The organism is Leptospira yanagawae serovar Saopaulo str. Sao Paulo = ATCC 700523 (assembly GCF_000332475.2).
Taxonomy (GTDB): Bacteria; Spirochaetota; Leptospiria; order Leptospirales; family Leptospiraceae; genus Leptospira_A; species Leptospira_A yanagawae.
On sequence record NZ_AOGX02000039.1, the window covers coordinates 30,001 to 87,671 of the forward strand.

Below are 57,671 nucleotides of genomic sequence, written 5' to 3' on the forward strand. Positions count from 1 at the left end.
CTGTAAAATTCCTATGATGTGGCAAAAACCACGAAGCTGAAATGGAATATGAAAATCAAAACTCTTTGCAAACTTACGCTCGCTCTTATTTTTTCAATACTTACATTCACTCAATGTAAAATCTTCAAAGAATCGGACCTAGATCCAAATAGCAAATTATCTAATTTGCTCAACTTATTCAGAACCGCTTCGTTCATCGATGCGTTTAATGGAATGAGCCAAACGTTGATGATCGTTCAAATTACTGATTCATTAGGGAATCCGATAGCGGGTGGCGAACTCGTATATTCTGTATACAACGAAAATGATGAAAACAATGTTGCCGTCTCTGATTTTGGAAACACTGGGAATTATAGTCCCTATAAAAATACACTTGGTGCAAACGGAAGGACAATTTTAAAATTTAGCGAAAGAGGGATCGCAGAAGGAATTGTATACCGAAATCCAGGAGATACGAACCCAATCGGTAGTTTCCGTTTTCGAAATTATAAAGGGATTACCATTGAAACATTTTCATTTTACAGTGTCTCTGGTGAGATCAAAGTCAACGTAGAAGACCTTTCCAATTATCCAAATCCAATCGGATACATCACGAATATGGTTCCCATTGGCACTGCGAATGGACGAAGCTTCTTAATTGGAAAAATCTTTTATACTTTTGATGGAGGAAGTGTAAATGGAAGGTACGAAAATTACATACTTTCAAGTGCAGATGGAGTCACCTATGACCAAGTCATCCCATTAAACGCAAACGAATTTGTTTCGAGCACTGGAAGTAAAAGAACCCTTCACTCCGCAATCGCATACGACGGAACACGTTATGTAGTTTTTGTCAATGAAGTCGAATTGGATTCTGGAAACTTTGTAATCGGAAATCGCAATTTAGCTTTTTCTTTCTTCACTACTTCTCCCTCCTATGTTGCTTTAGATCCAATTGTTTTATCACTACCAAACGGAATTCAAATTCTAAACCCTTTGGGATCCGCAGCTCTCAAAACATTTGAACATCCTATGTTTTCTGTGGGGAATCGTTTTTTCGTTGTTGCAGACAATGCAAGTTTTGCTCCACAAAGAGAAGTGCCATACCTAGTTTCACTTACGGACTCAAATCATGTTGAGCTTTCTTCCGCCACTTACAATTGTTTACGAACATCGATTAGCGATTTTTCTGCTTATGGAAAACTAACGTTAGGTGATACCGATTACATACATTGCCCAACAAGTCCAATGCCTGGAACTTCGATCAATGCTACTGTCATCAATGGGAATGACTTGTCATACAATACTCTGACATTTAGCGGCGGTGTGAGCACCGTAAATTCTTTCCCGAGCGTATTTGCAGACCAACTTATCGGAATTGTGATTGTATCTGGGTCTCCCAGAGGGTCCCTATTACCAACTGGATCTTACCTGAGCAATGGAGCTAATATTAGTTTCTCTTCAAACATCCCCAATTTTATCGTTCCATTTGGAAGTTCCAATCCATTATTACGAAACATCACATCATCGCTAGATGTTGGTTTTGCGATTACTGCCGACAATCCCAATTTGGAAACGGCAACCAATCGCGCCATCATCAAAATCACAAACCAACTTGATTCAGGAACCGTATACAACCTGCCAAGCACCCAACCGATCTTTAACGAAAACACAACGACTCACAGGCAATTTTTTTCCACACACGGGAATCTCACTTATTCTTGGGATGCACTACAATCTGTGACAAGTCCAGCTTCAGTTGGCAGTTTTCGATTTTTTGCAACTAGGAATATTGGACCAGATACTTGGAAAGATGTTAAACTCATCCGAATCAAATAATCAATTCTTATGATGTACCGAATGATTCTCGATCGATACCAAAGCAAATTTTCACTTGCAATTTATTGAATGAATGTAAGTTTTTAATCATCCCTTCTTGGATTCCCATATATGAAAAAAATCATTCTTTTCTCTTTCCTTATCTTGTTTTCGTTTCCCCTACTCGCTGTAAATACAGTGATCTTAAAAAATGGTAAAACGATCAAAGGGAAGGTAACGGACCAAAACGAAAAAGGTCTCACTGTCCAAACAAGCGAAGGTACGCAAACTTTCCCCAAATCACAAATTTTGAAAGTTGTATATAAAGATGTGAGTGCAGAAGAAGCGGATAAAATCCGACTCGCAGAAGAAAAAAAATTAAGGGAAAAAGAAGAAAAAGAAAAGGCCAAACTAGAAAAAGAAAGATTAATCGCAGAGGCCAAAGAACAAAAACGATTAGAAGAAGAAGCGAAACTTGCCGAAAAACAAAGGTTAGAGGATGAGAAAAACAAAGAAACCCAAGCAGAAAAAGAAGCAAAAACCGAAGCAGAATGGTTAGCGACAAGGCAATTGGGTCCCTCTCCTTCTGCAAAAGAATGTGGAGGCCGGTTGGCACTCATTTGGCGATCTGCGATCATTCCTGGTTGGGGGCAATTTTGTGGTGGGCAAAAGGTTTCCGCAGGAACGTTTTCAGTTTTATTTTTTGGATCCCTATTCTATACATTGGGTCCTCTTCGCACGGAAGAACAAAATGCAAAATCACATTATGAGACAATGGTGTTAGTGAATCAAATCAGTGGACCAGGGACGAGGTTCAATGCGCAAAATATTAGTTTGCCTTCTGAATTTGTTAACAACTTCTTAGAAACATCCATCACAGAAGATTTGATCAAAAAATCACAAAACAATGCAAAGGGATCGAATACTCGTTACTTAGCAGGGATCGGAATCACAAGTATCATCTACATTACAAATGTAATCCATTCCTATATGATTGGCCGTGACCAATACCCGGAAAGGCCAGTGGTACATCTAGAAGGGAAACAATTCAAAGAAGGATGGGACTTTGAATCACGATGGGATAAACCGATGGGTTTAACCAACTTCCAACCACAAATGAATGCAGTATACGCCGAAGTTCGTTACTCTTATCTATTTTAAAGGAGAAACTTATGAAACGAATTGTATCCCTTTTAGTTTTGTTCTTTTACTTCACCCAATGCAGCATCTTCAAACCGTCGAATCTCGATCCTCGCGAGGATTTAGGGACTTTGCAATCACTCCTCCGATTGCTTGCCTTAGCTGATGCATTCAATACCCAAAGCCAATCCGTTGTATTTATGAAATTCACCGATAGCAGTGGCACTCCATACTCGGGAGGTGCTGTCGAATATTCCGTGTTCAACGAAGCGGATGAAAATGGAGTAGCAACATCTGACTTCGGAGAAACTGGGAATGTTCGAACCTACACCGCCACATTAGATAACTTTGGAAGAGGATTTTTGTTTTTTAGCGAAAGGGGGATTGCAAAACTCAATTTAAAAAATGCAGCCAATACTTTTGTAGGAACTGCTGATTTCCGAATCTATAATGGCATCAACAAACAATCCTTTTCTCTTTTAAACCAAACAGGCAATGCCCAATTCTTAGTGGAAGATCTAGCCAATTACCGCAACCGTTTGGCCACCAATTTCACCTTCACTCCTCTTGGGTCTGCCAATGGAAGGCAGTTTATTTATCTTGAAGTACAAACATCATTTACAGCAACAGATAGAAATACGTCCATCGGTTATATAGCCTCTTCTGCTGATGGAGAGTATTATGACGCCGTAACAAGAATTGATGGTGTCACAATTGAAAAAAATGTTACGTATGAAATCATTTTAAAAATCTCCAATCCAGTATTCAACGGTTCCGAATATATCTTTTTCTTATCCGAAGAGAAAAGAGATTATTCACCACCGAATAATTTCCAATCGAATAAAAACTTAGCTTTGCGTATCTCTGCTTTCTCGCCTCCCAGTTCGGCGACTGTGCAACTTAAAAACTTACCAACGAACTATCGTTTTTTTAATGGTGCAAATGGTAATTGGTATTACCCGGCATTGTATCTAGGGGATGGCCGGTATATGGCAACGCCAACATTATCAGGAGCGCCTCGCCCTATATTATTTTATTTAGATACAGATACAAGTTCTGATTTAATCAGCGATTTTAGTTGTACGATTTCAGCTATTGACCGTGATTTGCTTGGGTTCCAATTGGTAACCTATTCTGGAATCAACTATTTACAGTGCCCACAAAATTATGCAGGAACTTCTTATGTAATTCGAAGCATTCGAGCATCGGATTTGATTTTTAACCAAATCAACTTTACTGCTGCTGCAAATTTTGACTCCCCTGTTTTCCAAGTCGAAGGCAAATTGATGGCACTCACTGGATCCTCGCCTTTTAGTGGAGTTACTTTCCCCACAGGTTCCTATACAAACCTAAATCCAACCATAACGCAAAACGCAACGATTACAAATTTCAACACTTCTTCAATAGGAGGGACCACCTCTCGTTTAAGAACAATCAAAAGTTCCAATTCAAATCATTACTTTGTGTTATCAAATTCACCTACCTTTACTGCACTGCCTACGAATGTTCAAATCTTCCGAAGTAATGATGGCGTAAACAGTGTAACTTCCATACCTGCAACTCCATTTTCTCTTTCAGAATACAGTGTTGCGATCATAAGCCCAGAACAAATCCAATCAACAAATGGATTATTAAATTATAGTTATGCTAAGTCTTTTTCTAACGGATCAGTAAATTTACCTGTATACTTTACCCGATTCACAAATTCCGATGGAACCTGGGAAGATTTGCCTAGACTCATCAAAATCAAATGATTTATTTATTTGTTTAATCGAAATTCTTTAAAAAAATTTGTGATGCTCGTTTCATACTCGTTGGAAGGGCTTTGTAATGGTTTGGAATCTTCCTTTGGCATTGCATACAAAACAATTTGTTTCGATTTTGTTTTGATATTTGTAAAAATCATTTCGGAATCAGTTTTTTTCGTCTCATTCTCGCTAGGTGCCAAAATCAATACAGGTTGTGTGATGAGTTTCGCTGTATTTGCAGGAGATACATCGTTCACAAGAAAATCACCTCGCAATTCAGAGATCGAAAGACTTAAAGGTGTGACGATCCGACTGGCTTCCGTAAATTGATTCACAAACATATCTTCAATCCAAGACCTCATATCGCGGTAGGAAGAATCAGCGATGATAAACCCGAATTCAAACTGGCCATCGGCATATTGTAAGGCAGTTGCCCCCCCAAAATCCAATCCAAATATTCCAATTCGGTCTTCAGGTATGTTATCGATTTCTGAAAAATATTCTACGGCCCTTTCTAAATCCATTTTCTCGTAAAATCCATATGTTGTGCTAGAGCCGTCACTTTCGCCATGCGCTCTCGCATCATATAAAAACAAACTACATCCTTGCCTCCAAAAAATGGGTGCATATGGCATCATTTGGTTTCTGGACTTTCCGAGGCCATGCAAAAGAATAACACCACAGTTTTGTTTTTTAGAATGTTTAAAATACCATCCTCGGAGTCGTAAGGTTCCGTTTTGGAATCGAATTGCCTCTGGCTCAGGCAACGCAAATTCAGAAAATGTTGTTTCGGATAATTTTTCTCTTACGTCTATAGAAACCAAGGATGAGGGAGAGAGAATCAAATTGGAAAAAGAATACGCAGCGACTAGCAAAAACAATGCGAAGATAAAAACAAGGGAACCAATCAATTTTTTCATGTTCAAGTGCCTAAGAGGAAAATCTAGGAGAAAGGAAATGTGGAAAGCGAATTTTGGAAAATCTCCTAATTTGACCCGAAAAAGAATTGCTCTCTCGTATTCCATCCCATCATCTTTAAGGAAATCTATGAAACCATATTTAGCGTTTTTCACTTTACTGCTTAGTATTTCCCTTGGGAATTGTCGAACGATGGATGCCGCCATCCAATACCCTGACGTTGGGAAATCCAATTTAGGAATTTCCAAAGTTGCGGTTCTTGTTTTCGACATCGAAGAGGCCAAATGGGGTGATGAATTTACCGATGCAGTGTCCCTTCAAATTGCCAAATCTCTTCCCTTTAAGGTGATTGAAAGGGAACAACTTTCAAAAGTAGTAAATGAACAAAGTTTTTCCAAAACAGGAATCATTGATACGCAAACAGCCGTTAGACTTGGAAAAGTTTTGGGTGTTGATGCATTGGTATTTGGCCGTGGCTCTTCCCTTAAAAAATTCGATGAAAAAGGAAAACTCATTCCTAATTTAGTGGATACAGTGTCTTTAAAAATCGTTCATATCGAGTCAGGTCATGTGATCGTCAATGCGAGAAAAAAGCCAGGTGCCGATTGGACATTTGGCCGTCTGATCCAATACAGCTTGGGTTTGGGTTTGGTATGGAATCGTGAGGATATCTTAATTGCAACAAGTGAATACGACTTCGTTGCTGAAAGTTTAGTGGATACCATTGTCAGCGAACTAAAAAAATGAGATTGTCAATGATTGGTTTCAAATGATCAGAAATTTTGAATGCAGTCATTTTTAAATACAATAGTAAAAACAAAATTGGGAGAACTACATGAAGATTAACATTGGAATTCCAGAAGAAGAAAGAAGTGCCATTTCGGAATCATTAAAAAAACTTTTGGCTGATACGTACACTCTGTACCAAAAAACACATAGTTACCATTGGAACGTCACAGGTCCCATGTTCCAAACCCTCCATCTCTTATTCATGACACAATACACTGAACTTTGGAATGCAATTGATCCCATTGCAGAAAGGATCCGTTCCCTAGGTTATTATGCACCGATGGGAGGTTGGGAATTTGCAAAGTATTCCAGTATCTCGGAAGACAAAGAAGTTCCCAAAGCAAAAGAAATGATCCAAAACCTAGTAGCCGGCAATGAGGCGGTCATTCGCACAGCTCGTGCTGCTTATGCACCAGCCGAAAAAGGAAATGACCAAGCAACACTCGACCTCTTAACACAAAGACTAGACATCCACGAAAAAACAGCTTGGATGTTACGTTCGTTACTTGAAGAATAAGTGAATTTGAACAGTAGTCAAAACTAGACTGCTGTTCGTAAAACATGGTTTATCACTACATTTTCTTTTTTTTCAAATCCCATCTAACAAACATTTTTTCCTTGCGTACGTTTTATACATTAGTATAACTACCAGTTACACGAGGAAAAAATTGAAAAACACAATTCTAAAACCAACCATCTACCTTTTAATTTTTTTAGGAATTTTCCTAATAGGATGCAACGACAAAAAAGACAATACGACCACGAACCTATTGGCCCTTTATTTGTTTTCAGGTGATCCTACTGATACAACCAATTTGAATACTCCGCTCGGTCGGGCAAGTGCCACGGCAAATGTGGTTTCTTCGATCTCTGCGAATTCCACCACAAGTTCCAATTCTGGGAATTTTACGATGAGAAATCCGAACACAAAACAACCCTTAGACAAACAGTTGCTAGCAGCCATTGTCAAAATTTACCAACACGGGAAAGATCCAGTAGTGGCAAAAGAGGAAATTTCAAAAATTGTAAAAGAAAATTTTATACAAAAGGCAAATTCAACAGAAAAAATTCTCACCGCTTGGTCAAGTGCAACATCCGTCAATGGTCGTAACGAATATACCTATTCTGGAACTTTGAAAGGTAGAATTTTCGAAAAGAAAATGCAAAATATTCCTCTTGGTGGCGGTACAACTTGTCCAATCTTAACTTACTTCGGAGCATATAGCAATTATAACTCACTACAAGAAAAAGGAACTGCCGTATTCACAAACGGTTTATACTCAGTTAGCCAATCAAATATTTTAGATTATCGTAACAAAGCCGATGTTGTGTTCAATGACTTTGGTACGCTATACTCTGATGAATTTGCTTATTATAAAGAATTAAAAAAAAGCAATATATCACTTTTACAATCTGATTGTGCGGGTGTTACCAAACTGTATGAAATAGTTGATCGAGTGACGAAACCTGCGACAGTAAATGGTGCACTTAGTTTTGAATCCAGTTATGAAGTCGCAAGTAGCCCACCAAACATTAGATTCTATGTAAAATCAAAAGCGAATTCTAATGGATTCGTAATTACTCAAGGCAGTATCACAACGCCCACACTTGTTATTGAAAATCTATCGTTTGATGGGGTATTTGATCTTGTAAATTCAGGAACAACTGTTGTTGGAACTGTAAAGGTGACCATTTCTGGTAAAATTAATGGTGATGTATTAACAGAGTCTCTCACCATTACATTATAAATTCAGAAAAAATGATTGGACTAAGGTTCAATCAGGATTGTTTTTTCGGAACGATTGCGTATGATTTTTAACGTAATTCGTTCCGAAGTATCCACTGCTTTAAATCTTTGAAACAATTGCTCATTATTTTTGATTTTGATTCCGTCCACTTCGACGATAAAATCATATCGTTTCAATCCAGCTTTCTCAGCAGGACTTTTTTCCACTAGATAACTTACCAACACACCTTCATTAGATGGCAAATTTAATTTTTGTATTAGAAACTCAGTGAGGACTGGTACTTCTACAATGCCTCTTAAAATTTCAGTTTTCGGATGTTCCATATCCTCAACCGAAGACAGAAATTCATTTAAATATTTTGGTAAAATTGCAAAACCAATTCCCGATTGATTGTGCTCAGAATTTCTAATTTGAAATTGTGCCATCCCTAATAAATTTCCACGAACACCAAATAATGCGGAACCAGAACTACCTGGCAAAATAGATTGATTCACTTGTAAAAATCCAAGTTCGGAATCAATCGAATCCACACCAATCCTTTCCGGATCTGCCACGAATCCCGTTGAAAAACTATCTTCAAAACCGATAGGAGCGGAAATTGAAAAATACACTTCACCTCGTTTAGATTTATTGTTGGAGTTAATTTCAAAAAAATCAAAGTTTTCTTTTGCTTCCAATCGAACCAAAGCAATATCTTTTCGAAGATCCATTGCAATTACTTTTCCAAAATACCGTTTCCCAAGTCCCCCAACTCGCAGAACTAGTTTCTTTGTTTGTTCACCAATTACATGAGCACAAGTTAAGACGTTCCCATCTTTAGAAATCAAAAATCCAGAACCAACCCAATGTTTTTTTCCAAATAAATCTTCCGAATCAAGGGAGATAGACACAGTCCTTGGAGCATATTTTTGAAAGACCTCATCGTTTGATTGACTAGGGGCGCAATGACAAATGGTTATAAGAAGTATTAAAAATATAGGATAGATGAAAGAATGAGAATTGAAACGCATAACGACAAATATTCGTTATTTGAATTTTACAAGCAAGAAATTTAAGTTCATAACATAACTTGAAATTGGAAAATCCAATTTTGTTAATTTCGTTCCAACCAATCTTTCAAAATTTCCAAATATTCTTTTTGGTGCGTGAAATGGATATAATGCCCACCACCTGCGATCGTTTTCTTTTCATTTGCTTTAAAAAAACGATCCATTAATTCAATATCTGATTCCTTAATGTATTCAGATATACCACCTAACAAAAATAGGGTTTTTGTATCTGAAGTTTTTTCAAAAATAAAAGCATCATCAAACACCCTACGCGCTTGATTTAGTCCTGCCACATTCAATTTCCACTGATAAACACCATCTTCTCTACGTTCCAAACTCATTTGTAAAAACTGTCGAATGAACGAATCTTTAACATATTTTGCCATCTCAGTATCAATTTCCGATCTGGAAGCAAAACCTTCCAAAGGAAACGACATCGATTTGATTTCATTGTCATACGAAAAAGGATAAGCTCTTGGTGCAATGTCTTGAATAATGAGCTTTTTTAAGACACCAGGATGTGTTAAATCAAAGTACATTGCTACAAGACCACCCATCGAGTGGCCGAGTAAAATGGGAGTCTCAATTTGTAGATATTTGATCAATTCGTCTAAATCATCTGCCATCAATTGGATGGAATGCTGTTTGTTATGCGGGGAATCACCATGGTTCCTTTGGTCGATCGCGTAAACATTTCCAAATTCTGACAAAAATTTTGAAACGGTCACCCAATTTTTTGAAGATCCAAATAAACCATGTAAGATAATGAAATCACCAATCGATTTTTTTTCCTGATTAGAGTTTTGGAATGGATAGAATTTATAGTTTAGTTTCACAAAACCTCGTTTCTAAAATTAGAAATGTAAAAATATTAACGAAAACATTCTTTTTTGAGGATTTGTAAATGGGGAAGGATTTGTTTTTTTTCTCTTGGCCCTATCTCCGATGCATAACGAAACATTTGATTGATTTCTGATTTAATGGCTTCTGTGACGGGAGGAAAACAAGGAATGGAATCAGGATCCTTTGTCATAGAACTTAAAACTTTCACCACATCTTTTGTATAAAGTACCACATAATTTCCAGTAGGGAACAGGTATAAATATCGCAATTTTCCTTTTCTGATTTCTTCCAATCGGCAACGTAAATCCGCTCCACAATCATTTATTGGAATGCTTTCTGTCGCCAAATAACCAGCGTAATCTGAATGTTTTGTTTTTGGATAAGATTCTAATAACTTCCAAAAATAATTGGAATCCACATAGTATTTTCCGGAAGAATAATCGTATAATAATTTTGTTTGGTGGCGTTTGAGAAATTCCAATGTGTTTGGATCATTGTCTGGTTTAATTCCCTTTTCATTCATAAGATCCACTGTTTTTTTTAAGAAAAAACCAGCTTTCGCACGAAGGAATATAAATTCATCACCTGTAAATTTTCCCGTTGATGAAATAGAAAAAATTGTATCTGTAATTTCCTGTTTTGCCAAAAAATCAATCTGTTTCGATAAAATCATTTTTTCTGCTTCAAAGAGTAGAGTTGATAGGTATTGTTTTGAAGGTACGGATCTGACAACAGAACGTTTGATAAACCCGGAAAGTCCATCTTCCAATTTCACTGGAATCCAATCTTCTTTTGGGCTTTCTAAGGAATCCTTATCAAATCGAACCGGTTCCCCAAATTTTAGTTTTCTTAATACATCACTTTTTTCGTCAGCAAACAAATGCAAGTTGAGCCCTATCACGGGAATCACAATTTCCGATTGTAAGTCTCGTTTTAACAGTTCAGATGGTTTGGATTGTTTTGGTTTTGTTTGGAACTTTGGTTCAGAAAGTATTGGAACAACGAATAAGGCGAAACTAAAATAGATCAAAAAAAAATTCGATCGAAACAAGATTGTCCCTCTACAAAAAAAGTTTCGCAAAGGGACATGTTTCATTTTATTTTTGTAAATCCTCTACCATTTGTTTGATGCGTGAGACACCTTTTTCGATGTCTTTTTCACCTAACGCATAAGACAAACGAATGGCTTTGTCATCACCAAAGGCAATTCCTGGCACAGCTGCCACATTGTATTTGTCGAGAAGGACATCACAAAATAATTTAGAATACGAAGTTTCTTTTTTCTCTGCGAGGAGTTTTTTGAAACCAGGCATTTCATAGACACCAGTCATGTAAGGGAATGCATAAAAAGCACCTTCTGGCATACGGCATTCTACACCTGGGATCTCACGAAGCAGTCCTACGATCAGTTTACGACGTTTGTCAAAGGCCTTTAGCATTTCTGCCACAGGAGTTTGGTCACCAGTAAGAGCTGCCTCAGCTGCCGCTTGGGAGATCGAAGAAGCATTACTCGTAGACTGGCCTTGCATGGTATCCATGTTTTTGACAATCTCGGCATTCCCTGCCCCGTAACCAATCCTCCAACCTGTCATGGAATACGCTTTCGATACCCCATTGATCACAAAGGTTTTTTCCTTCATCTTTTCAGAGATCATCGCCGGATTTACAAATTCCAAACCATCATAAATGATTTTTTCATAGATATCATCCGAAACCGTGATCAAATCTTTGGGTTCCAAAACCTTAACGAGAGCTTCCACATCCGAACGAGTGTAAGCAGCTCCTGTTGGGTTAGAAGGTGAATTAAAGATAAACACTTTTGTTTTTGGTGTAATGGCTTTTTCTAATTGTTCCGGAGTGATTTTAAAACCATTCGAAATGTCCGTTGCCACAATAACAGGAGTGCCTTCTGCCAAACGAACAATATCCGCATAACTTACCCAATACGGTGCTGGGATGATGACTTCATCACCAGGATTGAGCGTTGCCATAAAAAAATTATAAAGAACCTGTTTTCCACCGGTTCCTACAATGATTTGATTTTTTTCATACTTTAAACCGTTTTCGGTTTCAAACTTTTTAATGATGGCATCTTTCAGAGAAACAGTTCCACTCACGGGAGTGTATTTTGTTTTCCCTTGGTCCATTGCTTTTTTAGCAGCTTCTTTGATATGAGTTGGTGTATCAAAGTCAGGTTCCCCTGCTCCAAAACCAACCACATCAAGTCCACTCGCTTTCAATTGATTGGCTTTTGCTGTGATCGCGAGAGTGGGAGAAGGTTCTACGACATCGAGTCGTTTTGCTACAAGTTTCATTTTGTCCTCTAGTTTGTGAGTGATTCTTCTGGAACAGTTTCTTTGAACTGATCCAAAGTATAAATTTCGTATTCATACCCCTGTTCGGTTAGGAAAAGTTGCCTATTTTGACCGAACCTCTCTTCGTTTGTATCTCGCGAAATGAGTGAGTAAAATATCGCTGTATTGTCTTGGGATTTTGGACGAAGGATCCTACCCAAACGTTGTGCCTCTTCTTGTCTCGAACCAAACGTTCCTGACACCTGGATGGCTATGTTTGCATCTGGTAAGTCGATCGAAAAGTTTGCGACTTTTGATACCACGAGTTGTTTGATTTGACCTGAACGGAATGCTTGGTAGAGTTCCTGTCTTTCTGGAAGTGGAGTTTTTCCTGTAATCAAAGGGATTTTGAAGGTATTGGAAATCTCTTCTAACTGATTGATGTACTGCCCAATCACCAAAATATTGTTAGTTGAGTGTTTTTTCAAAATATAACTGATCGCTCGGAGTTTCTCAGGATTTTCTGATGCCAATCGAAACTTTTCTCTGTCATCTGCCACAGAATACTTCATGCGAAGGTCGTCTTCCATTGGAACACGAATTTCCACACAATTGGCTTCTGCAATCCAAGACTTCGCTTCGAGTTCTTTCCAAGGCACATCATATTTTTTAGGACCGATGAGTGAGAACACATCTTCTTCCAAACCGTCTTCTCGGACGAGAGTTGCAGTAAGACCTAATCTACGTTTTGCTTGGAGTTCTGATGTCATACGAAATACAGGAGCAGGTAATAAATGCACCTCATCATAGACAATGAGTCCCCAATTGTTTGCACTGAAGATATGAAAGTGTGTGAAGTCCCCACCTTTTTTCTTTCTATGTGTTAAGATATTGTAAGTGGCAATGGTGATCGGTTTGATTTCTTTCATCTCACCTGAGTACTCGCCGATGTCCGACTCTGGAATATCCGTTTTGTCTAAAATTTCATTTCGCCACTGGCGAATGGACAAAGTGTTCGTAACAAGGATCAATGTCTCTGCTCCGACAATTTGCATAACCCCCATTCCCACGATGGTTTTACCCGCACCGCATGGAAGGACCACAACTCCAGAACCACCTTCGTTACGCCCACCTGCATGAAATGCTTCCACAGAAGCCCTTTGGTAATCACGCATACCAAATTTGATCCCACCTTTTGTTGTCGGACGTAGGTTAAACGGGTATTTATTCCCTTCATCATAACCGGCAAGGTCTTCTACAGGGAATCCAATTTTAATTAACGCTTGTTTGATGTGGCCACGGTATTCTTTTTTGATTCGAATTTTATCACCTTCCATTCCATCCACGAATGGTTGGACAGCACGGTTGTTTGCAATTTCAGTGATAAATCCTTTTTCATTGGAGATGATGTACAATTCTCCCGACTCTTCTTTTACGAGTTTTACTTTTCCGTAACGAGAGATTTGTTCCCGAATTTCGTTCATCACGTTTTTGGGAACAGAATAACGAGCAAATTTTGTAAGGCCTTCAATGATTTCTTCTGCTGTCATTTTGATGGATGCAGCATTCCACAAAGAAAGTGGAGAAATACGATAGGTATGCATATATTCCGGGCTTTTTTCAAGCTCGGCAAATTTGGAAACGAGGTCCCGACACGCTTCGAATTCTGGGTTATCCACCTCTAGAAGCATTGTTTTGTCACTTTGTACGGTGAGTGGCTTGGTCATGGTATTCCCTCTCAATTTAACCAGGCTGTGTAGGGAAAGCGCCCTGTCAACCCATTTGATTTTAAGAGATTTTGGGTGTGTTTTCCTGCCATTTTTAGGGCAAAACCAAAAAAAATCGAACGAAACGATGGGTCAAACCGTCTAATCCTCGTTATTCTTTAGCCTTTTCAAAATTTAATTTTCCACCAAGAGTATGGAAACCCGATCTCTCTCCCATCAAACTTTCAAGCCATGAAGGGCGTTCCCAATTGATTTTGATTTGCATGTTTGGTTCCTAATGGGTCAGGCTCCTCCGGGGTGCGCTTACGCTTCCGTCAGCAACTCGCCGTTAGCCGAGTCGCTGACCTAAAGCCCTACGGATCCTTAACGCATTAAATAATCTTCTAATATGGTTTCGTTTGCTCCTGGTAGATGCATTCGTTCCGTAAGAAACTTACGAAATATTTTTGCGCCAGGTTCGCCGTGGTACAATCCTAAGATATGCCGTAACACATGGTGGACCTTTCCCCCATCCAACCGAAAGGACCGGAGATAAGGGATCATCTCTTGCAATACTGACTCCCTTGTGCGTGGTTTTTCTTTTGAACCAAAATAAAGGGAATCAACATCGGCAAATAAAAACGGATTGTCATACGCTGCCCTTCCCACCATCACCCCATCCACTTTTGTTAGGTGGTCGGTAATTTCTGGATGGGTTTTGATCCCCCCGTTGATGGTGATCGGCAAATTCGGAAAATCATTTTTTAATCGGTATACATCGTCGTATCGTAATGGGGGAATTGTTCGATTTTCTTTGGGAGATAGTCCTTCTAATATCGCAATCCTTGCATGGACGATGATTTGGTCCACACCTGCTTCTTTGATTTTAGAAACAAAATGATGGAGGTCTTCGTAAGATTCTTTTCCATTCACACCAATCCGGTGTTTAACGGTCACAGGAATTTTGACTTTGGTTTTGCAGGAAGCAACCATTTCAGCCACTAGTTCTGGATCTCTCATGAGACAAGCCCCAAAACTTCCACTTTGGACTTTGTCGGAAGGGCAACCAACATTCAAATTGATTTCATCGTAGCCGTAGTTTTCGCCAATTTTGGCACATTCGGCAAGCGAAGACGGTGAATCACCACCTAATTGGAGTGCAACGGGATGTTCTTCTTTAGAAAAATCTAAGTGACGGTGGTTGTCTTTCCCACGGAGGATGGCACCCGTTGCCACCATCTCCGTATAAAGCAAACTGTGTTTGGAGATAAGTCTTAAAAAAAAGCGAAAATGCCTGTCGGTCCAGTCCATCATCGGAGCAACAGAGACGCGGTACGATGGGACGGGAATTGGCAAAAAAATCTCCTATGCTTCTTGTGGGTGTTCCTCTCTGGATGGAAGGCTGAGAACCGAGGATATTTCTGTCGGAACCCCTCTATGGATTTCTTCAGAAGCAATTACTGCAAAGTTCCTTGGGGGTAGTTCCTTTGTCAAAAAGAATGCAAAGGCTTGTCTTAAGTACCTTGAAACCACAAAGATAAGGAACCTGTTCTCGTCCAAAGCCTTTTGTAATTCATTATAAACCGATTCCAGAATTCGAACTCGAATGTCATGCGGAAGGATGATGAGTTTACTCCCATCCGTTTCATCTAAGGTGATACTTTTGTTCATACGATCAATGATCCTTGGATCAATGGTGACAACATGTAACTTGCCATCAGGAGAAAGGAAATCATTGATGATTTGTCGTGATAAGGCTTGTCTGACATGTTCAGCTAAATCGAATGGATTGTTTGTACGTGGAAGGTGGTTTGCAATCGCATCCATAATTTTCGGAAGGTTCTTAATGGACAATCCTTCTGCCAAAAGATTTTGTAATGTCTGTTGGATGATCCCAAGACGACCTTGTTTGTCGTAATCCAATTCTCCCACAAGAGTAGGATGGGTTTGGCGTAAATGTTCGAGAAGTGCTTTCACTTCTTCTCTACCTAAAAGTTGTGATGCATAATTGGAAATCAGTTCTTTTAAATGTGTGATGATCACAGTCGAAGGATCCACAACAGAATACCCTTTGTTTTCCACTTCGATTTTATCATTTGGGTCAATCCAGGTTGCTTTCAAACCAAACGCAGGTTCGGTGAATGGTTCCCCAACAATTGGTTCTAAGTTCCGAGAGGTATTGTTCATCGCCATCAGTCTGTCTGCCCTTACAGCAGATTGCCCAACAACAACCCCGTTGATACGAATGCTATAATTATCATGTGGGATTTCTAAATTGTCAATGATGCGAATCGCCGGGATCACAAGTCCAAAATCAATTGCAAATTTTTTACGAGTATTGGCAATCTGTTCCAGGAGATGCCCACCAGAAGATGCATCCACTAACGGAAGTAAATCGCGACCAAGTTCTACTTGAATCGCTTCCACAGATATTTCTTTGATATAGTTCTCTGGTTTTTTCTCTTGGACTTTTTCTTGTGAAACGGTTTCGATTTTTTTAATTTCTTCTTTTGCCACTTGTTCGATCGAATAGCCCAAATATCCAATGGCACCTGACAAAAAAAGAAGTGAGAAAAAAGGTAACCCTGGTATGAGACTCGCCATCCCAAGTGCCCCTGCCACTACATATAAAGTTTTTGCATTCCCAAAGAGTTGGTCTTTGATCTCTACTGTAAGTTTTTTTTCTGAACTAGAACGAGTGACAATGATACCTGTTGCAGTTGTAGAAAGTAGACCCGGGATTTGTGAGACCAGTCCATCCCCAATGGTAAACTTACCATAGGTCTCAATGGATGCAAGGAACGATTCCCCTCGAATTGTCGAACCGATGAGTATCCCACCTAGTAAATTGATGGCGGTGATGATAAGACCTGCTCTTACATCCCCTTGCACGAATTTGGAAGCTCCATCCATGGCCCCATAAAAATCCACTTCTCGTTGGACTTTTTTTCGTTTCACCTTAGCTTCTGCTTCTGTAATAGCACCACTATTCAGTTCCATATCAATGGACATTTGTTTTTGTGGTAATCCATCGAGTGTAAACCTAGCTGCCACTTCCGAGATCCTAGTGGCACCTTTGGTGATCACTAACACCTGTACAATGGTAAGGATGATAAAGATAATTAACCCCACCACATACTTTCCTAATCCCGATTCACCACCTACCACAAAGGTACCAAATGCTTCAATCACACTTGAATTCATGGCAGGCCCTTTGGAAAGAATCTGTCTTGTTGTCGATACGTTTAACGCCAAACGAAAGAGTGTGGTGATGAGAAGTAAACTTGGGAAAATCGAAAACTCACTCGGTTCCGTCACAGAAAGTGCCGTCATGAGGATAAGGAGACCAAGTCCTATACTCACAACGATTAGGATATCCAAAACAAATCCAGGTAGAGGGACGATTAACATCCCAAGGATCATTAAGGTTCCCACACCTAACACAACATCGGATTGTTTTAAAATATCTCTAAAGTTCATATGGTTATGCCATTCCTACTTTTTTTTTGAACTTCTCAAGTGTGATGAGGATTTGTACCACTGCTTGGAAAAACTCTTGTGGGATCTCTTCTCCCACTTCAACTTGTGCATACAAAAGTCTTGCTTGTTTGGGACTTTCCACAATGGGAACATCGTTTTCACGAGCGATCTTTCGTATTTCGAGTGCTAGGCGATTTTCCCCTTTTGCGATCACACGAGGAGCTGAATCCCTTCCCATTTCATACGAAAGAGCCACTGAATAATGGGTTGGGTTTGTGATGACAACATCGGCTTTGGGAACTTCTCGTAACATATTCCCTTGCATCATGTCACGAGCAAGTTGCATCCTGCGGTTTTTCATCACAGGGTCCCCAGAATCTTCCTTCATCTCTCGTTTCGCTTCTGAAGGTGTTTGTTTTAAAGATTCTTCAAATTCAGATTTTTGGAAAAAGAAATCTGCCACCGCAATCCCAAGTAACAAAAGTCCTGCCGCCATCATGATTTTAAATCCAGAATAGGTAACAAGAGTAATGGCTTGCATCATCCCCATGTTGCCTGTCAGTAAAACTTTTAAAAAATCTCCAGAAATCAAAATATAACTGATCACCCCGATTAACACAACTTTTGCGAGTGACTTCACAAGATTAAATAAAGTTTGGCGGTTTGGCAAAACTCGTTTGAAATTGGGAGAAATGCGATCAAACCGAAAGGATAAAGCCCTCGGAGAGAACATAAACCCCACTTGCACCACATTCCCAACAATGGCAAATACAAGGGTAATTGCAAGGACGGGCCACAGAAGGTTAAAAAAATCTTTGGAAACCCCTGAAAGGATCACTCGGAACTCTTCTGCACCGAAGCGATCGTGGTGCATCCCCATCGGTAGGTATTTTTTTATAAAGAGAGCGGTATTTTTGATAAAAGTATCACCAAGTAAAAACAAAACACCGGTTCCGCCAAGGAGAACCATTGTCGAAGCAACTTCATTGGATTTGGGAACATTCCCCTTTTCTTTTTCTTCCCTTCTACGCCTTTCACTCGGAGGTTCCGTTCTCCCTTCGTCGGCAGCTGCAAATAACTGCAGTTGGATTTCGTATTGGCCTGTGATGTAAGGGTGAGAAAGATTCGCATTGATTACTTTTTCATATAATGGTAAACTTTCGAAAGGTTTGGATCCAATGCATTCTTCATCCAAACTGATTTGTAACAGAGGAAAATGTGATAAAATCCAATATAAGATTTTATTAAGAAAAAACTTATATTTTAAAACTGATTCCTGGTCCACTAACAAACCAAACATGGTATGACAAAACCGGAAGTTTTCAAAATATAAAGAAAGCCATTCTTTCATAAACTAGGCCACTCCCGAACAAGCAAACTTGCTTTGTCCATCGAGATTTGGATCCCTTGTACCATTTGTGTGGCGATAAATGTTAACGTTGCAATTAAGGTAAGAGTTCCTATGAACACCTTCAAAGGAAAGGACATAGACATCACATTCATTTGTTGTGCTGCCTTTCCCATCAGTCCCTCCGCAAGCGAAACCAAAAAAAGAATGCCCATGACCGGGAGAGCAATTTTAAACGAAACCACAAACATCGCACCAATCGCATCTTCCACAAGTCGGTAGAGGCCACTATTGACTTTGCCTGTAAACGAAATGATTCTTATCTTTTCAAAGGAATAGGCAAGAGTTTCAATGAGGAAACGGTGGGCCCCAATCACAAGAAAAAGTGCCGTCGCCATTAGGTTTTTCATGGTCCCAATGGCAGGGAGTGAGTTTTGTGTGACAGGATCGAGAATTTCCGTATATCCAAATCCAATTTGGTTATTAAAAAATTCACCAGCCATTTGGAAGGCACTAAACACGAGTGAGACGAGAAAGCCTATAAAGACTCCAATGAGCATCTCAGATAAAATCATAATCCCAAAATTGATCATATGACCAGGCACAGGTGGCATATAGTTTGCTACGACTGGATATACAATGAGTGATACCATAAAGGAAAAGATCATTCGTAACGAGAAGTTGATCGACTCAGAAGAGAAAAAAGGTGCAACAAGGAAGAGTCCGAGCAGTCGAACTAAAACAAAAAGAAAGGATTGAAAGTGTAAGATGAATGCTTCCATATCATATCTTTTCGATCATAAAAAAAATTTCTCTGGTGTAGTCCGTCATCACTCGCACCATCCAAGCTGAAAAGAAAACAATCACAGCAAAAATGGACACAAGTTTCGGAACAAAGGCAATGGTAGGTTCTTGGATAGAAGTTGTAGTTTGTAATATCCCAACGATGAGGCCCACAACAAGTGCTGTTATCAAAATGGGGCTAGAAATTTTTAAGGTCACAATGAATGCTTCCCTCATCATATTAACAACATCGACTTCTGTCATTTATAACTCCTTACGAGTTCCAGAACGAGTAAGTTCCAACCATCAATGAGGATAAAAAGAATCAGTTTCAACGGTAGAGAGATCATTACCGGAGGTAACATCATAAAACCCATAGCAAGAAGGGCAGAAGCTACAATGAGATCAATCACGATGAATGGAATAAAAATATAAATACCAATAATAAATGCTTTTTTGATTTCACTCAACATGAATGCAGGCACAAGCACATAAGAAGGAACATCTTCAAATGATTTTACATTTTGCACTTTTCCAATTTTTAAAAAGAGAGCTACATCCTTGGTTCCGTCTTTTCCAAGTTGTCTAATCATAAATTGACGTAAGTGTTTCATGGATCCTTCCATAAAAGCAGATTGGTCAATTTTCCCATTTAAGTAAGGTTGGAGGGCTTCGTCATTCACCTTACCGATGGTAGGTGCCATTATAAAAAATGTAACAAAGAGAGCAAGTCCCATCATCACTTGGTTTGGTGGAAGGTTTTGGAGAGATAACGCCCTTCTCACAAAATCAAATACAATCACAACTTTGGTAAACGAAGTCACACTCATCACAATCGCAGGTGCAAGCGATAAAATTGTGACAAGAAAAAGAATCATAAGGGACAAACTGGTTTCTTTTGGTCCCCTCGCCTCATTGACGTTAAATGATAAATTCGGAATTGGAATTCGTGAGCCTTTGTCCTGCGCCAAAAGTCCCGCGAACCCACTCGCCGAGACTAAAAACAAAATGCTAATGAGAAAGATAGCGGATTTATGTCTCTTTACAAAGGAAAAAAAACGAAGTCTCATGTTTCTCCTCCTTCTAAAAGTTTTCTGTGTTTACGAAGCCGTTCCAGTCCTTCTTTTGCTTTTCGTTGGATCTCGGCTGCCCCATCCATTTCTAAGGTTTCCATTTGGTTTGGATTGATTCGGATCTTTCGTTGTGCTTTGGATTGTAAACTTTCGAGCACGGTTTCCAAAAAATTAGGCACGTAAGGATCTGCCTCTTCTTTCATTTTTTGGATTTGGTTTTTTTCTTCAGGCGCTGTGACCTCTGTGAGTAAACTCACGGATCCATCCGCAACACCTAACACAAGTGTACGACCACCGACTTCTATGATTTGAACTGATTGGGTGGCAGATAAAGGCAAACTCGACAAAACCTTCATAAACCCTTTCACAGGGTACTTTGCTGATTTCGACTTTTGCATCTGCAAAATCAAATAATACCCTGCCCCAACAAGGATTGCCAAAACAAATAAAATCTTTAGTAAAATCCAAGTAGCGGAAGGAGAATCATCTTGGTTTTCGGAATAACGCTCTTGGATTAAATTAGGTTCTTCCTTATTTCCATTAGAGGGTGCCGACTGACCATTGTTAGCGGAAGAATTAAACCCATTGCCATTTTGAGATTTTACGTTGGAATCGGAACTTCCATTCAATCCTGAATTCCCATTGGATCCACTTTCAGACCCATTTGGTTTGGATTTTGACTCTCCCAATTCTTGGCGTAAAATTTGATCCAATTCCTTCGTATCTGCGTTTTGAGAGAATAAGGGAGAAAAGAAAAAAAAGAAGAGGATGGAAAAGTACATAACTTTCCTATTCACTTCTGTTCCTGTCCTAGTCTTTTGGATCATTTTTCGCCTTTGAGTCTGTCTGTAGGACTTACGATATCAGTGACACGAACACCAAAGTTTTCATCGATGACCACAACTTCACCTTTTGCGATGAGTTTTCCGTTCACGAGTAAATCTACAGGTTCACCGGCTAACTTATCCAACTCGATGATGGATCCTTCTCCCAAACCCAAAATGTCTTTGATGTACATTTTGGTTCGTCCAAGTTCCACTGTGAGTGCCATCTGCACATCCATGAGTAGATTGAGGTTTGTTTGTCCCGGACCCCCACCAGCTGTTGCCAGTGAAGGAAAATTAACACCCTTGATACCAACAGAACCTTGTCCACCACCCATACCCATGTTAGGTTGCATATTGACGTTCATTCCGCCGGACTGTTGTTGTTGTTTTTGGCCTCCACCCTTTTGAATCTCAAGGATGGAATTTGCCATAGATAATGCGATTACATAGTATACTTTAAAAGATCCAACTCCATCAATATTCAAACTGAGAGAAGTTTTCACCAAACTACTGTCATCTGGAAGTTGCAAATCACGCCCGGAATTTACAAGAGAAATCTCTGGAGGGCTACCAGACATGGTCCCACCAAGTTTCATACCAATTTGAGCTGTAACAGTTCCAAGAATGGGAGCAAGTGAATCTTTTAACGTTTGGAGTTGGGCATTGTCAAGTTGCCCTGGAGGTGCCATTCCACCCATCATTACACCAGCAATTTTCGCAGCGTTTTCTTGTGCCATGATAAGGCAAACTCGTCCCGCCAAACTACCGCTAATCGTTGAATACAAACTAACTGATTTTGTGCCTAATTCTTTTTGGATGTCCGCCGAAGAGCTCGATTCCGTGGCAGGGTTCATAAAACGAGTGTTTTTTGCCAAGATCGTGCCAAGTGTGTTCCCCGCCACCTGGAATGCAGAGCCGATCACATCTGATATAATGTCGCGGTCGATTGGAGATAGGTTGTCCGATGACGAACTGGATGCGCCACTTAAGGAAGAGAGGTCGAATGTATCATCCGCGCCTTGTAGTAATGCGTCTATCTCGTCTTGTGAGAGTGAACCTTCACCCATGCCCTTTTATCTCCGGAAAAACTTAGGATAATGAGACATAATATGAATATTTTTGTCACTCAGTTTTTTTCCGAATTGACAAAAAGTGACCAAACTCTAGTCAAAGGCGCCGGAATTTCCCTCAGCATAGGCCCGCAAATGGTCGTAAGAATAAATTCCTGTATTATGGTAGTCACTCCAAACAATGGAGATGGCATACCGGCCCACTTTGGTCCAAGAAATCAGTTTGATGGACTCGATATGGCCTGTGGCTTGGCCGACTTTGCCACCATGCCCACCCCGACAGGTGGCGCACGGGCATTTTTTCCGAAGGTCTAACAAAGAGTATTTGCTACCATGCCCATCTTTCCAATCGATATAGAGGTATTCGTCATCGAAGGAAATTTCTTTCGGGAAGGTGGCAAGCTGAGAATTCATCATCTTAAAATTTGACCGGTAAACTTGTTTTTTTGGATTTAAAATGACCCACTGTGGTTCCGTATTGGATTTTATCTCCCAGTTGGATGTTTGTCAAATCGATTGTATCATTTTCAAACACTAGTATGACTGTGGATCCCATTTCAAACCGTCCCATCTCGGAACCTTTTTCGATCATGATGGAGACATCTTTGTAGTGGTGTTCTTTGGCAAAACGGATCCAATTGTTTGTGACGATTTTATTATCATAGGTCACTCGGATTTTTCCCACATTGGAAGCACCCACCTTGATCACGGCAATTTTTCCGTATTCGGTTTGTAAAAAGGTGATAAGCCTTTCGTTTTTCGGAAATAACCCACGAATATTCAACACGGCCAAATCATTTACCGGGAATAGTTTTCCAGGTTCATAATAGTATCCTAAAATTTGTCCCGCAAACGGACTGTGGATGCGGTGGTAGTCTTGTGGGGATAAATAAAAGGTGATGTATTTTCCATTTGTGAAATGAGGATAAAACTTTTCGGAACCTAACAGTTCTTTAACGGAATAATCAATCCCTTTTGCTTGGATGATGGTGGATTGGTTGATATTTCCAAAACTTGTGATTTTGGAATCTGTAGGAGAAACAACTGCATTGGTTGCGGAATCAATGATACGAGCCTCTGCCCGAAGTGCTCTTGTAAAAAACTGATTGAGAGAAGCATATTCTTTGATTTCGAGTTCCGCTTCACTTAGATTGATTTTATAAGCTTTTGCAAATGCCTTTAAAATCGGGATCATCATAAATCGTGGAAGTTTCAGTGTTGAAAAGTAACCAAAGATTTTTGAGATTAAGTTTTTAGGGAGTAAGGTCAAAAACAGTAAATAGATGTCCTTAAAAATTTCATACCTTGCGCCAGATTCAGAAAGGTATTTTTTAAGTTCTAAATTTGCGGATTTTCCAAGTAACATAAGGGATACGAGGAGTGGGACACTGGTAATGACGGCAGCCACATACCCCCAATGCATTACAAAACTAAGGACACTGATTCCGTAGTTCACATATAAATAAGCAAATCCTAAGGTAGATCCAATGAATAACATTCTAAAAAAATTGGAGAATTTTTCACCAAACACATAAAATGCGTTTTGTTCCCCACTGTAAAACCAACCCGCTAAACTTAAAACCCCAAAACACAGAAAGGAAATCACAAATAACATGGCTGGAATGGAATTGTTTTGAACCAAAATACGATCTGGAAACGATAAGATTGTTTCTAAATTGACCGCACCATAGGAGTACAATACATACCCAACCATGGTTGCCATAATAAAACCTTCAAAAAAGGAAGCAAGCATACTCACTAACCCTTGTTTTGCGGCATAATCTGTTCTCACAACTCCGGCAATTCCAGATGATTTGCCAACAGCAGTTTCCGTTGACAAAAAGAATGTACTAAGTGAAACCGATAGGGCACGTAAAACTCCAAAAGCACCGCCACCTTGCAATGCTTTGATGGAAAAAGCTTCTTTAGTGACATCAGTAATGAATCCAAAAAAGGAAATCATTCCGTTTGAAAAAAGTGAAAAGTAACCAAAGATAAAAAGTATAATCCCGATGGGGGCAAGGATACTCGCTGCTTTTCCCACTCGCCTAACTCCACCAATAACGATAAAAAGTAAAATCACCGACAGAGAAATGGGACCAGACAAACCCGATAAACTTAACCCTTCTTTTGTTAGGTAAGTGAGGCCTACAAATGGGAAAATCCCACCGAAAACAAGAACAGTAACGAGACTCGCAAGGGAAAATGCAACAGCGAGCCACTTCGCCCGAAGCGCTTTTTCGATAAAGTACATTGGGCCAGATAGGTAACGCCCACTGGGGAGTTGGTTTCGAAATTTCACAGCCAAAGTGGAAGATACAAACCGGATGGGCATCACCAAAAGGCTCATCACCCAAATCCAAAAAAGAACACCAATCCCACCATAGGCAATCGCAAGGGCAGTTCCAATCACAGAACCTGCTAAAAGGGAGGACCCAATCCCAGCAAAAAAAGCCTGAGAATGGACAAGTTGCCCCTTGGAACCTTTAAAGTCCATATTCCCTGTAAGGATTTTCAATGAAAGAAAGAGGAATCGAATCTGAGGAAAACCCAACCGAACGCTTAAGTAAACTGAAGCGAGAAGGATAAGGTAAAAATATGGGCTTAGGATGTCTGATCCTAAAATGAGATTAAACTGAGATCCGTTTTGAAAGAGTGTTTCCATATAGGTTCTTCCTCACGAAATTGGATGAAATTGTTATGTCAAGATGTATTGTAATCCTTTCGATTCTCGTTTTCCCCATTTGGTTTCTAAGAGGACCAGGCTTACTTGCTGAGGGTTCAGGATTTGAATTCGGCCTAAGGTATGGCGCAGGGGAAAGGGTTCCAGGAAGGTTTGATGGTGACTTAAAACAATTCACATCCACTTTCAATCCACTGATTTATTCTGACGTGAGTTTGAGTGGAGGCCGAAACACCTATTTGTATGAAGGATTTTTTCGATTTTTACTCGATTCACGATCTAGGTTTGGATTTGTTGTGGGAAGGAATGATTGGCAGATTCTACAACTAACAGAAGTTACTAATGACTTTTATTACACTAAGTTAAATTCCGAAATTTATTCTTATCATGTTTTAGCGATGTATCACTTCGTTACGCCTGTTTTCAAAAATTGGGAATGGGAAAATGGACTTGGTATGGGGTTTACTTCTGCAGATTGGAACATCAGAGGATACTCCATTGGAGAACTCCCACCCGATACTCAATATTTTAACCAAAGAGGTCGACTCCGGGGGAGTGGACTTGGATACAGGGCCGAAACTGCCATCAATCACAGGTTATACGATCGTACATTCTTTCAATTTGGACTTGGTTACCACCATATTGCCATTGATCGATTTAGTGGAAATTATAATGGTGAATCATCAAGTTTTTATATTGGAGCAAATGGTCGAGTGGGAGTCGTTGATGACACAAGGATCATTGATGCCACTGTGAGCACTGCACAATCATTTCGCCGGTTGGATATGAACTCAGGTGCTTGGATTTTGTATTTTTCAGTCTTCCAAAGGTTTTTGGATTGACGATCCTTTCAATTGAATGAAATTCTTTAAGAAAATTCCATGAAATCCCCTAAAATCATTACCATCGGTATCAAAGAACTGGCCCACCAGAAGGTCATCCTCGCTGCTTGGTATAACTTTCTTAAAGAAAACTTCGACGCAAAAAAAGTTTCTGCGGAAGAGTTTACTTTATATTTACAAGCACATGTAATGTATGACTTGGACAAAGATCAAATTGAGTTGATGTTGTCTGGGACAGAATCACTTTTAGAAGAATTTAAAAAATCAATCTTTGGATGAACTTACAAATCTTCGGCACTAAAAAATGCAAAGATTCTAAAAAGGCACAACTCTTCTTTCAAGAGAGACGTATCCCTTTCCAATTCATCAACCTACAAGAAAAAGAAATGAGTAAAGGGGAACTTAGATCCATTCTTGGTAGCGTCAGTTTAGATGATTTGATTGATACAGAATCAAAAGTCTATGAAGACAAAAATTTGAAATATATGTTGTACGATAAAGAGGAGGCACTCTTGACAAACCCTCTTCTTTTCAAAACCCCAATCGTAAGAGATGGAAAAAAAGCGACGATTGGATTTGTTCCAGATATATGGAAACAATGGATTAATGATTCCAAAAAATAAATGATCGAAACAAAAGTTGATACCTTAATCAAAAAACCAATTAATGAAGTCTTTGCATACGTGCGCGACATGACAAACCAAACTGCATACAACCAAAGTATTCATGCGGTTGAAGTCAAAAACACGGAAGCCACTGAATACAAAATCCAAATTGATTTAGGTATTTTTAAATTAAATGAAATTTATAAAATAGAAGATATCATTGAAAACCAAGTGATTGTTGCAAGTTGCACTGCAAACGGTATGAAGTTTACCGATCGATACGAATTCATACAGGAAGGCAATCATTGCCGACTTACCATTTCAGATAAGATGGAACTAAAAGGCCTTTTTAAATTAAGTGAAGGCCTAGTAAAAATGAATCTCAAAACACAAATGACCGAAAATCTAAACCGATTAAAAACAATTTTAGAATCTTAATTCAAGTTCTTATCAATCTTTATTGTTTTTTCGTTTTGCAAAATCTTTGATCAAGTCAGGTAACATAGGTAAGGCGCTATGGATTCGATGCATTTCGAGCGCTGGCCTTGCTGGAATCCCAAAGTATGCAGTTTTTTCCTTGGAATCTTCCGTTAATCCCGATAGGCCAAGTAAAATGGATCCTTTTTTCATTGTTAAGTGTTCGGCAACGGCAGACTGTCCCGCAAGAAAACATCCGTCCTCAATGGTGACAGAACCTGCAAGAACAGTGGCACCAGCGATGTATACATAATTACCTACACGACAATTATGGCCAACATGTACATGATCGTCAAATTTAGTAAAATTTCCGATTGTCGTAGATTCCAAGGCAGCACGGTCAACCGTACAATTTGCACCCATCTCAACGTCATCACCTACAATCACATTTCCAATTTGTGGTACTTTGTAACGAACTCCATTAAAATCATAAAATCCAAACCCATCGGCACCAATCACTGTGTTTGAATGGATTAAGTTGCGTTTGCCAATCTTACAATTATAATAAACCACAACTCCAGACTTAATCACAGACCCCTCCCCTATTTCCACATTTGATTCTAACACAACATTAGGAAACAAAACTACATTATCTCCAATCACAACATTTTCTTGTACGACGACAAAATCCATGATGGTCACATGATTCCCAATTTTGGCAGTGGGATGGATACTTGCCTTTGAAGAAATCGATGGTGAGTGAGAGGGCTTTTTTTCAAACAAAGAGATCACTTGTATGAATTTGACTTTAGACCCTTCTTCTGGAACGATGATGGCATTGGGAAAACTGGTTGATAGAGAATCGATTGTTAACGCAATCTGAACTTCTAGTGCTTTTTTATGTTTGTTTAAATACTTTTTAGATGCCACATAATAGATGCTATTTGGATCAACTGGTGTATGATGTTCTAAGTCTTTGATACCTTTGATTTCCAATTCACCATTCCCAGTGAAACTTGCACCCAATTGTTCAGCCAAATCTTTCAATTTCATACCAACACCTATGGTGAGAAAATTAATGAGAAGGGACATATTTCAATCATAATTTTAAAAAGCATTCTTTGGAATCATACAATTCAGACCGATCATTATAGTATGCCTTCTTCTTTTTGCTATAAAGTACTAGTTTGTTTTCTGTTAACTTACAGTGTTCAATACATGGGGTTTGGACGGGTAGAACTGAATGCACAAGAAGGTTACATCTTTGAAAATCCTTACCAAAAAACAGAAAAACAAACAGACGTTACTTCGTTCACAATCTATTTCAATCAAAAATCATCTCAAATTCCCAAGTCCGACGAAGTTCGTTTGCAATCGGTAGCAGATTTTTTGAACCAAAATAGAAATTATGAAATTTACATCGAAGCTCATGCCGTGGATGGTAAAAATTACAAAGAAGACATTCTCATCAGTGAAAAAAGATCTTTAGAGGTGGAACGTTTTTTATTGATTCATTTTGTAGAAGAGGGACAAATCCGAAGGTTATTTTATGGCAATTCCAAATCACCTAACCGAACAAAGGCACATGCAGCTTTAAATCGGAGAGTGGAGATCAGGTTACAACAAAAAAATTAACGAATTTCTTTCCATTTTTCCCATTCGTTAACCGTATCGATATCATCAAGTTCCTTTAAGAGCGAATATCTGAAGTGATTTTTTTTGATGGCTTCGAGTGTCAGCTTCAATACAGATTCTGTGCTCCACGGTATTCCACGAAAGACAAACGGTAAATATTCTTTCATTCCAAGTAAATAATATCCCCCATCTATGGCTGGACCGATAACAAAATCTGAATGATCCAAAGCCTTATAGGCATCTGAAAATATAGATGGATTGAGGTAAGGACAATCTGTTCCGATGATGAGAACTTTTCCATTGGATTCTTGAAACTCATTTTGAAATGCATTCGCCATCTTCGAACCAAGGTCACCAGATGTTTGTGTAAAATGCCGAAATCCAAATGTAAAATAAGGATTCGGAAGTTCTGGAATTTGATCCCAATAAACAATTTTATCGGCATCCAAATTGGACGTGACAGACTCAGTGATCTGTAACAATTCTTCATACACATCCAAAGCCTTTGTATCACCTATGGCATGTGCTAAACGGGTTTTCACCTGACCTAACTTAGGTTGCTTTGCGAAGATGATTAGTTTCTTTTCTGACATATAAAAATAAACCTAGTAGTGAATACATCCAATACAAATAAAAATATGATTCTGACACATAAACTACATATGATAAGAATCCAAGACTAGAAACAAAGGCCTGCCACAGAAATGGAATCCGACAAACCATTCCTAATAGCGTAAATGGAATCCAATACCAAGGATGAACCACTGGAGAGAAAAGTAAAAATAAAAAGTATACAAGCAACAATCGTTTTTCTTTCGTTTGTGCCTGGAATTTAGGTTGGAAACTCAACAACATAACTAAAATACCAAAACTGAAAAGTGAAAAAATCCCTGATAAGTAGGAAACACCAAATCTGTGTAAGGGGATATAAAAAAACGGTTCTATAATTCCAGCGAATCGAAAGGAATGAAAAAAAAGACCTATCCCAAGGTTCCCTTGTGCCAACCAATTTCCAAATACAGAAAACTTCCAAATGAATAGCGATACGAAAACAAATCCAGATAAAACTAATAGTTGTTTTGATTTCCGAAGGAAAGCAAAAAGGAAAATGATTGTACTCAGTTTCAATTGAGTCAAAATTAAAAAAACCATTCCGTTCCATTGATTCCCTTTTAGACGTATCAGTAAAAGTAACCAAGGAATGAATAGAATTTCGGGATGCATTTGAGAAATTCCTTCGATGATCACAAGTGGGTTTGCAAAATAAATCCAATAAAATGCAAACGATTCTTTGGGATAAAAACGACGGATGAGAAATAAATTGAATACGTCGATCAATAAAAAAACGATTTGGATTCCTAAAAAGGAAAGTGATAGAATACTGTTTAAAAAGGAAGCACAAATATAAAAGAAAAGTAGTAACAATGGATATACAGAAAAGTAGTCTGCGCTATTCATTTGAGATAATAAATCTTTGTACAACGTAGACATTGTTACATTTTGGATTAGCCAGTGATTAGGAGTATATTGATACGGATTGAGACCAGAAACAAGTAATTTCGCATCGAAGAGATACCGATAGATATCATCACTTAAATGGGGAGTTACACCCAGTACGACACAACGGAGTGCTACGTTATACAAAAAAAAGACAGGAAAATTGTTTTGAAAAATGAAAACCTTTTTTTGCAAAAAATAAAAATACATAGAGAGAGAGACAGTGGAGACTATGATGGAAGTTAAATCATTACGATCCATTCCATTTACGGCAAAAAAAAGTAGGAATGGATATAACACTAGGAGGAACATGTTCCACCCAAGATTTTCATCTGCGAAAAATCAGTAATTTAAAAAAAGTATATAGAATTTTTACACCCACTCGAATTGACATAGAAATTGTCCCGGAGATTTTCGAAACGCCAGCAATTCGTTTTCGATACTGCACAGGGATTTCAATCACTTTCATATGATTTTGTAAGGCTTTGACATGCATTTCGATGTTCCACCCCCAAGTTGGATCGATCATTCCCAATTGAAGAAGAGATTTGTAACGGATGATTCTAAGAGGCCCCATATCAGTGAATTTTTTTTGAAAAAAGATTTGAATGAGAAAACAGGTTAGTGCATTTCCGAATTTCTGAATAGAAGATAGGGACCCAATTTCTGTAACTCCAAGTGTCCTTGATCCTATCACTAAATCGGAATTGTGATCACGGATTGTTTGGTACAAACGTTGGATGTCTTTTGGATCGTCCGAACCATCTGCATCACAAAACAATATATATTCAGGATTTAAATTCTTTGATCCAATCCATTCCAATGCAACAAGACATGCACTTCCATACCCTATCCTTGGACAATCCAATGTTTTGATCCCCAACTCTTTCACAATGGAAGCCGTATTGTCTTTGGAAGCATTATTGACTACAATAAAATTTGATTTTGAAATTCCAGAACCATTCATTAGCCCCGTTAATGCTTGTTTAATGCTAAGTTCTTCATCCCTTGCTGGAATGATGCATAAAAGATCATTCACCTTTTCTTTCTGCATTTCGGAGGAATAATTCTTCTAATTTTGTATCTCGCCGATTTTGCCCTTTGTTATCAAATACACTTTCCAGAACAATTGAACTGTGAGGGTATAAATCTTGGATGTGTTTGACTTTTTCTCGATACGATAAAGGTACATTTTCTGCAGATTGTTGCATATAATCGGAAGTGTTATTTTTTAAACGGACATGGATTGCTTGGAATCGGTATCTAATCATAGAAGGATTTTTTTGTTTCCAATCAACCTTCCACTCAAATTTTCCAAATCCATGAATTCGATTGTCACTTACTTTTTTAGCTTTAGGTGACCATTCCCATTCCTGGCCAATTTTGATTTCTTCCTTTTGAACGATTTCTCCCTTTTGGTTGATCGCATCCAGTTTGAATCGATAAAATCGCTCCGGATCACCAGAAGTCACGTAGTGGCTTGCAAATTGATTTTCTATGGTAAGGATAATACTTTCCTCATTAAAATTGATATTTGTAAGGACGATCCCTGGTTTGTAACCCAATCGCACTTGTTCTTTGTATAAGGCAAAGGATTTTGGAACACCTCCTCCTACGAACCCATGACGATGGGAATTACGATTTGGGCGATTTAAAGATGGTTTCACAAATGATCGCCGAATTTCTGGCATATGACAATTGGCGCATGTTTTTTCTGATTGGGATGATTTTAACTCAGTCCCTGTTTGAAAGGAACAAATCAAGGATTCATTTAAAGTATATGTTTCATTATGGCAATCGTTACAACGATTTTGTAAAAACTCTCGATTGATTTTAATGGGATGTGGAGGAGATGTGTCACCACTTCCACCGATCACATAACTTTCATTTGTATTCGAATCAACACGAACATGACAAGTGGCACAGGTAATGGCTTCCTCTTTCATTTCGGCATTAAACTTGGGATTTGGAATTTGAATTGGTTCAAAATAGTTCCCACCACGTAATGAGGTGACTATGGTTTCTCTTTGGTTTTGTAGAGGAATATGGCAGTTGAGACAGATCCATTTCGGAGAGCTAGGCTTTGCCAATTCAGATTGGAACTGTATGTCACTGAGCGCATTTGCATGAGTTGACAATTTCCATTCTTCATAAATTTCGCTGTGGCAATTTCCACAATTTTTAGCAGTTGGAGCACCAACTCCTTTTAGATCAGGTAAGTTTTCGATTGGCCTTACCCAAATTTTTCCAGGAAAAACTTCTTCCAAAGGCACTTCTCGTTGGTCTTGAAAAACAATGTAACCAGCTAACAAAGTCAATATGGATGTAAAAATAATGAGAAGAATTCGTTTCAAATTTATTTTTCCAAAGGAAGATTAGCGTAAGACGACCACTCCCACATTGATCCGGAATAATTATATGCATTGTATCCATAAGACCGTAAGATTCCTACAACAAAAGCAGACCTAACTCCTCCTGTGCAATAGGCAACGATGGGTTTGGTGGTTGAAATGCCAATTTGATTTAAAATTTGATCCACTTCTTCTTTGGATTTGATCCTACCATTGTCATCAAACAGATTTTGATAATAAAACAATTTGGCACTTGGGATATGCCCACCTCGGGATTCACCATACGGAGTGGCACCTGCAAACTCACGTGGTTCTCGTGTATCTAAAATTTGGTATGCATTCAACTTGATTTGTTTGTTTATTTCCTCCTTACTGATATCTGTTTTTTTGAGAACTCCAGTTTTGATTGTGTTAGTCGAGTTTATGATTGGATTCACAATTTTTTTGTTTTGTTTTCTTTTTTCGATGGTTTCGAGTAAAGAAGAAACACTACCGTCATACCAATACGCGTGAGGATAACCGACTTCCCTCAAACTCCAAACAATCCGCCCCTCCTCTCCCCATCCGTTTTTACCATCACCTAACACAATTACGATATCCTTTCGAGAGATTCCTAGATTGGAAAGGATCTTTTGGATTTTATCCTCAGATTGTAGTTTACCTCGAAAGGGAGTTTCGGACCGAGAAAGTTCTTCCCAACTTAATAACTTTGCATCAGGGATTTTGGTTTTGATCCTTGCCATGACCGATCGAGTATCGATGAGCTTAAATTCAGGAAGTGTTACAGTTTCATTGGGAGACAAAAACCAGTTTTCTTCCCATCGGTTTTGGCTTGGTTTTGCGGGATTGGCAGTGATTTGGAGCCAAAAAGCCCAAAATAAAGCGATTGAGAAGAGGTAAATCCCATATGTTTTCTGAATTTTCATGATCTTACCCTCCTAAATTAAGATTAACACTCTTTTAAGACGAATTTTCCGTCAATAAGATAAACATTTCCTCCAAGAAAACGAATTTTTCTTGCCAAATCAAGTTCCTCTCTCAGTTTGGAAGGGAACGGAGGAAACAAATGAAACTAGGATTTTATCCGGACGTCGTCAATGAAAATGTCACTCGGATTGTGGCATCCACGGTTGTGTTTTTAGGGGTCCTTTCCATTTTATTTCCCAACTATTTTGTGTTAGGCTTTCTATTGCTTGGATTTGCTCTCCGCCTGAGTTACGGCCCTAAGTTTGAACCTTTTGCTTACGTTACATCCAAGTTTTTAGTTCCATGGCTTGGAATTTCTTTTGTTCCATCCGCAGGTCCACCAAAACGATTTGCACAATTGATTGGGTTTTCCTTTAGCCTGGCTGCAATTGTATTATTTGCCAATGGGTTGACCTTGGCTTACCAAATTACTCTTGCAACACTTGTATTTTTTGCTTCACTTGAATCATTTCTCGGATGGTGTGCAGGATGTTTTATGTTTGGAATCCTGATGAAACTTGGAGTGATCCCACAAGAAGTTTGTGAACGTTGCAATAATTTGAATTTTAATAAATAAAAGTTCTTTTGTACGAATGGATTTTATATTTATCCACACTATTGGTTACTATTTTCTTTTTGAAAGTAGTAACCTTTCCCAAATCATTATTTAAACTTCATTTCAAAATATTTTTCTTTATTGGATTTGGACTCAGGATCCTTTGTTTTTTCTTCCCTCCTATTTGGGAAGATGATTGGGCAAGATACTTATGGGAAGGAAACTTAATTCGAAATTGGATCTCTCCGTATGAATTTCCACCGAATCATTATTTCAGAGAATCATTAGATGCAAGTTCGATTGAAATCCTTTCTAAAATCAATCACCCCGATTGGACTACGATTTATAGTCCCTTCATCCTCCTATATTTTTCTTTATTTTCCTATGGTTTTTCCACTTTTTTATTAAAAGTTAGTTATTTGTTCTTCGAAACAATTTGTTTTTCGATTGTTCACAAACATAAAACGAATCATCTGATCTTATTGTATTGGCTTTACCCAATTTTTATCAAAGAAGTGTACATCAATTTACATTTTGAAGTTTTACTTGTTTCTTTCTTTTGGGTTTTTTATACTTTTCTCGAGAAAAAAAATCTGAAATTGAGTGCAAGTATCTTCGGACTACTTGTCCATATTAAATTTATAACCTCAATATACGGACTTCTTTTCCTTCCCTATTTGAAATTAAAAACCATCAAAAAAAAATCTATTGTAGGGATTCAAGTTTTCCTTTCTTTATGCTTTGGGTTTTCCCTTTTTTTTCTAATCTATTTTATATTTTTCCCCAACTCATATGATTTTGGTTTTTCCAACTTACATCATTTTGGTGGTACGATTACATTTAATCAATTTTTGGAACCAATCTGGAATTTCTTTTTTTCAATGAATTTAAGAAGTTTTCCTTTTTTATTCCAATTCCTTTTACTTTTTATCTACCTTTTCCTAACCTTGAGAGAAAAAAATAGAAGCAAACGGTTTTTTATCTTATGCCAAAAACATGATTTTTATTTTTACTTTGGCTATTTTCTTTTCACTATCCTTCCGGTGGTGAATCCTTGGTACTTTTTAGTTTTAGTCCCTCTTCTCGTTACCTCGCGTTCCCAATCAGTTTTACCATGGATCCTCGTTGCCAACTTGCAATTATCTTACCTAACAAGTATTAGACTAAACTTCCCTTTCCAGTTTTTTTACGAAATTCCAAGGCCAATTCTTATTTTGGAAGCCATTCTTTCAATATGCTGCATTTTCCTATATTTCCGGCAAATATTCATTTTACTTTACAATTTATCCAATATATCGAACATGACCCAGAAGGGATGACGATATGGATGAACAAAAAGACGAATCAATTGGACGAAATGATTTAGACCAAAACGTAGACGAAGTCTTAACCGTTGTACTTGGTGAAACTTTAAAACGTAGGCGTTTGGAACTAGGTTTGTCTATGGAAAAACTTTCTCAGTTATCCACAGTCAGCCGTGGGATGCTTGGTCTCATTGAATCAGGTAAAACCACACCAAGTATAGGGATTTTATGGAAACTATCCAAAACATTACGAATCCCCATTGCCGAAATGATACCTGATTTATTTTCACAATCTCCCAGGTTTATCCCGGCCAACGAAGGGAAGGTTTGGATATCTTCAAAAAACTCAAATAAATCAAGGGTTTTATACCAAGAGGACAGAGAACGATTGAATCTTGTCGAATGGAGTATGGAACAAGGAAAATTAAACCAATTCCAACATTTACCGCAAGCTCATGATATTAAAATTTACCAAGTTTTAGGAGCTTCTAAGATCAAATTAAAAAATAAGACCTACCATTTGGAAGTGGGTGAAAGTGTATTTTTTCCAATTTCCGAACTCGATTCAATTGAAAATGAATCTGATGGATTATCTAAGTTTTTATGGATCTCATCGAAAAAATTTCGATAACCAAATCGTTTGAAATCACATCTCGAAACACATTCCAAAACTCTGTAAAATCGATTGGAAATTCCTCCAATATAATATACGCTATTACAGAGTTTTCCTCTGCTAAATTAAATTCCAACTTTGTCTCAAAACTCATCGTTTTAACCTATCCTTAACCAACCCCTTAAGTCTCTGGTGCAACCCCTACAGAGAAAGGATTGGAATGAAACAAAAGGATAGAATATGAAAACAAGTCTTCAACACCAGTTGATCGCCGTTTTTACCGCGGGGTTTCTCGGAGCCTGCGGTGGGAACAAACAAAATGATAACAACAATTTACTTCTGGCTGCCTTAGCCCTCTCCAATGGGATTAAAGTGAACTCAGCAGTAGAACTAGCAAAAGAATCTAACGATGATTATAACCTAAATGAATATGGACTCATCACGCCACAAACTTTAGGGAAATGGGTCAACAATTGGGCAGGTACAAAACCAAGTGGCATCAATGGAAAATTGGTAATCTTACAAAATGGTGCAAGTGCTACTGTTGGAAAAGAATACATCGCAGGGAATGGCAATGATGTTGTCGTTTATTCTTTTACTTTTTCTGACGGAGCCAATGCGTTAGACGGTGGTGATGGCTTTAGCCAAAAGAGAAATAGTGGACTCAGTGATACTGTTTCCATTATCGCGAATGGTCCAAAAGTTGATGCCATTCTAAATCGATTTGGAATTGATCCTGTCAATGACCTTGTTGTATTTGTTTCCGCTGCCAATGCTGCAAGTCATGTTCAAGGAACCTTACGTGGATTTTATTCGTTTCGTTATTGGGGGTTTGATCATAAAAACTTAGCATTCCTGAATGGAACTCTCCCAAGACTTGTGAATACTGATGGAAATTTTGTCCCCTTCCGCTCTACAACAGACATTCCTCCAAATTTAAACAATCGTTATTCGGTAAAAAGCCTTCGTGTGGATAATACAATTTTAATGTTACCAGTCGAAGATGTGATTAAAGCTGTAAAAGATCCGAACAATGTGAATGTTGCAGGGCTTACATCGAGTGTCTTTATCTCAGATGCTAGGTCTTCATCAGGAAGTAGCAATGAATATAATGGCGTTGCTAGAAGCACAACTTCCGAAGTATCTGGTAAGTATGTTGGTTTCGAAGGTCGTATCAAAGGAGCAAAAGATGTTCCTTGGACTGGACTTCTGGACACAGAACATCGCTTTAAATCAAAAGCAGATCTCAAAGCATATTATGAGTTACGTGGGTACCAGCCAGGTCAAACTGCAATCCAACTTTGTAGAACAAATAACCGTTCTCAGGTGACTGGTTTTTCCTACATTGCCATCCTTGGATACCCTTCCACTTATTATGATGGAAGTTGGATCGAATGGGGTAGTTTGACTGGTGGCGGACCAGCACCAAAACTTCCATCAGACTCACCCTTCCGCACAGACATTCCTGAGTTATCAGAAGTGATCACATACAATGTGGCGGGGGATGTGGATCCAAATCTACCTACAAACTTAAATTCGTTTGCAACTACGTCTCGAAAAATCATCGAAGAAGACAAAGCATACAAACGTTGATGATGTAAAAATAACAACGAGTAAGATACGAATTTTACTCGTTGTTTAGTTCAATATAAGTAAATAAAAACTGGGAAATGATTATGAAAAGTTTGATTCAATTATTATTAGTTATCAATTTGTTTTTAACAAATGTAGTATTTGCATCCGGTGGAATTAGTGGTGGTGGCATTGCAAACATTCCACAAGGACAAGACCGTGAAAAATACCATTTAGGAAAGGCGATCTATAACCAAGAAGTAAGTTTAGAAAAACCAACCAATACAAATATAAACACGACAGACCAAGAAGAAAGATTGGAATACCTCCAAGGGAGTTTACCGAATACAGAAAAACGTAGAGTAAACTTACCTGATTTCTCAGGCAAACTCACTGAGGAACAATTACAAGCTCTAGAATATTTCATTCAAGTTCGCTTCAATATCAAACTTCCTGAGAAGAAGAAGGATAAATGATGAGAACTAATTTCAAATTTATAAAATATTTTTTTCTATTTTTTGTAGTCTTTGCTACAAATGTATATTCGCAACAAGCATGGGCTCCTTACGAAAGGCAACTTTGGGTTCGACCTGTATTTGTTCACTCCGAATATGATAGTGCCTTCCTTGCAGGCCAAAAGGCAAAGTATGATGATAATGTACGAATCACTGTTGCAAACCTTGCGTTAGAATATGGTTTTACAGATCGCCTAACAGCCGATTTAACGATCGGCTTTGGAAGATTGGGAAAACATAGGGTATTCAATCGTTATTTCGGATTACAACAAACTCCAGAAGTTCCAGACAAATACGGATTTATGGACACACGTTTTGGACTTCGTTATAAACTACTTGATGAGTTTGATTCGAAATACAGATGGATGCCCACAATCTCATTGCGAATCGGAGGAATCAAACGTGGAGATTATGACCGTAATCCCCAATCATTAGGTGATGGTGCAAGTGGAGGCGAAGTCAATTTGTACTTAGCTAAAGATTTTGGTGTGTGGGGGCTTGGTGGACTTGGAGAATTTTCCTATCGCAAACGAGAAAACCCGGTGCCAGATGATATTCTTTATTACGGTGCACTATACAAACGATTCTTTGAATCGTTGTTTTTAACTGTAGGTATGCGTGGGCAAATTGGACAAGGAGGTTACGCATATGCTGACCCAAGACAAGAACCCCCTTGGAATTTAGTTCGTTACCCTCAACCCACATTTTATGGAATTAATCCCTATGATGTCTATGTTCAAAATGAAAGACCTGCTTGGGGAAGAAAAGAAATATTTCATAACGCAGAAATCGGATTTAGTTATGTGGATAGTTTTGGAAATTTCTACACATTATTTTATTCGGAAACCATTGCAGGTTACAATACCGCCAAACTAAAGACAGTCGGTTTTGCTGTCACTTTACCTTATAATTTATAAGAGGATCCTATGAAAGTTAAACAGTATTTTATATTTTTTCACATTCTAGTTACGTTCATTGGTTGCAAAGGGCTCCCTGAGTATGTATTTTTACCTCAAAGTCTTAAGTTCGACTTAACTCCATTTTTATTTAGAAACTACTCTCCAGCGGAACTTGCAACATTATCCAATGCGGATTACAATTTAAATGAAAGTGGTCTCATCACAGGAACAAAACTTTCGCGGTTTTTATCGAATTGGAACACAAATAAACCTAGTTATGTTTTTGGAAATTTAATTGTGTTCCAAATCCAAACTTCCGGCTCCAGTGGAAGGTATGTTTTTTTTGATGGCAAACAATCTTTTGCATACCCTATCGCCAATCTAAATGATTTGATATCAGAAACAAGAGACGATGGAGTTTTAGCAACAGACGGTATAGTTGGAAAAGGAAAAAAAATCTCAGATTTTTTCGCAATCTATGGAATTGATCCAGCCATTGATTATGTTGTGTTTGCATCCGACACATCCAACGTATCAAATTTATCATCAGCTACTTTTGCTTACTATTCATTACTCTATTGGGGATTCCCAAAGGAAAGACTAGCTGTTTTAAACGGTTCTATTGCAGATTTGACGGCGGCATCAACGTTATTCACAACCCCTTCGTATAATTATGCAAATAGCAATCGAGCTGGAACCACCAAAACATTGTTTCGTGACCATACTTCCTTACACCTTACAATTGGTGACCTAATCCATTCCTTAAAAAATGGGAATAGTAATTTAGAAAATGTAGACCCTCTACCTATTGAAGGTTATTATATTATTGATGGAAGGCAAAATGCTGCTTTTACAGGAACAACAAACTCTACCGCTTCTGGTCCAAAGTATTCGAATTGTACAACAAAAACCAATTCCAGTTTTGTTTCAAATACTTGTGTCACTACATATGAAGGTAGGGTCAAATCTGCTTCTAATTTAATTCCAACAGACCTTTATGATGGAACTAGTTTTCAATTTAGAACCTTTTCGCAACTATCAACAAGTTTAAATAACACTGGTTATCCTGACCAAAAATTGATTTATTTATATGGTGAGGAAGGAATCCAAACTTCAGTGGTTTGGTTTGTCCTCCACCAAATCCTTGGAAAACCGACTAGATTCTATGAAGCGGGTTGGAAACAATATGGTGCTTTAGGACTAAAGTCACCAACTTCAGGATCAAGCCCGAGCGCTATCACACAACCAGCTTCGTATTGGAGGACTGATATCACCCAATTGGCTGATGGGATTACCTCGAATGCTGATGCAAATGTTCCAAATTACCAACTCGATTTGTCTAGGCAATTCATCAAATCTTCCAACAAAATTCGAGAAGAAGATAAATCATTTTTGAGGGGAAGTTCTGCAAACGCTGGCTCTGGTGGTGGTGGAGGCGGTCCTACTGGAGGCGGAGGAAATGCTTGTGGTGGATGATGAAATTGAAATGATTTGTATGAAATGAGATCTCAAATTTTACAGCTAACAATCTGGATGAGCATTGGACTATCCATTGTTAGTTGTAAAAAAAATTCTTTTTTATCAGAACATTGGAATCACCCTCTTTCCACCCAAAGGAATCCTGAAGTACAACTCACTCATAATGAGTCCAATTTGGATCCTAAACAATGTGCAAATTGCCATAAAAGCCAAGTGAAAGCATGGCAATCGAGTTTTCATGCGAAATCAATTGGGAATGGTTTTTTATGGCAAAAAACAGTTTTATCGAAAGATGAATGGAATAGTTGTTTGAACTGCCATTCCCCTCTTCCAGAAACAAAGGCGGAAATTTCTGAAACGTTTCAAACAATTGAAATTTTGGACTCAAAGCGTAAACACTTCCCCAGTGGAATTCCAAATCCTTCCATCCAATGTGCAAGTTGCCATATCCGAAAGCAAATTTGGTATGGCCCACCATCCCGGAATCTAACAGCAAAACAGATTGAAACCCTCAAGGTAAACTTACCACATAACGGATACAAGGTGCAAGAGGAATTTGAATCTTCATCATTTTGTCAATCGTGTCATGAAAGTCCAGATTCTGGGCAAAAACTGAATGGCAAACACCTGATGGAAGTTTATAAAGAATGGGAAAAGACCTCGTTTGCCAAAGAAGGAATCCAATGCCAAAATTGCCATATGCCTGACAGAGAACATACTTGGAAAGGAATCCATGATCCAGATTTTGTTCGAGCGGGGTTACAACCTTCATGGAGTTTGACGAGAACAACGAATGGTGAAATCCAAATCGATGCGAAACTTAAGTCTACCAGAATTGGTCATAAATTCCCAACCTATCTCATTCCCAAGGTTTACTTACGGTTTTATGTTACCAACAGATTTGGGAAACGGAGATTGATCGAAGAATCAATTGTGGGTCGGCTTGTGAACACAAACCTAACGGAAGAATACTTTGATACACGGATAACACCAGGAAATTCACATTTGGTATCTTTTCGTTTCGCTGATAATGAAAAAGAAATCAAAACCTTCGACTGGGTGATTGAAGTGGATCCTGATGAACATTATATCAGAAGTTTTGAAGAAAGCCTCCGAGAAAAAGGAAACATTCTTCCAGACCAATTAAAAAAGCAGTTACAACTTTCCCTTTCAGAAAAAAAAGAAAGCCGTTACGTATTATTTACTTTGAGTTTGCCAGTGCCTGTTTTACTTCCGCAATGATGTCATCAATATGCTCCAATCCAACAGAGATACGAATGAGACCTGGCAAAATTCCTACTGCCAAACGTTCTGGTTCTGTGAGTTTGGAATGTGTGGTCGTGGTTGGGTGAGTGACTGTGGTCCGCGTATCCCCCAAATTTGCAGTTAAAGAAAACCATTTCAGAGCATCTAAAAATTTTTTCGCTCGTTCCACTCCTCCCTTGATCACAAAGGAAACAATTCCACCACCTGAACGCATTTGCTTTTTGGCAATCGCATAACCGGGATCATTTGGGAGAAATGGATACCTAACAAGCTCTACGTCGTTTGATTCTTGTAAAAAAGTTGCTAACTTCATCGCATTCTCAGCATGTCGGTCCATACGGACTGCTAAAGTTTCTAAACTTTTCGATATGATCCAAGCATTCATCGGTGATAGTGCAGGACCAGTATTCCTTGCCATATAACGAATGGGTTGGATGAATTCTTTTTTTCCTAAAATCACACCCGCAATCACTCTTCCTTGGCCATCTAAGTATTTAGTTGCCGAGTGGATTACGATGTCTGCACCAAAGTCCGCAGGACGTTGGATATAAGGAGAACAAAAACAATTATCCACAATTAGGATCGCTTTCTTTTTTTTGCACAAAGCAGACACCCACTCCAAATCTACAATATCAAGGCCTGGATTGGATGGTGTTTCAATATAAACTATTTTTGTATTTTCTTGAATGGCTGCTTCCCAATCCTGTGGTTTATCAATGTCAACGTAAGTGGTTGTCACACCAAACCGCGGTAAGATGTTCGCAAAAATTTGATGGGTAGATCCAAAAATGGCTCTTGCGGAAACTATATGATCCCCTGATTTCACAAGCCCAAAGATAGAAGTAAAAACGGCAGACATTCCTGAAGCCGTTGCAATCCCATCTTCTGTATTTTCAAGTGCGCATAATTTTTCGATGAGTTCTGTTGTGTTGGGATTCGAAAACCGTGTGTATTGGTTGCCTGTAACTTCTTCTGCAAAGAGTGCCCTTGCATGTTCCGCATCATCGAAAACAAAACTAGAAGTTAAAAATAAGGGGGTGGAATGTTCCTTTTCCCCAGTGCGTTTGGTTTGGATGCGGATGGCTTCGGTTTCAAAATGTTCAAACATGTCTCTTACCAAATTTGGTGAAGAGCATACGAATTCATCATTTTTTTTGGAATATATCTGCTATAGAATCGGATTTAGACTGCTATAGCAGATTTTTTATGAAATTTCAGCAATTTTTCCATCAATCATATGGATCCTCTGGTTGGCAGTCGCCGCATAATCAGGGTCATGTGTAACGAAAAGGATCGTTGTACCATCATCGGAATTAATTTTTTTAAAAATATCCATCACCTTATCACCGTTAGATGTATCTAAATTACCAGTAGGTTCATCGGCAAACAAAAACTTTGGTTTTTGGACAAGAGCACGAGCAATGGCTACCCTTTGCCCTTCCCCTCCAGACATTTGGCTTGGAAACTTGTCTTTACAATGAAAGACTGAAAAACTATCCATTAGATGCAAAGCATACTCTTCTACTTGTTTATGATTTCCAGTTTTACGTGCAGGCATGGTAATATTTTCTAATCCAGTTAACTCAGGTAATAGATAATGGAATTGGAAAACAAATCCTATCGAATGGTTTCGTAATGCATGGAGTTCTTTACTGTCCATTTGTTGTAATGATTTCCCACTGAGTTTCACATCACCACTTGATGGAAAATCAAGCCCACTCACAATGTACAAAAGTGTTGATTTACCAGAACCAGACTTCCCAGTGAGTGCTACAAAGTCACCTACATTGATGGAGAGTGAAACATCTTGTAACACAATTTGCGCTGGTTCCCCAAATGATTTATAAATTTTTTCTGCTTCAATTCCTATACTCATGTGGCACCTCGGATGATATCGACTGGCGAAAGTCGGCTTGCCATACGAGCAGGGATATAACTTGCAATAGAGGCACTGAGGACTGCTATCGAAAATCCTTTTACGTAAATCATCACATCCCAGGAAATCATCATTGTTTTCATCAAAGCTTTTGAATTTTGTTTTGGATCACCTATCGGAATACCATCAATGTAATAACAACCAAGGATACCCACAAAGATTCCAATGATTGCACCGAGAGTCCCAAGAAACAATCCTTGGAAGATAAACAATTGGATTGTATCCCTTTCATCAAATCCAATCGAACGAAGGATAGCGACTTCCTTTTTTTTTTGGTTCACGACCATATTGAGTATATTATAAATTCCGAATGCTACAACGAGAATGATGGTAAACGTAGTTGAATTCCGAACGATGTCTTGTGTTCGGAAAACTTGTAAAATACTGGCGTTCACTTCATCCCAACTTTCTACCTTATCTTTGCTAAAATATCGCCAATCTTCCGCAATTTCTTTCGCCATACGAATGTCTTTGATTTTGACTATGATTTGCGAAATTTCACCACTGGACTTTGTGATACTTTGTACGGAAGAAAGTGAGGAGTAAACAGTCACCTCGTCCACAAGACGATTCCCCGTACTTAAAATTCCAATAACTTTGATAGGAATAAGATCTGTCCCTGGAATATAAACAAAAATTGTATCATCAATCTTTGCCCCCAATTTATTGAGAACACCTTCACCGACAATGGCAAGTGATGTACCTCGTGAAAGGTCTTGCAATTTTCCTTCAACAATGTAATCACTCAAATTAGTAACTTTTGGTTGGATACTTGGATCTACACCTACAAATCTTGCAGGAGCAGTCGATTTTCCATTCACAAAGATCACTTCTTTTGTGAGCTGCGGTGCAAAAGACACCACTCTATGGTCATTTGATAATTTATCCATCCAACCAAGAACGTTTGTTAAACGAGAGTTATCGGTTCGGCCAGAGGGTGGAGAAAGCCACCTCACTTCTTTTCCTTGAAAAAAAACATCATCGAATGTTCGCTCAGTAATCAGCTCATCTTTAGGAGAAATTTTAATTTGTCCGTCAGAGTTTACCAATTGGTCCGTGATCACCGCTTGAAAACCAAGCATAATTCCTGAAAATACAATATAACCAGCTGTCCCCAGAATAATCCCAATCAATGTAAGTACCGACTGCTGTGGCCTGGATAAAATTTGGCGTATGGCAAGGAATAACATTTAATTTTTAACGAGAACCTCATCACCTTCTTGTAAATCACCTTGGATCAATTCACCAAACTCTGAATTGATGGCACCAATACGGATTTCAATTTTTTCCCGTTTCCCATTGCGATAACGTGTGAGTTTTCCTCTTTCTACTGCAACAAGGGGAACAAGGACTACATTATCTTTGGAAGACACTTCGATCGCAACATCGGTAGTCATATCAGGTAAAATCCCTTGTGGCAATTCATTGGGAGAGATTCTGACCAAAAATTGTCCGTTTGATGGATAAATCCGTTCCACTTCTCCTCTGTAAACATTTCCCCGAATGGATTCAAAACTAAGTTGGGCATGTTGGCCTGGTTTGACACGTAAGGCAGACTCTTGGTCGAGGGATACGGATACATAGACTTCTTTTAAGTTTTGGATTTCTAGTATAGGTAACCCAGGCATTGCTGTTTCATTTTTTGCGATACTTAGTTTGGTAATGGTGCCAGTGAATGGCGAACGGAAGGTAATGCCTGAATCATTCAGAAGGAGCGGATCTCCTTTTTTTACGGACTGTCCTTCTTCTACATAGATTTCACGAACAGAAGCAGCAATTCCAAATTTCAAAACAAAACTATCAATCGGCTTCACTGTACCCAAAGCATACACTGCTTCCACAAGCGAACCTTTATGGATGGTCAGCCGATCGGATTTTGAACCACGAAATAAAAACACAAAGATCAAAATTAGAATGATTACAATCGATAGGATTGATCCGTACAATTTTTTACGATTCATGATGACCTTATCATGAAACTTTCGTTGGATTTGGAAATACTTTTTCTATTGGTTTATCTAGCAAAGGTGAAGAGAAATTCACCTTCTTTGTCTTTGGCAGGGAAATATTCTTCACACCTAACATCGACAAACTGACCATTTTGTAAGGTAGCAATCGGGAACGACTGCGGGAGGTGTCCTTTTAAATAATTATCAGTCACAAGCCTTCCATCATTTTCCAAAATGGCTTCAAAGGTTTTCCCAATCGCTGTTTTTGCATAGGATTGGTGTAAAGAGGAACTAAGAGCCATTAGATCCAATACACGGCGTTTTTTTTCATCTCCAGGAATCGGGTCACCTAGGGCTTCTGCAGTAGTTCCCTTTCTCACAGAGTAAGGAAAAACATGTAATTTTGCAAACCCAAGCTCAATTAACAATTGTTTTGTTTTCATAAACTCAACTTCTGTTTCAGAAGGGAATCCTACAATCACATCGGTTCCTAAAAACAAATTAGGAAGTTTTGATTTGGCAAGTTCCATCCTTGTGCGGAAGGCATCTGGATGGTAGGTTCGTCTCATATCTTTTAAAATTTTACGGCTACCACTTTGGATCGGGACATGTAAAAATTTACAAAACCTTGGGTGTGACATGAGATCAAGTAATCCAGATCCCACATCGGGTGGTTCAATGGAAGACAATCGAATGCGAGAGTATTCTAAAACCTTTAGGATATCTTCCAATAAATTTAAAAAACCCTTTTCTCCATTCTCTAAACGATACCAACCCAAGTTAACACCCGTTAACTGAATTTCACCAACACCATTATCTTGTAAGTATTTGACTTGGTCTAAAATATCTACGTAGTTTCGGCTAACTCCGAGTCCCCGAGCTGCTGGGATTTTACAATAAGAACATTTCCGATTGCAACCATCTTGGATTTTTAAGTAAGCCCTCGTGTGACCTTCTGGCAAAACATCCGAATAAGAAAACCGATCTAAGTTTTGTGGTTCTGAATAGGATTTTCCTTCCCAATCCGCTAAGATTTGGTAAGGCAAAGAACTCTTTTCCGTATTCCCAAACACTCCATACACACCTGGGATGTTTTGTAATACTTCTTTATCGGTCTCCGCATAACAACCAGTAACAAAAACCTTTGCACCTGGGTTTGACCTGATTGCATTACGGATGATATTTCTGTTTTTGACATCCGCTTTGTTTGTCACAGTACATGTGTTTACAACTATATATTGAGCATTTTCATCTGTTTGGGCAAGAGTGAACCCCTTGTCTTTGAGGACAGAGTACATACCGTCTGTCTCAAAAAAATTCAAACGACAACCGAGTGTATGAAACTTTATTTTCACAGTGCTGTGAGTGCTAAAATCCTTTTTGAATTTTCCTTAATTGTATTACTTTCTCCATTTAAGGATGAAGCCTTTTCAATACAGGTTTTTGCTTCCTCCAAATAAGGATTTGCAACATTCTTTTTTCCCAATTTTTTATTGGTTCGATAAAGAGATTCTTGGACAAGAGCCAAGTTATTCCAAATTTCACTTGAGTTTTGGTTGATACTGGATGCCCAACGTAAACTCATATCAGCTTTGTCGTAATTTTTTAATTGGTAATAAATTTTACCTTCTAACTCTAACATACGGGCATCACTAGGACTTCCTGCTTTTGCTTTTTCAATTTGGGAAAGTGCAGTTTTTGATGCCCCTTTTTCAGCAAGGGCCAAGGCATAAAAATACCGGATTTCTGGATTTTGTGGATACATGGGAATTGTTTTTTCTGCAAGTTCAATCGCAGGTTTCCACTTTTTATGACGAGTTAAGATGGCAAGACTACCTTGTAATAGGTCTTCATCATCAGGTTTACGTTTTCTTGCTTCCAACATGTTTTTGTAGGCGTTATCAAAATCGTTTAACTTATCGTAGTTGAAAGCAAGTAAGGCATAAAATTCGTAGGATGATTTTCCATCTACGAGTAGGCTTTTCACAAGTTCGATTGATTTCGCATAATTTTTTGTTTTGTATTCATCAACTGCTTGGAAATACGCAGAACCAACTTGTTCCTTATCTTGAGAGTAAACTGAGGATACAAGTAGGCAGATAACAGCCATGATGTGAAGTAAGTGTTTCATAATAGATCCGAGGGAACCGTAATGGAGTTCAAATTGACCGTATCGATCCTGGAATGGTAAGGTTCAATAGGGTCCAGGTATAGGAAAACGCTTCCCCCTTTGGAAAGCAAGTAATGTTCGATATGTTCTTCGGTAATGATCTCTAAATCGCCTACATAGAGAATGGGATTTTCCCCTGGTCCTAAGTGCAGGTGGAATTCTTCCGAGGGTAAAAAATCAGATAAACCAAGATACCCAGACCCAAAATACAAACCAGATTGGAAATAGTATTTATAATGAACTTTGACTTCAGGAAGGATTAGATTGGGTCGGATATAACCGAGCTCGATGCGTTCAATGGTTCCTACGGTTCGGATCTTCCGAAGTTGGAACCAAATTTTACGAATGAAAAAATAAGAAAATAGGAAGACGAGGGGAATGAGAATTGCCATTTCCTTTCGCCTTCCCCATCACTCTCTAAACGAGAGCTAAGTCTTTTTCCTCAGTGTTTGGGGAAGATCCATCATCTTTTTTAGGAACTTCTTTGTAGTCAGACCAAGGGGTTTCGGAATACACAAGTTTTCCTTCAGCCAAATCTACCAAAATTTTAGTAGGATTGTCATACACACCTTTTAGTGACTGCACTGCCATATAATCTTCCAATTCTCTTTGGAATACTCGTCTGAGCGGACGTGCTCCATAGTTCTGGTCGTATCCAATGGTTGCAAAATGTTCTTTTGCGCTCAAAGTGAGTTCCACTAGGACTTTTTTCTCCGTCAAACGTTTGTTAAAATCTTTTAACATGATATCCACAATGCTAACGATTTCTTCTTTTTTAAGAGGAGCAAAATAAACCACTTCATCCACTCGGTTTAAAAACTCGGGGTTAAAGTGTTTTTTAAGTTGTTCTCTTGCTTGTTCCGCTTTGTAAGACTCTCTTTCTTCAGCAAAATCTTCAAAACCCAATCGCCCACCTTTGGAAATTTCCTTTGCGGCAATGTTTGAGGTCATGATGATTATGGTATCTCGGAAGTTTACCTTACGACCTTTTGTATCTGTTAAATTCCCTTCTTCCATAATTTGGAGTAGGATATTAAACAAATCGTGGTGCGCTTTTTCAATCTCATCAAGGAGTACCAAACTATATGGTTTCCTTCTCACAAACTCAGTGAGTTGGCCACCATCATCATACCCAACATAACCGGGAGGAGCTCCAATCAGTCTGGAAACTGCATGTGGTTCCATGTATTCAGACATATCGATTCGGAGCATATTGTCTTCTGAACCAAACAACTGCTCGGCGAGTGCTTTTGCAAGTTCTGTTTTCCCTACACCTGTTGGCCCAAGGAAGATAAAGGATCCCGTTGGACGTTTCTCACTCTTAAGACCTGTACGAGAACGTCTGACAGCACGGGCCACTTTTTCAATGGCCTCTGTTTGCCCAACAATACGAGCTTTGATGTCTTCTTCCAAATTGAGAAGTTTTGTATTCTCGGATTGTTCCATTTTTTTCAATGGAATTCCAGTCCATAGGCTCACAACAGACAGAATGTCTTCTTCTTCAATGGAAACTGCATACCCTTCCATTCGTTCTTGCCATTGTTTGGTTTTTTCTTCCAATTCACCTTTTTTACGATTCACTTCATCCCTTACGGCTGCGGCTTTTTCGTATTCTTGGCTACGAACCAAATCTTCTTTTTTGACAGAAAGTGCTTTGATCTCTTCTTCAATCTCTTTGATTTCATTGGGTCTTTGGCAATTGGCAAGGCGTGCCTTTGCCCCTGCTTCATCAATGATATCAATCGCCTTGTCTGGTAAAAACCTGTCGTTGATGTATCGATGTGATAATTTCACAGCTTGTTCGATGGCTTTTTCCGAATAACGCACCTTATGGTGAGCTTCATACGCTTTTTTCAAACCATCCAAAATGAGGACCGCATCACCAACCGACGGTTCAAGAACCTTCACCATTTGGAACCTTCGTTCCAATGCCGAATCCTTTTCAATGTACTTACGGTATTCGTTATTGGTTGTGGCACCTATACATTGTAACTCCCCACGTGCAAGCGCAGGTTTTAAAATGTTTGCCGCATCCACTGCACCTTCCGCAGCACCTGCCCCAATGAGAGTGTGTAATTCATCGATAAAGATGATGATGTTTTGCGAAGTGACGATTTCTTTCATGATCTTTTTCAATCGTTCTTCAAACTCACCACGGTATTTGGTCCCTGCAATCAGGCTTGCCAAATCCAAAGATAACACTCGTTTGTCGAATAAAAGATCAGGCACTAGTTTTTCTACTACTGCTTGCGCAAGGCCTTCCACGATAGCCGTTTTTCCCACACCCGATTCTCCAACCAGTACTGGGTTATTTTTCGTTTTACGAGATAAGATTTGGATCACACGTTCGATTTCTTTCGAACGGCCAATGACTGGGTCCAATTTTTTTTCACGTGCGAGTTGAGTGAGGTCACGTGCAAATTCGTCGAGGATCGGAGTTTTACTTTTTTCTTGTCTTGGTGTAGCTGTTTGTGTTTGACCTTGTCCTGTGGATTGTGTACCAGTTGTCCCACCACCAACTGCCCCTGAAGGAGGCGCACCAAGTAAGCGTAAAATTTCCGATTTGATGACATTGTAGTTCACGCTAAAGGAAGATAACGATCCCCCAGCGATATTATTATTATCACGAAGTAATGCGAGTAAGATGTGTTCCGTTCCCACATAGTTGTGTTTGAGGCGTTTTGCCTCTTCTTTGGAAACTTCGATCATTTTTTGGTACTTGTCTTGTCCTTGGCTGACATCGAGTAACAAAGCCCCTGAACCTTCACGAGTACGTTTCTCTACTTCCTTACGGAGTTCGTTTAAATTGATGTTTAGATTCGTTAGAATCTTTATCGCGACAGAGTCCTCCTCCCGGAGAAGCCCAAGTAGTATGTGTTCAGGACCGATAAAATCGGAACCTAAACGTTTAGCCTCATCTTGGGCGATTTCGTTGATGACTCTTTTTGCTCTTTTGGTGAATTCCAACATGCCGCACCCTGCCTTTAGTAATTAGACGAACGTCCTTGTTCCCATCCTGACCGTACTGGGTCAAAGGGAGCCTCGTAAACCAAGAATTTTGTAAAACTGACGTTTTTGGACCGCGTATGCGTTCTTCCACGAGATTTTTACGACAAGCCCTCGGAACTTTCCCAGGGACTCTCTTCTATGATCGGTGGAAGGAGCAAATTCTATACCAAATTCAGAAAGTTTCTCAAAAAGTGAAAAGAAGCTCGGATCCACTCCAGGTTCGATGCCAAGGAGGATGGAATCCCGCCTCCCCCGTCCCACATTGGTAGGACAGGAAGAGACGTACCCGATTCCCTTTGCAAATGCCCAATTTTGTTTTTTGAAAATGAAGCGAAGTAAGGATTTTAGCTTTTTACGTTTTGCAACTGCCAAATCTACAGCTTCGGCGGGATCCAAACTTTCACAGGGTAAAACTTTACGTAAGGCCTCAAAACGCAAATGGTCTTCTCCACCAAAATACAACCGAATCATAGAATCTTTTTCTGTAAAAAAAGAATTCGTTTCCTCATCTAAAAAGTCCATAAGCTCATTTTCAGCTAACAAGCGCTTCACTTCTTCTTTCTTCAGATCATAAAAGGGAAAAAGACTATGGCTTAGGTTACGAGTCAAACGTGTGCGAATCATCAAGATCTTGGTTTTGGATTCCGATTTTGTAAAGATTCCTTCGATTTCCTCAATTAGAGATTTTGGAATGGGGGACGGTTTACTTTTGATTGGATCAAAAAATTGTGTGACACAATGTTCACACCCAAATTTGCCTGAAATCCGAAACTGGGACTCTGTGGTTCCACAGAATCGACAATATTTCATACACTAACGGGAGTTAACTTACCAGATACGATCCGATTTCGTTTGTGCGCCATGGACGCAAGCTCCAAATCATGTGTCACAAGGATGAGTGAAAATTTAAATTCATTCTGTAGTTCTTTGATGAGATCCATGAGATGACGTGAATTGTCTCGGTCAAGGTTCCCTGTTGGTTCATCTGCGAGGATGAGTTGCCTTCTTCCGACAAGAGCACGTGCCACACCCACACGGGCGCTTTCACCACCTGAGAGTTGGGAAGGAAAACTTTCTGTCCTTTCACCAAGCCCTACTTTTTTTAGAATGTCGATTGCTTGTGCTTTTGCTTGGGTTGGATTCATCCTTGCAATGAGAAGGGGCATCATTACATTTTCCAAAGCTGTAAAATCAGGAAGGAGAAGATGTTGTTGGAAGATAAAAGAGATTTTTTCAGCACGAAAACTTTCTCTTTGTTTTTCATTTAAGTTTTTTAAGGAAACACCACATACGTCCACCTCACCATCGTCAAACGAATCCATGGCACCGAGGATATTGAGCAGTGTTGACTTACCAACACCCGAAGCCCCTTCTACAGAAACGATTTCGCCAGGTAACACTTCAAAGTCGAGACCTGAGATGATATGATACCGTTTGTCGACAACTTGGTAATACTTTTCTAGTTTTCGTACGGAGACTGTTGGTTTGAGTTCAGAATTAGTCATTGCGAATCGTATCCACTGGGTTTAGATTGGCGGCCATCCGAGCAGGGAAATACCCAGCAAGGCCAGAGAGAATGGTAGCAGCAGTTGTCACCATAAAGATAAAGGAAATATCAATATCAACAGGGATATGATCAAAATAATAAATGTCTTTTGGAACGAGTTCCACAGGATCCCAATCACCAGGATTTAGGATACTTCCCACTCCATTGATGATTTCAGAAATGGCATTGATGATGACTTCCAATTTTGTGGCGATAAAAATCCCCGTCATCCCACCCACAAGTGAAGACAAAATTCCCACTATCATCGCATTGAGTGTGAAAATGAGTAAGATATCATTGGAAGCAAGTCCAAGTGCTTTTAAAGTTCCAATCGACCTACGTTTTGCACGGATGAGAGAGTGAACGGTTGCAACCATCCCAAGGGCAGCAAGGACAATGAACAAAAAGACAATGATGGAGATGATGGTTTTTTCCAAACGAAGTGCCGCAAGAAAGTTCTCCTGTTCTTCCGCAATGGTCCTCACTGACCAAGATGTATCATCTTGAATTTTTTGGTTCCAATTTTCTTCGTTTAACCTTGATAAGATTCTGTGTTTGGTGAGTTTTAAGTCATCCAATGAGCGAACCTTAATTGCAATTTGGTTTACCGCTCCTTTCATTTTAAAAAACTCTTGGGCCTGTGGCAGGGATAAAAACACAAACTTAGAATCGTAATTGTAATAACCTGTTTTGAAAAGGCCGACCAAACGAAAGGACTGTACATTGACTTGCACTCCTCTCTCCACGGTGAACCTGCCACCAGGAACCGCCATCGTGATCTCTCTGCCAATTCCATACCCGTAAATGGCACTCATCTCCTTTCCAACAACAACCATCTTTTTAGAATTGATCGAGGAAATTTCATCCCGGTTGTATTGCAAAATTCTTGGAAAATTGGGAAGTCCATTTTCGACTAATTTTTCAATCGAATCAATCGGTACGGCACGAATCATAATCGGATTGAAGTTATTATTGCTTTGGATCAGTCCGTGGCTTGTGATATTGCCTTCTACTGACACAAAGGATTCGGCAAGTTTTGGATCGGATTTTAAGTGCGCAATTACGGTTTCGTAATCATAAATGGCACCAGAACCATAGGAATTTTCAATGGTGATATGAGGACCACCTTGCCAGAGGGATTCCTTCACTTGTTTTTGGAATCCATTGAAAATGGAGAGAACCACAACAAGAAGGCCTACCCCCACTGCCATCACGATGAACGAAAGCCTTGATTTGATGGAGAGGAATCCCAAAACGCGGGACCCTCGGATGTAACGGATTGTGATTAAAGAGACGATTCCCATGATGACCTAATCTTTTTGACAGCTTTCTTTGAAAGATGGATACTGTCAAAAAAGAACCTTATGCCTGAAACACCAAACTATTATTCTGTCAAAGTCAATCTACGAGACGAAGCCAATATGGTGTACACCATGGTTTCTGCCATCATTGACCCGGTTGAAATCAAATCGGTGAAATATGAGGGTGTTTCTTGTACAAGCCCCCTCGCTCTACTTCCTGTTCGGTCTACGTTTCAGGACTTTTATAACCGGATGCAACGTGTCATTTACAAAGGTGAACAACAAAAAAACATCACAAAGTCCCTACAAGAACTCATCAAAACCAAATTTGGTTCGGAAAGTTTTTTGGAAGAGATTTTGCATTACATGGACCACAATCTCACGGACCGTTTGGACTTTGTTTTCAGTGAAATTCACAAACGAACAGCCGGGAATTCAGAACCCAAAGTTGAAATCCACTTCGAATTAATTGATCCCAATGATATGACAAAAACGACTGTGGACGAAGAGGAAATTGCCAAAAAAGAAGCACCTCCTGTCACTCCGGTTCCGCAAGCCTCAGGATTTCTCATTCCTGCTGACAAACAAATTGTTCAGTTTAAATTCCAACTTTCTCCTGTCAACGGTGTACCACTCGTTGAACTAAAGGCAGGTGATAATGTATATGTTCGTTTGGTGCCAGGGGATTCGATCACTGATTCCATTATCAATACTTTGGAACTCAAAGATGAATCAGGAGCCATCAAACAAATCCCTGCAAAAATTGTGAACATATCGAATAACAAAAATTTTTCGGAAGTCGTGATCAAAATCAACGAACAAATTTACGGAAAAATCATTGAAGAAGAAAACTCGGTAAAAATCAAAACGACTGATAGTAGCCAAGGTGCCGCCAATATCATGAACTCCGTTGCCTCACCAACAGCTAAAATTTCGAAATCAAAACAAAATCCAAATTTGGCTGCCGATGAAAGTTTCCATTTAATGCCTTATATCATTATGCTTGTGGTTCTTGCCATTGGAATGATGACAATCTTTGTAATTCTCTAAACAAAATGACCAAATTCAAACAAAACTTACCAATCCTTTCCCCTCTCTTCATAGCACTTGTGATTCTTCACTCTCTCTTTGTGGATTACTCAGTTCAGTTTCCTGACTTTATCACAACCGATTCTCAAGAACAAAACGAAGAAATGATGAAACCAAAGGTGATCCAAGAATCTGGATTGATTGGTAAAATCGCATACCTTGAATCATTTTTAGTAGAGTTAGAATCAAAAGAACTCCCGATTGATACAGACTTAGAAGAAACAAAAGATAGCGTAAAACGCGTGCTAATCGGACAAAAACTTTTTTTAGGATTGGTGTTGTTTTATCTTTTTTTGACCTTCTCTACTGCTGTAACTTACGCATTCCGCGCTTGGTTTCATAAATCCATTGCCCATGTTTTGTATCCTGTTTCACTTGTGGTTTTGTTACCGAAACTTTTTATCCAATTAAATTTAATGGCCCAAAAGGACATTTTGTCCTACTTTTATTCAGCATTTTTGATATTCACTTATGCCATCACCATTTTGGCTTACAGAACCATCATCAAAGACAAAGAATTGTATGAGGGATTCCAATCCTTACAGTTTTCTTCTTCCTTAGAGGAAGAAGGTCGTTCTCCGAGTAATACCAAAACAGGGTCTTACTTTGCTCCAATTTTTCACGTGATTGTGATCATTTTTATAGGAATTCTAATTGGGAACTTAATCTATATTCCTTTGTTTTTACTCCAAAAACACTACGTAAGTGAATTTAGTTATTTTATCTTCTTTTTGATCGCTCTTTTGTCAGTTTTTTATATCTTCAATTACAACAAAGTGGGTGGAGAATCGAAAAACAAAAATTGGCAAAATTTGACTGTGAGTTTCGCTTATCTGCAATATCGATTTTTACGAAATGGATTTTTATCAATCTTTAGCACAATCTTGATCATTTTGTTTGTCACATTTTTATTCAGTTTATTACTCTTCAACATTGACCTTATCCAAAACAACCTAGGTTTATTTGGAAAGGCATCCGAGTTTTAAAAAATCATCATAGGAAAACGAAGTAACGCCATGGGAGAGAACGCTCCCATGGGAATTTGAATTTCCTTACTAAAGTTTTATTGGCAAATTGGAGTTTGGTTCTTTTTTGTAGTACACCATGAGGAGCCATTCGGATAATACGTATTACGCGATAATAATTCACCAGTATCCGAATAAAGTTCTGAAGCTTCTTTTACACCGGTAGGATAATAATAAAACCACTCACCAATTTTTTTATCTTCCGCATAACTTCCTTTTTCTTCCACTTTTGTATCAGGATAATAACGAACCCAATCTCCTGTACGAAGTCCCCCATCAAAAAAACCTTTTTCGTTCAAACGCCCATTGCGGAAATAACGTATATAAGCACCATTTTCGTTTCCTAGTTCTGCTGTGAGGATCCAAAGTTGTTTTTTACGGTAACCTGCTTTGTAATTTTGTTCGATGTATAGTTTGCCATCGGAAAAATAAAATTTCCATAATCCATCTCGTTCTCCATTAACCAACTTCCCTTCCATAATGGTAATTCCATCGAGGTAGTTTAATTTTTTTCCAATTCCATCAGGTTGTCCCAATTGGTTTACAGGATATAGGGTGACTAAGTTGCCATTTTCATACCATTCACGAAAAAAACCTTCACTCGTCATTTGGTAGTGGTTTGTTTTTTTATCAAATTTGGCTTGTTTGGGAACCGAACCTGGTCTTTCTACAGATCCCTTACAGGGTCCGAAAGCAATCCCCGATAATAGTACAAACAATAGTAAACCGAATATAATCCAGATGGAATTGTCTTTAGTGGGTGTGGATGTAGATGTCATTTTCTTCTTTGAATTTTGTTAAAATTTCTTTTGAGATGAGGATACGATTGAGACGTTTGGAACGAATGGGTGTGAGGTAACGTAAACATAACAAAATGGTTCCTTCAGGCTCTAATGAAGTATAAACGATAGGAGTGGTCTTTCCAAGTCTCACAAGATAATTTTTTGACATCTCTCGGATTTTTGATTCCACAAGTTCAGGTGCAAGCACCAACTCTTCATGTAAAATTTGAGAACAAATTTTTTCAGCTTTTTCCCAATTTGATTTGAGATCTAAAAAAATTCGAAACTCATCCCAGACAAAGTCCATCGTTTCCGAGACGATGAAAAACCGATGTAATACGATATTATAATTTGGAAAATGGATCAACCTATTTGTTGATTGTTCGAATCTTGGGTCTGGTGCAATTTCCAGTAATGTAAATTTAAAAAAACCAATATTGACAACATCACCTTTGATGTTATCAATTTCAATTCGGTCTCCAACTTTAAATCCGTTGGCACCCATGATCATAAACCAACCCACCATATTCAGCCAAACTTCTTTGAGTGAAATGACGATACCTGCACCAGCAAGTCCAAGGACGGTTGGTAACAAAGACAAACTGGAAAAGATAACAGGAAGGTATGCAATGCCAAATATGAAAAGAAAACCCATCCTTGCCACTTTCCTACGATTGTATTCGTGGACGGGATCTGGTGCTGGTTTGATCCTTTCGACAAGCACCATTGTGATTTTGTAACAAATCACAGCAAAGATCACCATGTAAGCAAAAAGGATTAGAGTTTCGGCGAACTCCCTGTTCGAACTTCGAAGGAGTGTCAACGGATTGAGATCAAGATAAAATTCTTTAATACTTCCACTACCCATTTAGTTTCATTCCTTTATGGAGTTTCAATATTTCTAATATCATTTTTCTTTCTACGGGAACACCGAATTTTGGTTTTCCAAAATCCTGAAGCAAAACAAATTTTAAGGTATTACCATCTTTCTTTTTGTCATGTTCCATGTGTTGCAAAACAAGTTCAGGTTTCTCATCCAAATCAGTCGGTA

General features: G+C 38.8%; 57 protein-coding genes (1 of these 57 running past the window's edge). 21 read left to right on the forward strand and 36 right to left on the reverse strand.

Annotated elements, in window-relative coordinates; all coding sequences use genetic code 11:
- Nucleotides 1-48: 48 nt before the first annotated feature.
- The 3 genes from LEP1GSC202_RS19520 to LEP1GSC202_RS16810 all read left to right on the forward strand — a co-directional run bounded on the left by LEP1GSC202_RS19520 (nucleotide 49) and on the right by LEP1GSC202_RS16810 (nucleotide 4,691).
- Nucleotides 49-1,818, forward strand: a complete 1,770-nt coding sequence (locus LEP1GSC202_RS19520; RefSeq protein WP_015678970.1) for a hypothetical protein — start codon at nucleotides 49-51, stop codon at nucleotides 1,816-1,818.
- Nucleotides 1,819-1,929: 111 nt separating this feature from the next.
- Nucleotides 1,930-2,958, forward strand: a complete 1,029-nt coding sequence (locus tag LEP1GSC202_RS16805; protein WP_015678979.1) for a cell envelope integrity TolA family protein — start codon at nucleotides 1,930-1,932, stop codon at nucleotides 2,956-2,958.
- Between the two features lie 11 nt (nucleotides 2,959-2,969).
- Nucleotides 2,970-4,691 (forward strand): hypothetical protein, encoded by a 1,722-nt coding sequence (locus LEP1GSC202_RS16810; protein ID WP_015679041.1) that lies wholly within the window; start codon nucleotides 2,970-2,972, stop codon nucleotides 4,689-4,691.
- Between the two features lie 5 nt (nucleotides 4,692-4,696).
- Here the strand turns inward: LEP1GSC202_RS16810 and LEP1GSC202_RS16815 are convergent, their stop codons facing one another.
- Nucleotides 4,697-5,605 carry an alpha/beta hydrolase gene (locus tag LEP1GSC202_RS16815; protein WP_015678985.1) on the reverse strand — a complete coding sequence of 303 codons (909 nt, stop codon included), beginning with the start codon at nucleotides 5,603-5,605 and terminating at the stop codon, nucleotides 4,697-4,699.
- A gap of 127 nt (nucleotides 5,606-5,732) precedes the next feature.
- On the opposite strand from LEP1GSC202_RS16815, the gene LEP1GSC202_RS16820 reads away from it, so the two are divergent.
- The 3 genes from LEP1GSC202_RS16820 (at nucleotide 5,733) to LEP1GSC202_RS16830 (ending at nucleotide 8,140) form a co-directional block, all read left to right on the forward strand.
- Nucleotides 5,733-6,350: a curli production assembly/transport component CsgG domain protein gene (locus LEP1GSC202_RS16820; protein WP_015678971.1), complete on the forward strand. Its 618-nt coding sequence runs from the start codon at nucleotides 5,733-5,735 to the stop codon at nucleotides 6,348-6,350.
- An 88-nt stretch (nucleotides 6,351-6,438) separates the two neighbouring features.
- Entirely contained in the window at nucleotides 6,439-6,909 is a 471-nt protein-coding gene (locus LEP1GSC202_RS16825; RefSeq protein ID WP_015678978.1) for a Dps family protein, read from the forward strand.
- A 151-nt stretch (nucleotides 6,910-7,060) separates the two neighbouring features.
- Nucleotides 7,061-8,140, forward strand: coding sequence for a hypothetical protein (locus LEP1GSC202_RS16830; protein ID WP_015678993.1), 1,080 nt, complete (start codon nucleotides 7,061-7,063; stop codon nucleotides 8,138-8,140).
- Between the two features lie 20 nt (nucleotides 8,141-8,160).
- Here the strand turns inward: LEP1GSC202_RS16830 and LEP1GSC202_RS16835 are convergent, their stop codons facing one another.
- The 15 genes from LEP1GSC202_RS16835 to asd all read right to left on the reverse strand — a co-directional run bounded on the left by LEP1GSC202_RS16835 (nucleotide 8,161) and on the right by asd (nucleotide 25,278).
- Nucleotides 8,161-9,030 (reverse strand): S1C family serine protease, encoded by an 870-nt coding sequence (locus LEP1GSC202_RS16835; RefSeq protein WP_039929330.1) that lies wholly within the window; start codon nucleotides 9,028-9,030, stop codon nucleotides 8,161-8,163.
- A 203-nt stretch (nucleotides 9,031-9,233) separates the two neighbouring features.
- Complete coding sequence (locus LEP1GSC202_RS16840; RefSeq protein WP_015679000.1) at nucleotides 9,234-10,025, reverse strand: alpha/beta fold hydrolase; 792 nt, start codon at nucleotides 10,023-10,025, stop codon at nucleotides 9,234-9,236.
- 35 nt (nucleotides 10,026-10,060) lie between these two features.
- On the reverse strand, nucleotides 10,061-11,128 hold the full coding sequence (locus LEP1GSC202_RS16845) for an SH3 domain-containing protein (protein ID WP_015679009.1): 1,068 nt from the start codon (nucleotides 11,126-11,128) through the stop codon (nucleotides 10,061-10,063).
- Between the two features lies 1 nt (nucleotide 11,129).
- Nucleotides 11,130-12,347 (reverse strand): pyridoxal phosphate-dependent aminotransferase, encoded by a 1,218-nt coding sequence (locus LEP1GSC202_RS16850; RefSeq protein ID WP_015678947.1) that lies wholly within the window; start codon nucleotides 12,345-12,347, stop codon nucleotides 11,130-11,132.
- A gap of 8 nt (nucleotides 12,348-12,355) precedes the next feature.
- The gene (locus LEP1GSC202_RS16855; RefSeq protein WP_039929333.1) at nucleotides 12,356-14,053 is read right to left on the reverse strand and encodes a DNA repair helicase XPB; all 1,698 of its coding nucleotides are present in this window, start codon (nucleotides 14,051-14,053) and stop codon (nucleotides 12,356-12,358) included.
- 363 nt (nucleotides 14,054-14,416) lie between these two features.
- The gene (gene dusA, locus LEP1GSC202_RS16860; protein ID WP_015679039.1) at nucleotides 14,417-15,388 is read right to left on the reverse strand and encodes a tRNA dihydrouridine(20/20a) synthase DusA; all 972 of its coding nucleotides are present in this window, start codon (nucleotides 15,386-15,388) and stop codon (nucleotides 14,417-14,419) included.
- A gap of 9 nt (nucleotides 15,389-15,397) precedes the next feature.
- Nucleotides 15,398-17,512, reverse strand: a complete 2,115-nt coding sequence (locus LEP1GSC202_RS16865; RefSeq protein ID WP_015679016.1) for a flagellar biosynthesis protein FlhA — start codon at nucleotides 17,510-17,512, stop codon at nucleotides 15,398-15,400.
- A 4-nt stretch (nucleotides 17,513-17,516) separates the two neighbouring features.
- Nucleotides 17,517-18,863 (reverse strand): EscU/YscU/HrcU family type III secretion system export apparatus switch protein, encoded by a 1,347-nt coding sequence (locus LEP1GSC202_RS16870; protein ID WP_015679014.1) that lies wholly within the window; start codon nucleotides 18,861-18,863, stop codon nucleotides 17,517-17,519.
- Nucleotides 18,860-19,642, reverse strand: a complete 783-nt coding sequence (fliR, locus tag LEP1GSC202_RS16875) for a flagellar biosynthetic protein FliR (RefSeq protein ID WP_015678936.1) — start codon at nucleotides 19,640-19,642, stop codon at nucleotides 18,860-18,862. The genes LEP1GSC202_RS16870 and fliR overlap by 4 nt, the downstream gene beginning before the upstream one ends.
- A 1-nt stretch (nucleotide 19,643) precedes the next feature.
- Complete coding sequence (fliQ, locus tag LEP1GSC202_RS16880) at nucleotides 19,644-19,907, reverse strand: flagellar biosynthesis protein FliQ (RefSeq protein ID WP_012389491.1); 264 nt, start codon at nucleotides 19,905-19,907, stop codon at nucleotides 19,644-19,646.
- Entirely contained in the window at nucleotides 19,904-20,713 is an 810-nt protein-coding gene (gene fliP, locus LEP1GSC202_RS16885) for a flagellar type III secretion system pore protein FliP (protein ID WP_015678997.1), read from the reverse strand. Before fliP ends, fliQ begins: the two co-directional genes overlap by 4 nt.
- Complete coding sequence (locus LEP1GSC202_RS16890; protein WP_015679001.1) at nucleotides 20,710-21,498, reverse strand: FliO/MopB family protein; 789 nt, start codon at nucleotides 21,496-21,498, stop codon at nucleotides 20,710-20,712. Before LEP1GSC202_RS16890 ends, fliP begins: the two co-directional genes overlap by 4 nt.
- A gap of 41 nt (nucleotides 21,499-21,539) precedes the next feature.
- Complete coding sequence (gene fliN / locus LEP1GSC202_RS16895; RefSeq protein ID WP_015679029.1) at nucleotides 21,540-22,610, reverse strand: flagellar motor switch protein FliN; 1,071 nt, start codon at nucleotides 22,608-22,610, stop codon at nucleotides 21,540-21,542.
- Nucleotides 22,611-22,706: 96 nt separating this feature from the next.
- Complete coding sequence (locus LEP1GSC202_RS16900; protein WP_015679025.1) at nucleotides 22,707-23,030, reverse strand: DUF971 domain-containing protein; 324 nt, start codon at nucleotides 23,028-23,030, stop codon at nucleotides 22,707-22,709.
- A gap of 1 nt (nucleotide 23,031) precedes the next feature.
- Nucleotides 23,032-25,278 carry an archaetidylserine decarboxylase gene (asd, locus tag LEP1GSC202_RS16905; RefSeq protein ID WP_015678998.1) on the reverse strand — a complete coding sequence of 749 codons (2,247 nt, stop codon included), beginning with the start codon at nucleotides 25,276-25,278 and terminating at the stop codon, nucleotides 23,032-23,034.
- A gap of 35 nt (nucleotides 25,279-25,313) precedes the next feature.
- Here asd and LEP1GSC202_RS16910 point away from each other — a divergent pair, with 35 nt between their 5' ends.
- The 4 genes from LEP1GSC202_RS16910 to LEP1GSC202_RS16925 are packed head-to-tail and all read left to right on the forward strand — an operon-like array spanning nucleotide 25,314 to nucleotide 27,181.
- Entirely contained in the window at nucleotides 25,314-26,138 is an 825-nt protein-coding gene (locus tag LEP1GSC202_RS16910) for an LIC_11366 family protein (protein WP_015679033.1), read from the forward strand.
- Nucleotides 26,139-26,177: 39 nt separating this feature from the next.
- Nucleotides 26,178-26,417: a hypothetical protein gene (locus LEP1GSC202_RS16915; protein WP_015678955.1), complete on the forward strand. Its 240-nt coding sequence runs from the start codon at nucleotides 26,178-26,180 to the stop codon at nucleotides 26,415-26,417.
- On the forward strand, nucleotides 26,414-26,761 hold the full coding sequence (locus LEP1GSC202_RS16920) for an arsenate reductase family protein (RefSeq protein ID WP_015679015.1): 348 nt from the start codon (nucleotides 26,414-26,416) through the stop codon (nucleotides 26,759-26,761). The genes LEP1GSC202_RS16915 and LEP1GSC202_RS16920 overlap by 4 nt, the downstream gene beginning before the upstream one ends.
- On the forward strand, nucleotides 26,762-27,181 hold the full coding sequence (locus LEP1GSC202_RS16925) for an SRPBCC family protein (RefSeq protein WP_039929336.1): 420 nt from the start codon (nucleotides 26,762-26,764) through the stop codon (nucleotides 27,179-27,181). It begins immediately after the preceding gene.
- A 12-nt stretch (nucleotides 27,182-27,193) separates the two neighbouring features.
- Here the strand turns inward: LEP1GSC202_RS16925 and lpxD are convergent, their stop codons facing one another.
- Nucleotides 27,194-28,213, reverse strand: a complete 1,020-nt coding sequence (gene lpxD / locus LEP1GSC202_RS16930; RefSeq protein WP_039929370.1) for a UDP-3-O-(3-hydroxymyristoyl)glucosamine N-acyltransferase — start codon at nucleotides 28,211-28,213, stop codon at nucleotides 27,194-27,196.
- A 165-nt stretch (nucleotides 28,214-28,378) separates the two neighbouring features.
- Between lpxD and LEP1GSC202_RS16935 the strand changes: the two genes are divergently transcribed.
- A complete protein-coding gene (locus tag LEP1GSC202_RS16935; RefSeq protein ID WP_015678969.1) occupies nucleotides 28,379-28,795 on the forward strand; it encodes an OmpA family protein in 417 nt (138 codons plus the stop codon).
- On the opposite strand, the gene LEP1GSC202_RS16940 is transcribed toward LEP1GSC202_RS16935, so the two are convergent.
- Genes LEP1GSC202_RS16940 through LEP1GSC202_RS16960 form a run of 5 tightly spaced genes read right to left on the reverse strand, consistent with a single transcriptional unit; the run spans nucleotide 28,792 to nucleotide 33,569 of the window.
- On the reverse strand, nucleotides 28,792-29,388 hold the full coding sequence (locus LEP1GSC202_RS16940; RefSeq protein WP_015678961.1) for a TIGR04282 family arsenosugar biosynthesis glycosyltransferase: 597 nt from the start codon (nucleotides 29,386-29,388) through the stop codon (nucleotides 28,792-28,794). The genes LEP1GSC202_RS16935 and LEP1GSC202_RS16940 overlap by 4 nt on opposite strands.
- Nucleotides 29,348-30,604: an MptA/MptB family glycosyltransferase gene (locus LEP1GSC202_RS16945; RefSeq protein WP_039929339.1), complete on the reverse strand. Its 1,257-nt coding sequence runs from the start codon at nucleotides 30,602-30,604 to the stop codon at nucleotides 29,348-29,350. The genes LEP1GSC202_RS16940 and LEP1GSC202_RS16945 overlap by 41 nt, the downstream gene beginning before the upstream one ends.
- Before the next feature lie 16 nt (nucleotides 30,605-30,620).
- Nucleotides 30,621-31,346 carry a glycosyltransferase family 2 protein gene (locus LEP1GSC202_RS16950; protein ID WP_015678944.1) on the reverse strand — a complete coding sequence of 242 codons (726 nt, stop codon included), beginning with the start codon at nucleotides 31,344-31,346 and terminating at the stop codon, nucleotides 30,621-30,623.
- Nucleotides 31,324-32,646 carry a multiheme c-type cytochrome gene (locus tag LEP1GSC202_RS16955; protein WP_015678935.1) on the reverse strand — a complete coding sequence of 441 codons (1,323 nt, stop codon included), beginning with the start codon at nucleotides 32,644-32,646 and terminating at the stop codon, nucleotides 31,324-31,326. The genes LEP1GSC202_RS16950 and LEP1GSC202_RS16955 overlap by 23 nt, the downstream gene beginning before the upstream one ends.
- A 2-nt stretch (nucleotides 32,647-32,648) precedes the next feature.
- Entirely contained in the window at nucleotides 32,649-33,569 is a 921-nt protein-coding gene (locus LEP1GSC202_RS16960) for a sulfurtransferase (RefSeq protein ID WP_015678945.1), read from the reverse strand.
- Nucleotides 33,570-33,709: 140 nt separating this feature from the next.
- Here LEP1GSC202_RS16960 and LEP1GSC202_RS16965 point away from each other — a divergent pair, with 140 nt between their 5' ends.
- From LEP1GSC202_RS16965 to LEP1GSC202_RS17005, 8 genes are all read left to right on the forward strand, one after another.
- On the forward strand, nucleotides 33,710-34,186 hold the full coding sequence (locus tag LEP1GSC202_RS16965; RefSeq protein WP_015678974.1) for a DUF4395 domain-containing protein: 477 nt from the start codon (nucleotides 33,710-33,712) through the stop codon (nucleotides 34,184-34,186).
- Nucleotides 34,187-34,245: 59 nt separating this feature from the next.
- Entirely contained in the window at nucleotides 34,246-35,484 is a 1,239-nt protein-coding gene (locus LEP1GSC202_RS16970) for a hypothetical protein (RefSeq protein ID WP_015679032.1), read from the forward strand.
- A gap of 4 nt (nucleotides 35,485-35,488) precedes the next feature.
- Entirely contained in the window at nucleotides 35,489-36,100 is a 612-nt protein-coding gene (locus LEP1GSC202_RS16975) for a helix-turn-helix domain-containing protein (protein ID WP_015679010.1), read from the forward strand.
- A gap of 222 nt (nucleotides 36,101-36,322) precedes the next feature.
- The gene (locus LEP1GSC202_RS16985) at nucleotides 36,323-37,675 is read left to right on the forward strand and encodes a rhodanese-like protein (protein WP_015678991.1); all 1,353 of its coding nucleotides are present in this window, start codon (nucleotides 36,323-36,325) and stop codon (nucleotides 37,673-37,675) included.
- Between the two features lie 83 nt (nucleotides 37,676-37,758).
- Entirely contained in the window at nucleotides 37,759-38,130 is a 372-nt protein-coding gene (locus LEP1GSC202_RS16990; RefSeq protein ID WP_015679019.1) for a hypothetical protein, read from the forward strand.
- The gene (locus LEP1GSC202_RS16995; protein WP_015678962.1) at nucleotides 38,130-39,086 is read left to right on the forward strand and encodes a hypothetical protein; all 957 of its coding nucleotides are present in this window, start codon (nucleotides 38,130-38,132) and stop codon (nucleotides 39,084-39,086) included. The genes LEP1GSC202_RS16990 and LEP1GSC202_RS16995 overlap by 1 nt, the downstream gene beginning before the upstream one ends.
- 9 nt (nucleotides 39,087-39,095) lie before the next feature.
- Nucleotides 39,096-40,544, forward strand: coding sequence for a lipoprotein (locus tag LEP1GSC202_RS17000; protein ID WP_015678963.1), 1,449 nt, complete (start codon nucleotides 39,096-39,098; stop codon nucleotides 40,542-40,544).
- 24 nt (nucleotides 40,545-40,568) lie between these two features.
- Nucleotides 40,569-41,789: a cytochrome c family protein gene (locus LEP1GSC202_RS17005; RefSeq protein ID WP_244147765.1), complete on the forward strand. Its 1,221-nt coding sequence runs from the start codon at nucleotides 40,569-40,571 to the stop codon at nucleotides 41,787-41,789.
- Here LEP1GSC202_RS17005 and LEP1GSC202_RS17010 read toward each other — a convergent pair.
- From LEP1GSC202_RS17010 to LEP1GSC202_RS17060, 11 genes are all read right to left on the reverse strand, one after another.
- Nucleotides 41,749-42,921: a trans-sulfuration enzyme family protein gene (locus LEP1GSC202_RS17010; RefSeq protein ID WP_015679002.1), complete on the reverse strand. Its 1,173-nt coding sequence runs from the start codon at nucleotides 42,919-42,921 to the stop codon at nucleotides 41,749-41,751. The genes LEP1GSC202_RS17005 and LEP1GSC202_RS17010 overlap by 41 nt on opposite strands.
- Nucleotides 42,922-43,017: 96 nt before the next feature.
- Nucleotides 43,018-43,689 carry an ABC transporter ATP-binding protein gene (locus LEP1GSC202_RS17015; protein ID WP_015678938.1) on the reverse strand — a complete coding sequence of 224 codons (672 nt, stop codon included), beginning with the start codon at nucleotides 43,687-43,689 and terminating at the stop codon, nucleotides 43,018-43,020.
- A complete protein-coding gene (locus LEP1GSC202_RS17020; RefSeq protein ID WP_039929343.1) occupies nucleotides 43,686-44,939 on the reverse strand; it encodes an ABC transporter permease in 1,254 nt (417 codons plus the stop codon). Before LEP1GSC202_RS17020 ends, LEP1GSC202_RS17015 begins: the two co-directional genes overlap by 4 nt.
- Entirely contained in the window at nucleotides 44,940-45,710 is a 771-nt protein-coding gene (locus tag LEP1GSC202_RS17025; protein WP_015678960.1) for an efflux RND transporter periplasmic adaptor subunit, read from the reverse strand.
- A gap of 53 nt (nucleotides 45,711-45,763) precedes the next feature.
- Nucleotides 45,764-47,053, reverse strand: coding sequence for a tRNA (N(6)-L-threonylcarbamoyladenosine(37)-C(2))-methylthiotransferase MtaB (mtaB, locus tag LEP1GSC202_RS17030; protein WP_039929345.1), 1,290 nt, complete (start codon nucleotides 47,051-47,053; stop codon nucleotides 45,764-45,766).
- Nucleotides 47,050-47,829: a tetratricopeptide repeat protein gene (locus LEP1GSC202_RS17035; protein ID WP_015678981.1), complete on the reverse strand. Its 780-nt coding sequence runs from the start codon at nucleotides 47,827-47,829 to the stop codon at nucleotides 47,050-47,052. Before LEP1GSC202_RS17035 ends, mtaB begins: the two co-directional genes overlap by 4 nt.
- A complete protein-coding gene (locus tag LEP1GSC202_RS17040; RefSeq protein ID WP_015678987.1) occupies nucleotides 47,826-48,260 on the reverse strand; it encodes a hypothetical protein in 435 nt (144 codons plus the stop codon). Before LEP1GSC202_RS17040 ends, LEP1GSC202_RS17035 begins: the two co-directional genes overlap by 4 nt.
- A gap of 25 nt (nucleotides 48,261-48,285) precedes the next feature.
- On the reverse strand, nucleotides 48,286-50,838 hold the full coding sequence (locus LEP1GSC202_RS17045; protein ID WP_015678976.1) for an ATP-dependent Clp protease ATP-binding subunit: 2,553 nt from the start codon (nucleotides 50,836-50,838) through the stop codon (nucleotides 48,286-48,288).
- Between the two features lie 60 nt (nucleotides 50,839-50,898).
- Nucleotides 50,899-51,687: an ATP--guanido phosphotransferase gene (locus LEP1GSC202_RS17050; RefSeq protein ID WP_015678989.1), complete on the reverse strand. Its 789-nt coding sequence runs from the start codon at nucleotides 51,685-51,687 to the stop codon at nucleotides 50,899-50,901.
- Nucleotides 51,684-52,382 (reverse strand): ABC transporter ATP-binding protein, encoded by a 699-nt coding sequence (locus LEP1GSC202_RS17055; protein ID WP_015678958.1) that lies wholly within the window; start codon nucleotides 52,380-52,382, stop codon nucleotides 51,684-51,686. The genes LEP1GSC202_RS17050 and LEP1GSC202_RS17055 overlap by 4 nt, the downstream gene beginning before the upstream one ends.
- Nucleotides 52,375-53,727 (reverse strand): ABC transporter permease, encoded by a 1,353-nt coding sequence (locus LEP1GSC202_RS17060; protein WP_015679008.1) that lies wholly within the window; start codon nucleotides 53,725-53,727, stop codon nucleotides 52,375-52,377. Before LEP1GSC202_RS17060 ends, LEP1GSC202_RS17055 begins: the two co-directional genes overlap by 8 nt.
- A 60-nt stretch (nucleotides 53,728-53,787) precedes the next feature.
- Here LEP1GSC202_RS17060 and LEP1GSC202_RS17065 point away from each other — a divergent pair, with 60 nt between their 5' ends.
- Nucleotides 53,788-54,774, forward strand: coding sequence for a hypothetical protein (locus tag LEP1GSC202_RS17065; RefSeq protein WP_015678953.1), 987 nt, complete (start codon nucleotides 53,788-53,790; stop codon nucleotides 54,772-54,774).
- Nucleotides 54,775-54,779: 5 nt separating this feature from the next.
- Nucleotides 54,780-55,799 carry an LIC_10230 family protein gene (locus LEP1GSC202_RS17070; RefSeq protein WP_015678956.1) on the forward strand — a complete coding sequence of 340 codons (1,020 nt, stop codon included), beginning with the start codon at nucleotides 54,780-54,782 and terminating at the stop codon, nucleotides 55,797-55,799.
- 77 nt (nucleotides 55,800-55,876) lie between these two features.
- Here the strand turns inward: LEP1GSC202_RS17070 and LEP1GSC202_RS17075 are convergent, their stop codons facing one another.
- The 3 genes in view from LEP1GSC202_RS17075 to aroB are tightly spaced (each overlapping or abutting the next) and all read right to left on the reverse strand, a layout consistent with a single transcriptional unit that may run on beyond the window.
- Nucleotides 55,877-56,617 carry a toxin-antitoxin system YwqK family antitoxin gene (locus tag LEP1GSC202_RS17075; RefSeq protein ID WP_015678946.1) on the reverse strand — a complete coding sequence of 247 codons (741 nt, stop codon included), beginning with the start codon at nucleotides 56,615-56,617 and terminating at the stop codon, nucleotides 55,877-55,879.
- The gene (locus tag LEP1GSC202_RS17080; protein WP_015678937.1) at nucleotides 56,592-57,488 is read right to left on the reverse strand and encodes a mechanosensitive ion channel family protein; all 897 of its coding nucleotides are present in this window, start codon (nucleotides 57,486-57,488) and stop codon (nucleotides 56,592-56,594) included. The genes LEP1GSC202_RS17075 and LEP1GSC202_RS17080 overlap by 26 nt, the downstream gene beginning before the upstream one ends.
- Nucleotides 57,481-57,671 carry the 3' end of a 3-dehydroquinate synthase gene (gene aroB, locus LEP1GSC202_RS17085; RefSeq protein WP_015678973.1) on the reverse strand. 910 nt of this gene lie beyond the right edge of the window, so only the last 191 of its 1,101 coding nucleotides appear in the window; its start codon lies off the right edge, out of view; its stop codon occupies nucleotides 57,481-57,483. The genes LEP1GSC202_RS17080 and aroB overlap by 8 nt, the downstream gene beginning before the upstream one ends.

Coding starts and splice junctions, on each gene's coding strand:
- LEP1GSC202_RS16870 (WP_015679014.1), bottom strand. CDS start 18,863: ATGAAAGAATGGCTTTCTTTATATTTTGAAAACTTCCGGTTTTGTCAT.
- fliQ (WP_012389491.1), bottom strand. CDS start 19,907: ATGACAGAAGTCGATGTTGTTAATATGATGAGGGAAGCATTCATTGTG.
- LEP1GSC202_RS16845 (WP_015679009.1), bottom strand. CDS start 11,128: ATGAAACATGTCCCTTTGCGAAACTTTTTTTGTAGAGGGACAATCTTG.
- LEP1GSC202_RS17065 (WP_015678953.1), top strand. CDS start 53,788: ATGCCTGAAACACCAAACTATTATTCTGTCAAAGTCAATCTACGAGAC.
- LEP1GSC202_RS17035 (WP_015678981.1), bottom strand. CDS start 47,829: ATGAAACACTTACTTCACATCATGGCTGTTATCTGCCTACTTGTATCC.
- LEP1GSC202_RS16935 (WP_015678969.1), top strand. CDS start 28,379: ATGGGGTTTGGACGGGTAGAACTGAATGCACAAGAAGGTTACATCTTT.
- LEP1GSC202_RS16815 (WP_015678985.1), bottom strand. CDS start 5,605: ATGAAAAAATTGATTGGTTCCCTTGTTTTTATCTTCGCATTGTTTTTG.
- LEP1GSC202_RS17025 (WP_015678960.1), bottom strand. CDS start 45,710: ATGAATCGTAAAAAATTGTACGGATCAATCCTATCGATTGTAATCATT.
- LEP1GSC202_RS17050 (WP_015678989.1), bottom strand. CDS start 51,687: ATGAAATATTGTCGATTCTGTGGAACCACAGAGTCCCAGTTTCGGATT.
- LEP1GSC202_RS16810 (WP_015679041.1), top strand. CDS start 2,970: ATGAAACGAATTGTATCCCTTTTAGTTTTGTTCTTTTACTTCACCCAA.
- LEP1GSC202_RS16850 (WP_015678947.1), bottom strand. CDS start 12,347: ATGAAACTTGTAGCAAAACGACTCGATGTCGTAGAACCTTCTCCCACT.
- fliN (WP_015679029.1), bottom strand. CDS start 22,610: ATGGGTGAAGGTTCACTCTCACAAGACGAGATAGACGCATTACTACAA.
- LEP1GSC202_RS16890 (WP_015679001.1), bottom strand. CDS start 21,498: ATGTACTTTTCCATCCTCTTCTTTTTTTTCTTTTCTCCCTTATTCTCT.
- LEP1GSC202_RS16865 (WP_015679016.1), bottom strand. CDS start 17,512: ATGAACTTTAGAGATATTTTAAAACAATCCGATGTTGTGTTAGGTGTG.
- LEP1GSC202_RS17070 (WP_015678956.1), top strand. CDS start 54,780: ATGACCAAATTCAAACAAAACTTACCAATCCTTTCCCCTCTCTTCATA.
- LEP1GSC202_RS17080 (WP_015678937.1), bottom strand. CDS start 57,488: ATGGGTAGTGGAAGTATTAAAGAATTTTATCTTGATCTCAATCCGTTG.
- LEP1GSC202_RS16920 (WP_015679015.1), top strand. CDS start 26,414: ATGAACTTACAAATCTTCGGCACTAAAAAATGCAAAGATTCTAAAAAG.
- LEP1GSC202_RS16940 (WP_015678961.1), bottom strand. CDS start 29,388: ATGTCAGAAAAGAAACTAATCATCTTCGCAAAGCAACCTAAGTTAGGT.
- LEP1GSC202_RS19520 (WP_015678970.1), top strand. CDS start 49: ATGAAAATCAAAACTCTTTGCAAACTTACGCTCGCTCTTATTTTTTCA.
- LEP1GSC202_RS17060 (WP_015679008.1), bottom strand. CDS start 53,727: ATGGGAATCGTCTCTTTAATCACAATCCGTTACATCCGAGGGTCCCGC.
- LEP1GSC202_RS16910 (WP_015679033.1), top strand. CDS start 25,314: ATGTCAAGATGTATTGTAATCCTTTCGATTCTCGTTTTCCCCATTTGG.
- LEP1GSC202_RS17010 (WP_015679002.1), bottom strand. CDS start 42,921: ATGTTTGAACATTTTGAAACCGAAGCCATCCGCATCCAAACCAAACGC.
- LEP1GSC202_RS16915 (WP_015678955.1), top strand. CDS start 26,178: ATGAAATCCCCTAAAATCATTACCATCGGTATCAAAGAACTGGCCCAC.
- LEP1GSC202_RS16995 (WP_015678962.1), top strand. CDS start 38,130: ATGAGAACTAATTTCAAATTTATAAAATATTTTTTTCTATTTTTTGTA.
- LEP1GSC202_RS16975 (WP_015679010.1), top strand. CDS start 35,489: ATGGATGAACAAAAAGACGAATCAATTGGACGAAATGATTTAGACCAA.
- LEP1GSC202_RS16990 (WP_015679019.1), top strand. CDS start 37,759: ATGAAAAGTTTGATTCAATTATTATTAGTTATCAATTTGTTTTTAACA.
- LEP1GSC202_RS16960 (WP_015678945.1), bottom strand. CDS start 33,569: ATGAAAATTCAGAAAACATATGGGATTTACCTCTTCTCAATCGCTTTA.
- LEP1GSC202_RS16825 (WP_015678978.1), top strand. CDS start 6,439: ATGAAGATTAACATTGGAATTCCAGAAGAAGAAAGAAGTGCCATTTCG.
- LEP1GSC202_RS17000 (WP_015678963.1), top strand. CDS start 39,096: ATGAAAGTTAAACAGTATTTTATATTTTTTCACATTCTAGTTACGTTC.
- LEP1GSC202_RS17075 (WP_015678946.1), bottom strand. CDS start 56,617: ATGACATCTACATCCACACCCACTAAAGACAATTCCATCTGGATTATA.
- lpxD (WP_039929370.1), bottom strand. CDS start 28,213: ATGAAATTGAAAGATTTGGCTGAACAATTGGGTGCAAGTTTCACTGGG.
- LEP1GSC202_RS16855 (WP_039929333.1), bottom strand. CDS start 14,053: ATGACCAAGCCACTCACCGTACAAAGTGACAAAACAATGCTTCTAGAG.
- LEP1GSC202_RS16965 (WP_015678974.1), top strand. CDS start 33,710: ATGAAACTAGGATTTTATCCGGACGTCGTCAATGAAAATGTCACTCGG.
- LEP1GSC202_RS17015 (WP_015678938.1), bottom strand. CDS start 43,689: ATGAGTATAGGAATTGAAGCAGAAAAAATTTATAAATCATTTGGGGAA.
- LEP1GSC202_RS16820 (WP_015678971.1), top strand. CDS start 5,733: ATGAAACCATATTTAGCGTTTTTCACTTTACTGCTTAGTATTTCCCTT.
- LEP1GSC202_RS16945 (WP_039929339.1), bottom strand. CDS start 30,604: ATGTTCCTCCTAGTGTTATATCCATTCCTACTTTTTTTTGCCGTAAAT.
- LEP1GSC202_RS16805 (WP_015678979.1), top strand. CDS start 1,930: ATGAAAAAAATCATTCTTTTCTCTTTCCTTATCTTGTTTTCGTTTCCC.
- LEP1GSC202_RS17040 (WP_015678987.1), bottom strand. CDS start 48,260: ATGGCAATTCTCATTCCCCTCGTCTTCCTATTTTCTTATTTTTTCATT.
- LEP1GSC202_RS17020 (WP_039929343.1), bottom strand. CDS start 44,939: ATGTTATTCCTTGCCATACGCCAAATTTTATCCAGGCCACAGCAGTCG.
- LEP1GSC202_RS17055 (WP_015678958.1), bottom strand. CDS start 52,382: ATGACTAATTCTGAACTCAAACCAACAGTCTCCGTACGAAAACTAGAA.
- LEP1GSC202_RS16985 (WP_015678991.1), top strand. CDS start 36,323: ATGAAAACAAGTCTTCAACACCAGTTGATCGCCGTTTTTACCGCGGGG.
- LEP1GSC202_RS16925 (WP_039929336.1), top strand. CDS start 26,762: ATGATCGAAACAAAAGTTGATACCTTAATCAAAAAACCAATTAATGAA.
- fliR (WP_015678936.1), bottom strand. CDS start 19,642: ATGGAAGCATTCATCTTACACTTTCAATCCTTTCTTTTTGTTTTAGTT.
- LEP1GSC202_RS17045 (WP_015678976.1), bottom strand. CDS start 50,838: ATGTTGGAATTCACCAAAAGAGCAAAAAGAGTCATCAACGAAATCGCC.
- LEP1GSC202_RS16950 (WP_015678944.1), bottom strand. CDS start 31,346: ATGCAGAAAGAAAAGGTGAATGATCTTTTATGCATCATTCCAGCAAGG.
- fliP (WP_015678997.1), bottom strand. CDS start 20,713: ATGAGACTTCGTTTTTTTTCCTTTGTAAAGAGACATAAATCCGCTATC.
- asd (WP_015678998.1), bottom strand. CDS start 25,278: ATGGAAACACTCTTTCAAAACGGATCTCAGTTTAATCTCATTTTAGGA.
- LEP1GSC202_RS17005 (WP_244147765.1), top strand. CDS start 40,569: ATGAGATCTCAAATTTTACAGCTAACAATCTGGATGAGCATTGGACTA.
- LEP1GSC202_RS16900 (WP_015679025.1), bottom strand. CDS start 23,030: ATGATGAATTCTCAGCTTGCCACCTTCCCGAAAGAAATTTCCTTCGAT.